The organism is Duganella sp. GW821-FHT07F09 (genome assembly GCF_059418705.1).
The window spans coordinates 1-57,035 of record NZ_JBWKQJ010000001.1; the positions used below are offsets into that span (position 1 = coordinate 1).

At 64.4% G+C, this 57,035-nt stretch carries 53 protein-coding genes and 2 tRNA genes (1 of these 55 running past the window's edge); 21 read left to right on the forward strand and 34 right to left on the reverse strand.

Annotated features, from left to right (window positions below):
- Positions 1-2: 2 nt before the first annotated feature.
- The 22 genes from AC07P1_RS00005 to plsX form a co-directional block, all read right to left on the reverse strand.
- Positions 3-75, reverse strand: a tRNA-Gly gene (locus tag AC07P1_RS00005).
- Between the two features lie 114 nt (positions 76-189).
- Entirely contained in the window at positions 190-771 is a 582-nt protein-coding gene (pgsA, locus tag AC07P1_RS00010; RefSeq protein WP_315221562.1) for a CDP-diacylglycerol--glycerol-3-phosphate 3-phosphatidyltransferase, read from the reverse strand.
- Positions 772-908: 137 nt separating this feature from the next.
- On the reverse strand, positions 909-2,783 hold the full coding sequence (gene uvrC, locus AC07P1_RS00015; protein WP_494693936.1) for an excinuclease ABC subunit UvrC: 1,875 nt from the start codon (positions 2,781-2,783) through the stop codon (positions 909-911).
- 139 nt (positions 2,784-2,922) lie between these two features.
- Entirely contained in the window at positions 2,923-3,321 is a 399-nt protein-coding gene (gene acpS / locus AC07P1_RS00020; protein WP_315221565.1) for a holo-ACP synthase, read from the reverse strand.
- Positions 3,318-4,076: a pyridoxine 5'-phosphate synthase gene (pdxJ, locus tag AC07P1_RS00025; RefSeq protein ID WP_494693937.1), complete on the reverse strand. Its 759-nt coding sequence runs from the start codon at positions 4,074-4,076 to the stop codon at positions 3,318-3,320. The genes acpS and pdxJ overlap by 4 nt, the downstream gene beginning before the upstream one ends.
- Before the next feature lie 38 nt (positions 4,077-4,114).
- Positions 4,115-5,005, reverse strand: coding sequence for a DNA repair protein RecO (gene recO, locus AC07P1_RS00030; protein WP_494693938.1), 891 nt, complete (start codon positions 5,003-5,005; stop codon positions 4,115-4,117).
- A 10-nt stretch (positions 5,006-5,015) separates the two neighbouring features.
- A complete protein-coding gene (era, locus tag AC07P1_RS00035) occupies positions 5,016-5,918 on the reverse strand; it encodes a GTPase Era (RefSeq protein WP_494693939.1) in 903 nt (300 codons plus the stop codon).
- A gap of 55 nt (positions 5,919-5,973) precedes the next feature.
- Positions 5,974-6,789 carry a ribonuclease III gene (rnc, locus tag AC07P1_RS00040; protein ID WP_494693940.1) on the reverse strand — a complete coding sequence of 272 codons (816 nt, stop codon included), beginning with the start codon at positions 6,787-6,789 and terminating at the stop codon, positions 5,974-5,976.
- A gap of 55 nt (positions 6,790-6,844) precedes the next feature.
- Positions 6,845-7,255, reverse strand: coding sequence for a DUF4845 domain-containing protein (locus AC07P1_RS00045; protein WP_494693941.1), 411 nt, complete (start codon positions 7,253-7,255; stop codon positions 6,845-6,847).
- A gap of 46 nt (positions 7,256-7,301) precedes the next feature.
- Entirely contained in the window at positions 7,302-8,222 is a 921-nt protein-coding gene (lepB, locus tag AC07P1_RS00050) for a signal peptidase I (protein ID WP_494693942.1), read from the reverse strand.
- Complete coding sequence (gene lepA, locus AC07P1_RS00055; protein WP_494693943.1) at positions 8,219-10,012, reverse strand: translation elongation factor 4; 1,794 nt, start codon at positions 10,010-10,012, stop codon at positions 8,219-8,221. Before lepA ends, lepB begins: the two co-directional genes overlap by 4 nt.
- Before the next feature lie 186 nt (positions 10,013-10,198).
- Positions 10,199-10,465, reverse strand: a complete 267-nt coding sequence (locus AC07P1_RS00060; protein ID WP_494693944.1) for a glutaredoxin family protein — start codon at positions 10,463-10,465, stop codon at positions 10,199-10,201.
- A 140-nt stretch (positions 10,466-10,605) separates the two neighbouring features.
- Positions 10,606-12,144 carry a Do family serine endopeptidase gene (locus tag AC07P1_RS00065; RefSeq protein ID WP_494693945.1) on the reverse strand — a complete coding sequence of 513 codons (1,539 nt, stop codon included), beginning with the start codon at positions 12,142-12,144 and terminating at the stop codon, positions 10,606-10,608.
- A gap of 190 nt (positions 12,145-12,334) precedes the next feature.
- Complete coding sequence (locus tag AC07P1_RS00070; RefSeq protein ID WP_494693946.1) at positions 12,335-12,673, reverse strand: sigma-E factor negative regulatory protein; 339 nt, start codon at positions 12,671-12,673, stop codon at positions 12,335-12,337.
- Positions 12,674-12,763: 90 nt separating this feature from the next.
- Entirely contained in the window at positions 12,764-13,366 is a 603-nt protein-coding gene (rpoE, locus tag AC07P1_RS00075) for an RNA polymerase sigma factor RpoE (RefSeq protein ID WP_494693947.1), read from the reverse strand.
- Between the two features lie 79 nt (positions 13,367-13,445).
- The gene (locus tag AC07P1_RS00080; RefSeq protein ID WP_494693948.1) at positions 13,446-13,994 is read right to left on the reverse strand and encodes a hypothetical protein; all 549 of its coding nucleotides are present in this window, start codon (positions 13,992-13,994) and stop codon (positions 13,446-13,448) included.
- A gap of 52 nt (positions 13,995-14,046) precedes the next feature.
- The gene (fabF, locus tag AC07P1_RS00085) at positions 14,047-15,294 is read right to left on the reverse strand and encodes a beta-ketoacyl-ACP synthase II (protein WP_494693949.1); all 1,248 of its coding nucleotides are present in this window, start codon (positions 15,292-15,294) and stop codon (positions 14,047-14,049) included.
- A 31-nt stretch (positions 15,295-15,325) separates the two neighbouring features.
- Positions 15,326-15,565 carry an acyl carrier protein gene (gene acpP, locus AC07P1_RS00090; protein WP_008449912.1) on the reverse strand — a complete coding sequence of 80 codons (240 nt, stop codon included), beginning with the start codon at positions 15,563-15,565 and terminating at the stop codon, positions 15,326-15,328.
- Between the two features lie 154 nt (positions 15,566-15,719).
- Positions 15,720-16,466 (reverse strand): 3-oxoacyl-ACP reductase FabG, encoded by a 747-nt coding sequence (gene fabG, locus AC07P1_RS00095; RefSeq protein WP_494693950.1) that lies wholly within the window; start codon positions 16,464-16,466, stop codon positions 15,720-15,722.
- Positions 16,467-16,515: 49 nt separating this feature from the next.
- A complete protein-coding gene (gene fabD / locus AC07P1_RS00100; protein ID WP_494693951.1) occupies positions 16,516-17,457 on the reverse strand; it encodes an ACP S-malonyltransferase in 942 nt (313 codons plus the stop codon).
- A gap of 198 nt (positions 17,458-17,655) precedes the next feature.
- Complete coding sequence (locus AC07P1_RS00105; RefSeq protein WP_494693952.1) at positions 17,656-18,639, reverse strand: beta-ketoacyl-ACP synthase III; 984 nt, start codon at positions 18,637-18,639, stop codon at positions 17,656-17,658.
- A 15-nt stretch (positions 18,640-18,654) separates the two neighbouring features.
- Positions 18,655-19,716, reverse strand: coding sequence for a phosphate acyltransferase PlsX (plsX, locus tag AC07P1_RS00110; protein ID WP_494693953.1), 1,062 nt, complete (start codon positions 19,714-19,716; stop codon positions 18,655-18,657).
- On the opposite strand from plsX, the gene AC07P1_RS00115 reads away from it, so the two are divergent.
- Positions 19,688-19,864 (forward strand): hypothetical protein, encoded by a 177-nt coding sequence (locus AC07P1_RS00115; protein ID WP_177196599.1) that lies wholly within the window; start codon positions 19,688-19,690, stop codon positions 19,862-19,864. The genes plsX and AC07P1_RS00115 overlap by 29 nt on opposite strands.
- Positions 19,865-19,903: 39 nt before the next feature.
- Here AC07P1_RS00115 and rpmF read toward each other — a convergent pair whose 3' ends face one another.
- Positions 19,904-20,086 carry a 50S ribosomal protein L32 gene (gene rpmF, locus AC07P1_RS00120; RefSeq protein WP_008449924.1) on the reverse strand — a complete coding sequence of 61 codons (183 nt, stop codon included), beginning with the start codon at positions 20,084-20,086 and terminating at the stop codon, positions 19,904-19,906.
- Between the two features lie 217 nt (positions 20,087-20,303).
- On the reverse strand, positions 20,304-20,801 hold the full coding sequence (locus AC07P1_RS00125; RefSeq protein WP_315221604.1) for a YceD family protein: 498 nt from the start codon (positions 20,799-20,801) through the stop codon (positions 20,304-20,306).
- Between the two features lie 136 nt (positions 20,802-20,937).
- Here AC07P1_RS00125 and AC07P1_RS00130 point away from each other — a divergent pair, with 136 nt between their 5' ends.
- Positions 20,938-21,564 carry a Maf family nucleotide pyrophosphatase gene (locus AC07P1_RS00130; RefSeq protein ID WP_494693954.1) on the forward strand — a complete coding sequence of 209 codons (627 nt, stop codon included), beginning with the start codon at positions 20,938-20,940 and terminating at the stop codon, positions 21,562-21,564.
- Positions 21,565-21,585: 21 nt separating this feature from the next.
- On the forward strand, positions 21,586-22,311 hold the full coding sequence (locus tag AC07P1_RS00135) for an SAM-dependent methyltransferase (RefSeq protein WP_494693955.1): 726 nt from the start codon (positions 21,586-21,588) through the stop codon (positions 22,309-22,311).
- Positions 22,312-22,520: 209 nt separating this feature from the next.
- Here the strand turns inward: AC07P1_RS00135 and AC07P1_RS00140 are convergent, their stop codons facing one another.
- Both AC07P1_RS00140 and AC07P1_RS00145 read right to left on the reverse strand, forming a co-directional pair.
- Positions 22,521-23,789, reverse strand: a complete 1,269-nt coding sequence (locus tag AC07P1_RS00140) for an EAL and HDOD domain-containing protein (protein WP_494693956.1) — start codon at positions 23,787-23,789, stop codon at positions 22,521-22,523.
- A gap of 100 nt (positions 23,790-23,889) precedes the next feature.
- Positions 23,890-24,819 carry a 23S rRNA (adenine(2030)-N(6))-methyltransferase RlmJ gene (locus AC07P1_RS00145; protein ID WP_315222436.1) on the reverse strand — a complete coding sequence of 310 codons (930 nt, stop codon included), beginning with the start codon at positions 24,817-24,819 and terminating at the stop codon, positions 23,890-23,892.
- 176 nt (positions 24,820-24,995) lie between these two features.
- Between AC07P1_RS00145 and AC07P1_RS00150 the strand changes: the two genes are divergently transcribed.
- Complete coding sequence (locus tag AC07P1_RS00150; RefSeq protein ID WP_494693957.1) at positions 24,996-25,253, forward strand: hypothetical protein; 258 nt, start codon at positions 24,996-24,998, stop codon at positions 25,251-25,253.
- Positions 25,250-25,486, forward strand: a complete 237-nt coding sequence (locus tag AC07P1_RS00155) for a hypothetical protein (protein WP_494693958.1) — start codon at positions 25,250-25,252, stop codon at positions 25,484-25,486. Before AC07P1_RS00150 ends, AC07P1_RS00155 begins: the two co-directional genes overlap by 4 nt.
- Positions 25,487-25,553: 67 nt before the next feature.
- On the opposite strand, the gene rraA is transcribed toward AC07P1_RS00155, so the two are convergent.
- Both rraA and AC07P1_RS00165 read right to left on the reverse strand, forming a co-directional pair.
- The gene (gene rraA / locus AC07P1_RS00160; protein WP_315222439.1) at positions 25,554-26,048 is read right to left on the reverse strand and encodes a ribonuclease E activity regulator RraA; all 495 of its coding nucleotides are present in this window, start codon (positions 26,046-26,048) and stop codon (positions 25,554-25,556) included.
- 37 nt (positions 26,049-26,085) lie between these two features.
- The gene (locus AC07P1_RS00165) at positions 26,086-27,312 is read right to left on the reverse strand and encodes an MFS transporter (RefSeq protein WP_494693959.1); all 1,227 of its coding nucleotides are present in this window, start codon (positions 27,310-27,312) and stop codon (positions 26,086-26,088) included.
- A 106-nt stretch (positions 27,313-27,418) separates the two neighbouring features.
- Here AC07P1_RS00165 and AC07P1_RS00170 point away from each other — a divergent pair, with 106 nt between their 5' ends.
- Complete coding sequence (locus tag AC07P1_RS00170; protein ID WP_494693960.1) at positions 27,419-28,210, forward strand: AraC family transcriptional regulator; 792 nt, start codon at positions 27,419-27,421, stop codon at positions 28,208-28,210.
- Positions 28,211-28,223: 13 nt separating this feature from the next.
- On the opposite strand, the gene clpB is transcribed toward AC07P1_RS00170, so the two are convergent.
- The 6 genes from clpB to AC07P1_RS00200 form a co-directional block, all read right to left on the reverse strand.
- Positions 28,224-30,824: an ATP-dependent chaperone ClpB gene (gene clpB, locus AC07P1_RS00175; protein ID WP_494693961.1), complete on the reverse strand. Its 2,601-nt coding sequence runs from the start codon at positions 30,822-30,824 to the stop codon at positions 28,224-28,226.
- Positions 30,825-31,076: 252 nt separating this feature from the next.
- A complete protein-coding gene (locus AC07P1_RS00180; protein WP_494694780.1) occupies positions 31,077-31,541 on the reverse strand; it encodes a molybdenum cofactor biosynthesis protein MoaE in 465 nt (154 codons plus the stop codon).
- Between the two features lie 2 nt (positions 31,542-31,543).
- Positions 31,544-34,066 carry a DUF349 domain-containing protein gene (locus tag AC07P1_RS00185; RefSeq protein WP_494693962.1) on the reverse strand — a complete coding sequence of 841 codons (2,523 nt, stop codon included), beginning with the start codon at positions 34,064-34,066 and terminating at the stop codon, positions 31,544-31,546.
- Positions 34,067-34,143: 77 nt separating this feature from the next.
- Positions 34,144-34,899, reverse strand: coding sequence for a hypothetical protein (locus AC07P1_RS00190; protein WP_494693963.1), 756 nt, complete (start codon positions 34,897-34,899; stop codon positions 34,144-34,146).
- A 160-nt stretch (positions 34,900-35,059) separates the two neighbouring features.
- Positions 35,060-37,462 carry a bifunctional acetate--CoA ligase family protein/GNAT family N-acetyltransferase gene (locus AC07P1_RS00195; protein ID WP_494693964.1) on the reverse strand — a complete coding sequence of 801 codons (2,403 nt, stop codon included), beginning with the start codon at positions 37,460-37,462 and terminating at the stop codon, positions 35,060-35,062.
- 65 nt (positions 37,463-37,527) lie between these two features.
- Positions 37,528-38,517 (reverse strand): DUF2804 domain-containing protein, encoded by a 990-nt coding sequence (locus AC07P1_RS00200; RefSeq protein WP_494693965.1) that lies wholly within the window; start codon positions 38,515-38,517, stop codon positions 37,528-37,530.
- A 233-nt stretch (positions 38,518-38,750) separates the two neighbouring features.
- Here AC07P1_RS00200 and AC07P1_RS00205 point away from each other — a divergent pair, with 233 nt between their 5' ends.
- The 15 genes from AC07P1_RS00205 to dbpA all read left to right on the forward strand — a co-directional run.
- A complete protein-coding gene (locus AC07P1_RS00205; RefSeq protein WP_494693966.1) occupies positions 38,751-41,393 on the forward strand; it encodes a diguanylate cyclase domain-containing protein in 2,643 nt (880 codons plus the stop codon).
- A 93-nt stretch (positions 41,394-41,486) separates the two neighbouring features.
- A complete protein-coding gene (locus AC07P1_RS00210) occupies positions 41,487-42,716 on the forward strand; it encodes an exonuclease SbcCD subunit D C-terminal domain-containing protein (RefSeq protein ID WP_494693967.1) in 1,230 nt (409 codons plus the stop codon).
- A complete protein-coding gene (locus AC07P1_RS00215; protein WP_494693968.1) occupies positions 42,713-46,546 on the forward strand; it encodes an AAA family ATPase in 3,834 nt (1,277 codons plus the stop codon). Before AC07P1_RS00210 ends, AC07P1_RS00215 begins: the two co-directional genes overlap by 4 nt.
- 297 nt (positions 46,547-46,843) lie before the next feature.
- Positions 46,844-47,419, forward strand: coding sequence for a putative metalloprotease CJM1_0395 family protein (locus tag AC07P1_RS00220; RefSeq protein WP_494693969.1), 576 nt, complete (start codon positions 46,844-46,846; stop codon positions 47,417-47,419).
- Between the two features lie 59 nt (positions 47,420-47,478).
- Entirely contained in the window at positions 47,479-47,688 is a 210-nt protein-coding gene (locus AC07P1_RS00225; protein WP_008449977.1) for a hypothetical protein, read from the forward strand.
- 165 nt (positions 47,689-47,853) lie between these two features.
- A complete protein-coding gene (locus AC07P1_RS00230) occupies positions 47,854-48,864 on the forward strand; it encodes a hypothetical protein (protein WP_494693970.1) in 1,011 nt (336 codons plus the stop codon).
- A gap of 124 nt (positions 48,865-48,988) precedes the next feature.
- Positions 48,989-50,158 (forward strand): methyltransferase, encoded by a 1,170-nt coding sequence (locus tag AC07P1_RS00235; RefSeq protein ID WP_494693971.1) that lies wholly within the window; start codon positions 48,989-48,991, stop codon positions 50,156-50,158.
- Positions 50,159-50,220: 62 nt separating this feature from the next.
- Positions 50,221-50,297: transfer RNA gene (locus AC07P1_RS00240), tRNA-Met, on the forward strand.
- A gap of 148 nt (positions 50,298-50,445) precedes the next feature.
- Entirely contained in the window at positions 50,446-51,252 is an 807-nt protein-coding gene (locus AC07P1_RS00245) for an alpha/beta fold hydrolase (protein ID WP_494693972.1), read from the forward strand.
- 4 nt (positions 51,253-51,256) lie between these two features.
- Complete coding sequence (locus AC07P1_RS00250) at positions 51,257-52,840, forward strand: hybrid sensor histidine kinase/response regulator (RefSeq protein WP_494693973.1); 1,584 nt, start codon at positions 51,257-51,259, stop codon at positions 52,838-52,840.
- Positions 52,841-52,905: 65 nt separating this feature from the next.
- Positions 52,906-53,343, forward strand: coding sequence for a hypothetical protein (locus AC07P1_RS00255; RefSeq protein ID WP_494693974.1), 438 nt, complete (start codon positions 52,906-52,908; stop codon positions 53,341-53,343).
- A gap of 9 nt (positions 53,344-53,352) precedes the next feature.
- Complete coding sequence (locus AC07P1_RS00260; RefSeq protein ID WP_494693975.1) at positions 53,353-53,823, forward strand: DUF2442 domain-containing protein; 471 nt, start codon at positions 53,353-53,355, stop codon at positions 53,821-53,823.
- A 95-nt stretch (positions 53,824-53,918) separates the two neighbouring features.
- Entirely contained in the window at positions 53,919-55,607 is a 1,689-nt protein-coding gene (locus AC07P1_RS00265) for an acid phosphatase (RefSeq protein ID WP_494693976.1), read from the forward strand.
- A 127-nt stretch (positions 55,608-55,734) separates the two neighbouring features.
- A complete protein-coding gene (locus AC07P1_RS00270) occupies positions 55,735-55,959 on the forward strand; it encodes a hypothetical protein (protein ID WP_090314314.1) in 225 nt (74 codons plus the stop codon).
- 101 nt (positions 55,960-56,060) lie between these two features.
- Positions 56,061-57,035, forward strand: the 5' portion of a protein-coding gene (gene dbpA, locus AC07P1_RS00275; RefSeq protein WP_494693977.1) for an ATP-dependent RNA helicase DbpA. The gene runs 465 nt beyond the window's last position; the window shows 975 of its 1,440 coding nt (coding positions 1-975); the start codon lies at positions 56,061-56,063; the stop codon falls past the right edge of the window.

A 57,035-nucleotide genomic window follows, 5' to 3' on the forward strand; every position in this document is an offset into this window, starting at 1 on the left:
GGAGCGGGAGAAGAGTCTCGAACTCTCGACCTCAACCTTGGCAAGGTTGCGCTCTACCAACTGAGCTACTCCCGCGTCGTCATCAGCAACAACAGGCCAGCATTATAGAGGATCTGTGCACGCTGTCAATGGTCAAAACTTTGCCGAATGAAAAAGATTGAATATAGTTTATTTCGTTCCCGCCCCACCCTACAACGTGCCGGCCTTTTCCTTGATCAGGGGCCACGCCAGGCGCAGGTAATAGAACATCGACCACACCGTTAGCACTGCCGCGACCTCCAGCAGGCGCGCGCCCCAGAACTGCGTGTCGATGGCGCCGAACAGCACGTCGTGGTACAGCAGCAGCGGGATGGCGGTCATTTGCGCGGTGGTCTTGATCTTGCCCAGCGAGCTGACGGCGACCGATTTGGAGGCCCCGATCTGCGCCATCCATTCACGCAGCGCCGAGATGGCGATCTCGCGGCCGATGATGACGAACGACAGCACGGCGTTGGCGCGATCAAGCTGCACCAGCACCAGCAAGGCCCCCGCCACCATCAGCTTGTCGGCCACCGGATCGAGGAAGGCGCCGAAGGCCGAGGTCTGGTTCCAGCGGCGCGCCAGGAAACCGTCGAACCAGTCGGTGACGGCGGCGACGATGAACACCAGCGTGGCCGCCAGGTTTTGATCGGCCACCGGCAGCATCGTCGTCGGCAGATAGTAGACGCCCACCACCAGCGGAATCAGCGCGACGCGCAACCAGGTTAACAGTATCGGTATATTGAAAGGCATAGGCTTGGGTGAAGGTGCTGGTGTGAATATTTTCGCTGTGACTATTTTAGTTACGCGCCGCTAGTCTACCTTGCCACCGCACATTAAACCAGCACGTTTGCCCCGGGGCTACGCCGCCCCGCCCCTCCACCACGCCCCTAGTGCAGCTGGCGGTAGATTTCCTCGGCCAGCGCGCTGGAAATGCCTTCGACCTGTTTCAGGTCCTCGACGCTGGCGTTGACCACGCCACGCAGGCCGCCAAAGCGCGCCAGCAGGCGCTGGCGGCGTTTGGCGCCGATGCCCTCGATCTCCTCCAGTCGCGACGTCTGGCGCGTCTTGGCGCGCTTGGCGCGCATGCCGGTGATGGCGAAGCGGTGCGCCTCGTCGCGGATCAGGGCCACCAACATCAGCGCCGCCGATTCCTTGCCCAGCTCCTGCGGCGCGCGGCCGTCGACGAACATCAGGGTCTCCAGGCCGACGCGGCGCCCCTCCCCTTTTGCCACGCCGACGATCAAGCTGATATCCAGGCCCAGTTCCGCGAACACCTGGCGCGCCATCTCGATCTGGCCCTTGCCGCCGTCGATCAGCACCACGTCGGGCATGACACCGTCGCCATTGGCCACCTTCTCGTAGCGGCGGAACAGCACCTGCCGCATCGCCGCGTAATCGTCGCCCGGCGTGATGTCGTTGATGTTGTAGCGGCGGTATTCGCCGTTTTGCATCTGGTGGTGGTGGAACACCACGCAGGATGCCTGCGTCGCCTCGCCCTGCGTGTGCGAGATGTCGAAGCATTCGATGCGCAGCAGGTCGATGTCCTCCGGCTCGAGCGCCAGCGCCTCGACCAGCGCGCGCGTGCGCGACTGCTGCGAGCCCTGCTCCGACAGCAGGCGCGCCAGCGAGATCTCGGCGCCCTTTTGCGCCAGCTCGAGCCACTTGCGGCGCTGGTCCTGCGGCTGGAAGATCAGGTTGATGCGGTGGCCGCACTGCTCCTGCAAGGCCACCATCAGCGCCGGCTGGTCGAATTCGATATTCAGGATCAGGGTGCCGGGGATGAATTTCTCGGTGTAGTGCTGCGCCAGGAAGGCGGCCAGCACCTCGACCTCGATCGGGTCTTCCGCGATGGCGGCGGCGTCGCCGACGTGGTTGGGGAAGTAGGCGCGGTCGCCCAGGTGGCGGCCGCCGCGCACCATGGCCAGATTGACGCAGGCGCGCCCGCCCTGCACCAGCACGGCGATGATGTCGACGTCGGCGTCGCCGGTGGTTTCCATGCTTTGCTGGTGCAGCACGCGCGACAGCGACTGGATCTGGTTGCGCACCGATGCGGCCTGCTCGAATTTGAGGTCGGCGGCGTAGGCGTGCATTTTCTTTTCCAGATCCTCCATCACTTCGCTCTGGCGTCCGCGCAGGAAGCGCGCGGCGTTTTCGACATCGACCTTGTAGTCTTCCTTGCTGATCAAGTCGACGCACGGTCCGCTGCAACGGCCGATCTGGTGCAGCAGGCAGGGGCGCGTGCGGTTGGAGTAGACGCTGTCCTCGCAGGTGCGGATCAGGAAGACCTTCTGCAGGATCTGCATCGATTCCTTGACCGCCCAGGAGCTGGGGAACGGGCCGAAATACTGGTTCTTCTTGTCGACCGCGCCGCGGTAGTAGACCATGCGCGGCGAGTCGCCGCCGGTGATCTTCAGGTAGGGGTACGATTTATCGTCGCGGAACAGGATGTTGAAGCGCGGCGCCAGCGCCTTGATCAGGTTGTTTTCGAGGATCAGCGCCTCGGCCTCGCTGTGCGTGACCGTCGTTTCCAGCCGCGCGATGCACTCGACCATCATGGCGATGCGCGGGCTGGCGATATTCTTCTGGAAGTAGCTGGAGACGCGTTTTTTCAGGTCGCGCGCCTTGCCGACGTAGAGGACCTTGTCCTCGGCGTCGAAATAGCGGTACACGCCCGGCAGGTTGGGCAGCTTGGCCACGGTGGCCAGCACTTGTTCGCGCGGGTCGGGCGCTGGTACGGTTGCGGTTGTTGCGACTTCTGTCATTGCATGTCTCGGTTAAAAATGCCGCGTCGCCACTGATCCACGTAGGGCGGATTAGGCGGAACGCCGTAATCCGCCATCTGTGAGCCGCCGACGACGCACGCATTGGCGGATTACGCTGCGCTAATCCGCCCTACGTGATTCAGATAACGCTTTGTTCCACGATGACGAATGCGACGGCGTATTCCGCCTCGTCGCTGACCGTCACCTGCGTCGTCAGCTTATTCTTGTCCATGAATTCTTTCAGTACGCCGCTGCACACGATCATCGGCTTGCCGCTCGGCGCGTTGAGCATCTGCGCGGCCGGCCACGTCATCGGCATGCGGATACCGAGCCCGATGGCCTTGGCGAAGGCCTCCTTGGCGGCGAAGCGCGTGGCGACGAAGCGGATGCCGCGCACCGGATTCTTGGCCTTGCGCGCCAGGTATTTCTCCATCTCCTGCGGGCCCAATATCTTCTTCGCGAAGCGGTCGCCGTGGCGCGCCAACGCCTCCTCGATGCGCGGAATTTTGCAGATATCGGTGCCTATGCCGTAGATCACCGCGCCCCCAGTCGGGTAGAGACCATGATGGCCTTCATTTCGCGCACGGCGTTCTCCCAGCCGACGAACACGGAATGGGCGACGATGGCGTGGCCGATGTTCAGTTCCGCGATATCCGGAATGGCGGCGATGGCCTGCACGTTGGTGTAATGCAGGCCGTGGCCGGCGTTGACCTTCAAGCCCTTGGAGACGCCAAACAGCACTCCGCGCTTGACCCGTTCCAGCTCGGCCGCCTGCTCGGCGCCTTCGGTGTCGGCATAGCGGCCGGTGTGCAGCTCGATCACCGGCGCGCCGGCTTCCACCGTGGCGGCGATCTGCGCCTCGTCGGCGTCGATGAACAGGCTGACACGGATGCCCTCCGCCTGCAGCTGCTTGACGGCCGCCTGCACGGCGTTGAAGTGGGTGACGACATCGAGGCCGCCTTCGGTGGTGACCTCGGTGCGCTTTTCCGGCACCAGGCAGACGTCCGCCGGCTTGATGCGGCAGGCGAAATCGATCATCTCCCGGGTGACGGCCGCCTCCAGGTTCATGCGGGTTAGCAGCTGCGGCGCCAGCGCGATGACGTCGGCGTCCTTGATGTGGCGGCGGTCTTCGCGCAGGTGCAGGGTGATGCAGTCGGCGCCGGCCTGCTCGGCCAGCAGCGCGGCGCGGATCGGGTCCGGATACATGGTGCCGCGCGCGTTGCGCAAGGTGGCGACGTGGTCGATGTTGACGCCAAGGTCGATGATGGTGCCGGAAGGATGCAGGTAGCTCATTTGTCTTTACCGTTTATGTTTATTCTTGGACTGCGATGTTATAACTGCGACAAGTCGATCAATATCTGGCGCGTGTTCAGCGGCGCGCCGCCCAGGTGGTGCGCCAGCAGGAAGCGCATCAGCTGCTTGCTCTGCGATTGCGTGGCGGCGTCCTGGTAGTCCTCGCGCTCCATGTCGAGCAGCGTCTTGCCGGCCACGCGCGGCGACTGGTCGGACGCGCGCTCGGGACGCGGGCCGCGCTCCGGATCGACCACGTAGACCACGTCGGCCCGCACCGGCGCGCGCGTGGCGGTGCAGCGCGACAGGTCGGCCGAGACTCCCGTCTCCCTAAGTAGGGCCCGTTCGAATTTTCGCAAGACGATGGGCGCCGGTTCGTTGTGCGCGAGTTGATTGAGCGTGGCGACGTAGTGGTCGAACAGGGCCGGATGGGCGTCGTCGCGCGCCAGCAGCTTGACCAGCAACTCGTTGAGGTAGAAGCCGCACAGCAGCGCGGTTTTCTCCAGCGGCAGCATGCCGCCCACCCATTCGGCGTCGGTCAAGGTGCGCAGCTCGGATTTGCCGACCCAGCTCGACGACAGCGGCTGGAAGGTTTGCAGCACGCCGCGCAGCTGCGAGTGCGGCCGCTTGGCGCCCTTGGCGATCAAGGCCACGCGGCCGAAGTCGCGCGTGAACAGATCGATGATCAGGCTGGTTTCTTTGTAGGGGTAACTGTGCAGGACGAAGGCCGGCTGGCCGGCGACCTTGGTGCCGAAGGTGCGCTCGCGCGACGGCGCGCGGGAACGCTTGGGGGGACTTGCGGGGGCCGGGATGGCGGCCACGGGGGCCGCCGTCGTGACGGGCACTACGCCACGCTCCGCTCCAGGCGCTGCCTGTCGCGGTTCGGCCGTGCTATCGGCATCAGCCTCGGCGTCGTGCGTGGTGTTGGACATCGGTCCTCTTTTATTCGTAGCCGTAGGCGCGCAGACCCGCTTCGTTGTCGGCCCAGCCGGATTTGACCTTGACCCAGATCTCCAGGTAGACCGGGCCGCCGAACAGCTTTTCCATGTCCAGCCGCGCCTGCGTGGACACTTCCTTCAGGCGCGCGCCCTTGTTACCGATGATCATGGACTTGTGCGTGTCGCGCTCGACCAGGATGGCGGCGAACACGCGGCGCAGGTCGCCCTCCTGCTCGAACTGCTCGATCAGCACGGTGCTGGTGTACGGCAGCTCGTCGCCGACGAAGCGGAACAGTTTTTCGCGCACGATCTCGGACGCCAGGAATTTCTCGCTGCGGTCGGTGATGTCGTCCGGTCCGAAGATCGGCTGATTCTCCGGCAGGAACTTCTTGATCTCTTTTTCCAGGCCGTCGAGCTGGAAGCGCAGCTTGGCCGACACCGGCACGATGGCGGCGAAGTTGAACCTGGCCGCGACCTGCTGGGCGAACGGCAGCAGCACCGCCTTGTCCTTGACCTTGTCGGCCTTGTTGATCACCAGGATCACCGGCACTTCGGACGGCAGCAAGTCCATCACCTGCTGGTCGGCCGGGCCGAAGGTGCCCGCCTCGATCACGTACAGGATCAGGTCCGACGAGATCAGGGTGTTGGTGACGGTCTTGTTGAGCGTCTTGTTGAGCGCGTTCGCGTGGCGGGTCTGGAAGCCCGGCGTGTCGACATAGATGAACTGCGCGTCGTCGTGGGTCTGGATGCCGGTGATGCGGTGGCGCGTGGTCTGCGCCTTGCGCGAGGTGATGCTGACCTTGGCGCCGATGAGCGTGTTCATCAACGTCGATTTGCCCACGTTGGGGCGGCCGACAATGGCGATATAGCCACAACGGAAGTTGGCGGGGGTCGTTTCGGTAGTCATGCTATATCGCTTCAGAGTATGGTGTTGCGCTTCGTGTAATACTTTATGCCAGCAATTACTTGGCGGCCGCCTTGGCCGGCGCGGCATCCGCCGCCGGCTTGGCCTCGTCGCCGGCCTCGCCCTGCACGGTGGCGATGCCGGCCAGCTTGAGCTGGGCGGCGCGCGGCTTGGCCTTGCGGCCGGCGGCCGGGGTCTTCAGCAACGCCTGCTCGGCCACTTCCAGCGCCAGCTTGGCGGCGGCCTGTTCGCCGGCGCGGCGACTGCCGCCGCGTCCGTAGACCTGGATGCCCAGCTTGGGCACCAGGCATTCGATCTCGAATTCCTGGCTATGCGCGGCGCCATGGGTGGCCACCACATTGTACAGCGGAAGCGAAATCTTCTTACTTTGCAGGAATTCCTGCAGCAGGGTCTTGGCGTCCTTGCCCAGGGTTTGCGGATCGACGGTGTCGAGGATGGGGATGTAGAAGGCGCGGATCACGTCGCGCGCCGGGTTGAAGCCGCCATCCAAAAAAATGGCGCCTAACAGCGCCTCAAGCGTGTCGGCCAGGATCGATGGACGCCGGAAGCCGCCCGATTTCAACTCGCCCTCGCCCAGGCGCAGGAACTGCGACAGCTCCAGCTTTTGGGCGATCTCGTACAGCGACTGCTGCTTGACGAGGTTGGCGCGCAGGCGCGACAGGTCGCCCTCGTCGATCGCCACGTAACGCTCGTACAGGATGGACGCCACCACGCAGTTGAGGATCGAATCGCCCAAGAACTCCAGTCGTTCGTTATGCAAACTGCTGTGGCTACGATGCGTCAAGGCCTGCTGCAGCAGGCCGGCATCCTGGAACGTATAGCCTAAACGGGTTTGCAATAACTGAAGATTCATTGTTTGATCGGTTCTGTATGACGTCGACTCGACGCATTAAATTAATCGGCTGGCTTTATTCATCGATTTTCGCCGTCGCCGCCGGCAGGCCGGACTTGGCGGTCGTGCCCTGGTATTCGAGCAGCAGGCTGGCCGGTCCGACCAGCGGGATTTTCTTTTCGTATGCGAAACTCACTTCCATCTCGCCGTTTTCCTTGCCGATGACCAGATCGCGGCTGTTGATCGAGCTGATGTACCCGGTCGTGGCGCTGGCGTCGAACGCCTTCTGGATCTCGACCACCGAATTGCCGCCGGCGGCCTTGGCCGTGACGATGGCGTTCTGGATCGCCCGGTATTCGGTGTAGGTGGGCACGATCTTGAGCCCCAGCACGCCGATAAAGCCCAGTACGGCCAGGACCACGATCAGTCCCACCAGTGAAATGCCCTGTTGCGTGCCCTGTTTCCTGCATTGACGAACTGATTGCATGTTAGTCCCTTTCGGTCCGCCCCGCGCTCACCACGCTTATTGAGGATTACTGGATGCTGCCGATGCGGCGCAGATTACCCAGGTTCATCCAGACAAAGAATGCTTTCCCAACAATGTTCTTATCAGGAACGAAGCCCCAGTAGCGGCTGTCGAGGCTGTTGTCGCGATTATCACCCATCATGAAGTAGTTGCCTTTAGGAACCACACACGTGAAGCTGTCATAGGTGTAGGTGCACGACTCGTCCTTCAACGGGAACTGCTGCACTTCGGCCGGATTCAACGTCGGCGCGCGTTCGCTGTTCAGAATGCGGTGGGTGACGCCGGTCAGGCCTTCCTGGTACTGCTTGTTGTAGACCAGGCGCTCGTCGTCCAGGTAATCGTCCAGCGCGGTGTACTTCACTTCCACGCCATTGACCGTCAAGCGCTTGTTTGCATACGTGATCTTATCACCCGGCACGCCGACCACGCGCTTGATGTAGTCCTGGCTCATGTCGCGCGGATATTTGAACACCATGACGTCGCCGCGCTGCGGGTCGTTGATCTGGATGACCTTCTTGTTGAGCACCGGCAGGCGGATGCCATAGGTGAACTTGTTCACCAGGATCAGATCGCCCACCAGCAGGGTCGGCACCATCGACGACGACGGGATCTTGAACGGCTCGTACAGGAACGAGCGCAGGAAGAACACCAGCGCGATGACCGGGAAGAAGCTGCCCGAATACTCGATCCACACCGGCTGGCGCAGGATGCCGGCCTCGATCGCGGCGCGGTTACCATTGTTGTCGACCTTGATGCCGTCGGCGGTCAGCTTGGCGTTGCGCGCGTCGTATTCGGCCAGCGCGCGGTTGGCGGCGGCGCGGCGCTGCTTGGCCAGGTAAAACACGTCCAGGAACCAGATCACGCCCGTGATCACCATCAGCACGAACAGGATTAATGCGAAGTTACCTAAGATTACTTGCAGGCTCATTTATCGTCCACTTGTAAGATTGCCAGGAATGCCTCTTGTGGAATCTCGACCGAGCCCACTTGTTTCATGCGTTTTTTACCGGCCTTTTGCTTCTCGAGCAGTTTCTTCTTCCGGCTGATGTCGCCGCCGTAGCACTTGGCCAGCACGTTCTTGCGCAAGGCCTTGACGTTTTCACGCGAGATCACGTTGACACCGATGGCGGCCTGGATCGCGACGTCGAACATCTGGCGCGGGATCAGCTCGCGCATCTTGGCGGCCACCTGGCGGCCGCGATAGGCCGAGTTGGACCGGTGCACGATGATGGCCAGCGCGTCGACCTTCTCGCCGTTGATCAGCATGTCGACCTTGACGACGTCGGAGGCGCGGTATTCCTTGAACTCGTAGTCCATCGAGGCGTAGCCGCGCGAGGTCGACTTCAGCTTGTCGAAGAAGTCGAGCACGATCTCGCCCATCGGCATCTCGTAGACCAGCTTGACCTGGCGGCCGTGGTAGGCCATGTCCATCTGCACGCCGCGCTTGCCGATGCACAGGGTGATCACCGAGCCGACGTATTCTTGCGGCATGTACAGGTTGACCGTGACGATAGGTTCGCGGATCTCGTTGATCTTGGTCGGCTCCGGCATCTTCGATGGATTGTCCACCTTCAGGATGCTGTTGTCGCGCATGACGACCTCGTACACCACGGTCGGCGCCGTGGTGATCAGGTCCATGTCGAATTCGCGCTCGAGGCGCTCCTGGACGATCTCCATGTGCAGCAGGCCGAGGAAGCCGCAGCGGAAGCCGAAGCCCAGCGCCTGCGACACTTCCGGCTCGTACATCAGCGCGGCGTCGTTCAGTTTCAGTTTTTCCAGCGAGTCGCGCAGCGCGTCGTACTGGTTGGCCTCGACCGGGAACAAGCCGGCGAACACCTGCGGCTGGACTTCCTTGAAGCCAGGCAGCGGCGCGGCGGCCGGACGGTTGGCCAGGGTGACGGTGTCGCCCACCTTGGCGGCCTTCAATTCCTTGATGCCGGCGATGATGAAGCCCACCTGGCCGGCCGACAGTTGCGGCAGGGAGACCGAGCGCGGCGCGAAGATGCCGACGTCCTCGACCAGCTGCAGCGAGTCGGTCGCCATCAGTTTGATCTTGTCTTTGGGTTTCAGGGTGCCGTTGATCACGCGCACCAGCATGACGACGCCGACGTACGGGTCGTACCACGAGTCGACGATCAGCGCCTGCAGCGGCGCTTCCGGATCGCCCTTCGGCGGCGGCACCTTGGCGATGATCGATTCGAGCACGTCCTCGACGCCCAGGCCGGTCTTGGCCGAGCAATGGACGGCGTCGCCGGCTTCGATGCCGATGACGTCTTCGATTTCGGCGATCGCGGTCGGCGGATCGGCGTTCGGCAAGTCGATCTTGTTCAACACCGGCACCACTTCGACGCCCAGGTCGAGCGCGGTGTAGCAGTTGGCCACGGTCTGGGCTTCCACGCCTTGCGAGGCGTCGACCACCAGCAGCGCGCCTTCGCACGCCGACAGCGAGCGCGAGACTTCATACGAGAAGTCGACGTGGCCGGGCGTGTCGATCAGGTTCAGGTTGTAGACCACGCCATCGCGCGCCTTGTATTGCAGCGCGGCGGTTTGCGCCTTGATCGTGATGCCGCGTTCGCGCTCCAGATCCATCGAATCGAGCACCTGCGCCTCCATCTCGCGGTCGGACAGGCCGCCGCACAGTTGAATGATGCGGTCTGCCAGGGTCGATTTACCGTGGTCGATGTGGGCGATGATGGAAAAATTGCGTATGTTGTTCATTAACAAATATTCAAAAACGGGGGTGAGACGACGGGCGCGCGTGGAAGTGACATCCTGTGCGCAATACAAAAAAAGCGCTCCGAGCGGGGCAGTAATGCCCTGGCGAGCGCCTGATGTAGCTAACCCCGCATTTTACCGGATTTCAGAGGGGAAAGGCCGACTTCTGCACTGCGACATTTATTTTGCTTATTTATTGAGCAAGGAGTGGGCGTGAAGCACGGCGAGCACGCGCGGCTCGTCGAGGAAGTAATGGCACAGCTCGGGGGCGGACAGATCGGCGTACAGCACGGGCACCAGCTCGTCGAAGCGGGCCAGCAGGGTGGGATCGTCCGAGGTGTCGATGTCGATGACGTCGACGGTGAACGGGCGCGACGGTGTTTGCAGGCGCAGCAAAGCGTCCAGCATGTCCTGGCACAGGTGGCAGTAACTACGCGAGTAGAGGGTAAAAAGCATGGACGGGCTGTTCGATCCGACGTGGAGACACGTAGGGCGGATTAGGCGGAACGCCGTAATCGGCCATGCATGCGCCGCCGGGACGCCTACATGGCCGATTACGCTGCGCTAATCCGCCCTACGTGTCTCCGAGGTTGGGCTTACTTCGCTGTCGCGCTCGGCCGCAGCGAAATAAACTGCGTCGCCTCGCCACGGCGCACCAGCAGCACCGACGGCTTCTTCGGATCGAGCTTGGCCACCAGCGCGTTGAACTGCTTGGCGTCCTTGACCTCGCTGTTATTGAGCTGCAGCACCACGTCGCCCTCCTGCAGGCGCGCGGCCACGCCCTCGGCCGACTCGACCACCACACCGCCGCTGACGCCCAGCGTCTTCTTCTGGTCCGCCGTCAAATCGCTGACGACCAGACCCAACGCGTTGGGTTTGCCCTGCGCTTCAGGCTCGGCCTGCTCGCCCTTGCCCTTGCCCTTGCCTTTGGATGCCTTGGCGCCCTTCTCCGGCTCCAGCTCGGCCACCACCACCGGCAGGTCGAGCTGCTGGCCCTTGCGCCATACCGTCACGGTCGCCTTGCTGTTGATGGCCGTGCCGCCAACCAGACGCGGCAGGTCCGACGAGCGGGTCACCGGCGCGCCGTTGAATTTCAGGATGATGTCGCCCGACTTGATGCCGGCCTTGTCGGCGGGACCGCCCGGCTCGACCAGCGACACTTCGGCGCCCTGCGCGCTCTTCAAGCCCAGCGATTCGGCCACTTCCTTGCTCACTTCGCCGATCTGCACGCCGATGCGGCCACGCGTGACCTTGCCCGACTTCTTCAGTTGCTCGGAGACGCGGATCGCCTCGTCGATCGGCACCGCGAACGAAATGCCGTTGTAGGCGCCGGACAAGGTGGCGATCTGCGAATTGATGCCGATGACCTCGCCACGCATATTGATCAGCGGGCCGCCCGAGTTGCCGGGATTGACGGCCACGTCGCTCTGGATCAGCGCCAGGTAGTCGCCGGTGTCGCGCTGTTTGGCCGAAATGATGCCGGCGGTGACGGTGTTTTCCAGGTTGAACGGGGAGCCGATGGCGATCACCCATTCGCCGACGCGGATCTTGTCCGAGTCACCCATGATCAGGAACGGCAGCTTGTCGCCTTCGATTTTCAGCACGGCGACGTCGGTGCGGGCGTCGGCGCCCAGCACCTTGGCCTTGAATTCGCGTTTATCGGTCAGGGTGACGAACACCTCGTCGGCGCCCTCGACCACGTGGGCGTTGGTCATCACATAGCCGTCGGCCGACAGGATGAAGCCGGAGCCGACGCCGCGCTGCACCGGCTCTTCCGGCGCCTGGCGGCGTCCGCCGCGCGGATTGCCCCTGCCCGGTGGCGTGGCCTTGCCGCCGGGACCGGGCTGGGGAATGGCGCCGCCGAAGAAGCGGCGCAGGAATTCCTGCATTTCCTCGTCGCCGAGCTCTTCGCCGCGGCCGCCCTGCTTCATCACTTCGGTGGTGCGAATATTGACCACCGCCGGCCCGACCTTGTCGACCAGATCGGCGAAATCGGGCAAGCCCAGCACGGCGCCGGTGACCGGCGCGGCCGCTGTGGCGGGCGCCATGCCCAGCAGGGCCGGAGACATCCATACGCTTGCGCCGACCAGCAGCGCGGAAAGAGTTTTACTACCAGCAGTGAAATTGTTTTTCATGGAAAGTATCGGTCTCTATAAAGTTCTTGGATGCGTTTAACCACCCAGTATCGCCGAGCGTCATGGGTGGTCAGCATACATGGTAAGCGAAAAGTCGCCCGCCAGCTTGCCCAAAGTTATTATAAGAGTATGTGACGGCCGCTGGCTTAAGGCAGAATTACGGCAAAGGCATGGCCGAACCGCGGCAACATCAGGGAAGAATCACGTCGGCCCGCGACTCCGGCAGATCCTCTGGCGGCGGCTCCGCGTCGAACGGCGGCGCCGCCGGATCGCTGGCGCCGGGAGTGAACGGGGAGAGCTCGTGCGCCGGTTCGGCGGCCAGGCGCTCGGCCAGCGCCGCGTTGAAGCCGTCGCTGAGGGTGCCGTCGGCCTGGTCGCGCAGCACGTCGCCGGTCAGGTGGTAAGCGCGCCAGGCCGCCTGCCCGTCCGCAGTGTCGAGGGCGGCGAATGCCAGCTCCCGTTCGCTGTGCGGCAGTTCACCATCGGCCAGCGCCGAGATGTTTTCGTGCAGTCTTTTCTGGGTATCCATCGCGTATCCCGCCATCTTAAAACACATCCACCCTGGTGCCGCCTAGTCGACACTTTCTGGACGCCAACAACAATTGCCATCATTACTGCCTTACCAGCGCTTGTCAATCGGCATGTCCAGTAAAGGCTTCAATTTTTCGGCGATGACTTCGCGGGCACGGAATATGCGGCTGCGGACCGTGCCGATGGGACAGGCCATGATGTCTGAAATCTCCTCATAGCTCAATCCCTCGATCTCGCGCAGGGCGATCGCGGTGCGCAAATCCACAGGCAAGGCATCCATCGCCGCATTGACCGTCTGCGCGATCTGTTTGCTTGCCAGCATGGATTCCGGCGTATTGATGTCGCGTAATTGCTCTCCATCGTTAAAGGCTTCCGCTTGTTCCGCATCCGCTTCGGTCGACGTGGGCGTACGGCGGCCCTGCGTCGCCAGGAAGTTCTTGGCGGTATTGATGCCGATGCGGTACAGCCACGTGTAGAAGGCGGAGTCGCCGCGAAAATGCCGCAACGCCCGGTACGCCTTGATAAACGTCTCTTGTACCACATCTTCAGCCTCGGCCGGGTCGTGCACGATACGTGACAGCAAGCGCATCAGGCGGCGTTGATACTTCGCCACCAGCATATCAAACGCCTGCTTGTCACCGGCCCGGACCCGGTCGACCAGCATCTGGTCACACTCACGTTCTGTCGTCACTCCTGCATTCCTCAGTGGCCTGCAGCATCGCCAAATCCTATAGTCATATATGCTATAGAGTTAGCCCGCTGCAAGAAGTTCACAGTGTTGGCGTTTTTATTTCAGTGCGTCCAGCAACGGAACGGCACGCCAGCGACAGCGCACGCAGCTCAGGCCGCGTCACACCGTCGGGCAGCACCAGCACCCACCGCACCCTGCCGTCATCGCCACCCAGGCGTAACAACAAGATGCCCGGCCACAAGGTCGACCCATCCAGCAGGCGCAAGGCCGTCCCTGGTTCTTGGTATACCGCCAGCCGGACCCCGCCGACACCCGATATATCAAGCTGCAGCGCGAAACCGCAGGGACGCCCCATCACACAGCCGAGCACGCCGGCCAACACACACAGCAGCGGCGCGAACACGCCCGGACAGACGGCGCCCGACATCGTCACGCAACTACACAACCCGGCGTGCAAAAGACGCAAGCCGGACGAGGGGCGAACGATGACGGACACCGCAATCGACATGACGGCAGCACCACAAAACGCGTACACAAAAAATAGGGGGAAACAACACAGCTTGGAAGCGCCAGCGCTAGGCTGGGCAATTCTGGCGCTGGCGAATGCCAGCGCCGAATCCTCGCTCACTTTGGTTGGACCAGGTGAGCCCGGATTTAGTTCAACGCGAAGTCAAACTTTTTTACATTTTACCGAACAGCAGACTGCCGTTGGTGCCGCCGAACCCGAACGAGTTCTTCAGCGCGTACTCGATCTTCATCGGACGGGCGACGTTGGCGCAGAAGTCCAGGTCGCATGCCGGGTCCTGGTTGAAGATGTTGATGGTCGGCGGCGACACCTGATGGTGGACCGCCAGCACCGTGAACACCGCCTCCAGACCGCCGGCGCCGCCCAGCAGGTGGCCGGTCAACGACTTGGTCGAGTTGACCACCAGCTTTTTGGCGTGGTCGCCAAAGGTGCGCTTGATGCCCTGCACCTCGGCCACGTCGCCCTGCGGCGTCGAGGTGCCGTGCGCGTTCACGTACTGCACCTGGTCGGGATTGACACCGGCGTTGCGCAACGCGGCTTGCGCCGACTTGCTGCCGCCGGCGCCGTCTTCCAACGGCGAGGTCATGTGATACGCGTCGGCGCTCATGCCAAAGCCGAGCAGTTCCGCGTAGATCGTGGCGCCGCGCGCCTTGGCGTGTTCGTACTCTTCGAGCACCATCACGCCGGCGCCCTCGCCCAGCACGAAGCCGTCGCGGTCCGTGTCCCATGGACGGGACGCGGTCGCCGGATCGTCGTTGCGCGACGACAGCGCCTTGGCCGAGGCGAAACCGCCCAGGCCCAGCGGCGAAATGGTCGATTCCGCGCCGCCGGCCACCATCACGTCGGCATCGCCGTACTCGATCAGACGAGCGGCGGCGCCGATGCAGTGCAGGCCGGTGGTGCAGGCCGTCACGATCGACAGGTTAGGGCCACGCATGCCGTACTTGATCGACAGGTTACCGGAGATCATGTTGATGATCGACGCCGGCACGAAGAACGGGGAGATACGGCGCGGACCGCGCTTGTCGTAGTCTTCCTTCTGCTCTTCGATCATCGGCAGGCCGCCGATGCCGGAACCGATGATGACGCCGATGCGATCGGCGTTGTCTTCGGTCACGACCACGCCGGAATCCTGCACGGCCTGGATACCGGCCGCCATGCCGTAATGGATAAACGTATCCATATGGCGGGCTTCCTTGGCCGAGATGTAGTCCTCGATGTTGAAGCCTTTGACTTCACCGGCAAAACGGGTACTGAAAGCTTGCGCGTCAAACTTGGTGATGGTGGCAATACCGGATTTGCCTTCCAGCGCCGCCGCCCACGTGTCGGCAACATTGTTGCCGATCGGGGAAACGGCGCCCAGGCCGGTAATGACAACACGACGGTTTTTAGAACCTCTCAAGCGATTCTCCTAAAGTCGATCGGGCGGTAAATCAGGCCTTGACGTGTGCAGTAGCGTAGTCGATCGCTTGCTGTACGGTCGTGATCTTTTCTGCCTGTTCGTCAGGGATTTCCATTTCGAATTCGTCTTCCAGGGCCATCACCAGCTCGACGGTGTCCAGCGAGTCAGCGCCCAGGTCGTCGACGAACGAGGATTCGATCTTGATGTCTGCTTCGGCGACGCCCAGTTGCTCAGCGACGATTTTCTTAACGCGTTGTTCGATATCCGACATGTTATGGCTCCATTTGTTTGTTACGGAAAGCGCGCATTTTATCAGGTTTGCGCACTGAAAAACTAATTTCGATGTCTGCCGCTAATTTACTGCAAACTCTTTCGAAATCACTGGTAAAAGACGGGAATCGGCTTTTTATTCACGCCGGAACCCGTCAATTCATGTACATACCGCCATTCACGTGCAAGGTGGTACCGGTAATATATGCCGCTTGCGGCGACGCCAGGAAGGCCACCGCCGCGGCGATATCCTCCGGCTTGCCCAGGCGCGCCAGCGGAATCTGCGTCAACAGCGCCGCGTGTTGCTCCTCACCCAGGGCCTTGGTCATGTCGGTATCGATGAAGCCCGGCGCCACACTGTTGACGGTGATGTTGCGGCTGCCGATCTCGCGCGCCAGCGCACGGCCCATGCCCTCGACGCCGGCCTTGGCGGCGGCATAGTTCATTTGGCCTGGATTGCCGGACGACGCCACCACCGAAGTGATGTTAATAATACGCCCAGTTTTCGCTTTCATCATGCCGCGCAGTACAGCGCGCGACAAACGGCCGACGGAACTGAGGTTGGTGGCGATGACGCTGTCCCATTCCTCGTCCTTCATGCGCATGGCCAGCTGGTCCTGCGTGATGCCGGCGTTGTTGACCAGGATGCCGACGGCGCCGAAGGTTTTGGTGATCTCGTCGATGACGGCGGCGCAACGCGCGGCGTCGGTCACGTTCAGGACCATGCCCTTGCCCGCCTCGGCGCCGAACTCGGCCAGGTAGGCGCTGATCGCCTCGGCGCCCGCCTCGGTGGTGGCGGTGCCGATCACGCGCGCGCCCTGGCGGGCCAGCTCTTGCGCGATGGCCTTGCCGATGCCGCGCGATGCGCCCGTGACCAGAGCGACTTGATTTGCTAAATTCATGGTTGTCCTTCTACGTAAATAACGAGTGTCTTTGATTTACCTGCGCCGCTTACTTGAGCGAGGTCAAGATGCGGTCCAGCGAGGCCTGGTCGGTGATGGCGTCGCCCGCCAGGGTGGCGTCGATGCGCTTGGTCAAGCCCATCAGGACCTTGCCCGGACCGCACTCGACCACCTGGGCGATGCCTTCGGCGGCGACCTTCTGCATCGTCTCGACCCAGCGCACCGGCGCGGCGGCCTGGCGCACCAGCGCGTCCTTGATGGCGGCCGGATCGTTGAGCACGGCGACGTCGACGTTGTTGATCAGCGCGATCTGCGGCGCCGAGAAAGCCAGGTCGGCCATGTAGTCGCGCAAGCGGTCCGACGCGGGCTTGAGCAGCGACGAGTGGAACGGCGCCGACACCGGCAGCTTCATGGCGCGCTTGGCGCCCTTGGCCTTGGCGATCTCGCAGGCGCGCTCGACGGCGGCGGTTTCGCCGGCGATGACCACCTGGGCCGGCGCGTTGAAGTTGACCGCCTCGACCACCGAACCCGGCGTGGCGGCGACCGCCTCGGCGCAGGCGGCGCGGACGTCGTCGTCCGACAGGCCCAGCACCACGGCCATCGTGCCCTGCCCGACCGGCACGGCTTCCTGCATCGCTTGCGCGCGGAAGCGCACCAGCGGCACCGCGTCCTTGAACGCGATCACGCCGGCGGCGACCAGCGCCGAGTATTCACCCAGGCTGTGGCCGGCGACGATAGCCGGCACCGGGCCGCCGGCGGCGATCCACGCGCGGTAGGTGGCGACGGCGGCGGTCAGCATGACCGGCTGGGTGTTGGTGGTCAGGTCCAGCTCTTCCTTGGGACCTTCGGCCATCAGCTTGCCCAGGTCGAAGTTCAGCGCGTCCGACGCCTCGGCGATCGTTTGCGCCACCACCGGGTTGCCGGCGAAGCCGTCCATCATCGCGATCGCCTGCGACCCCTGGCCTGGAAATACAAAAGCAAATTTAGTCATCACAAATCCATCTCGTTAATTTTCGTAGGGCGGATTAGCGAAGCGTAATCGGCCATGCATGCGTCTCGACGGCGGGCGCATTGGCCGATTACGGCGTTCCGCCTAATCCGCCCTACGTGATCCCGCGGTTACGCTAACACGGTCTAATGACAATGTTGCTACCGCCGGGCTCGTTAGAACTCTAATTCTAATTCAGCCTCAAAAACGCGCCAGAACCGCGCCCCAGGTGAAACCACCGCCGACGCCTTCCATCAAGATGTTCTGCCCCTTCTGGATACGGCCGTCGCGCACCGCGACATCCAGCGCCAGCGGAATCGACGCCGCCGACGTATTGCCGTGCTGATCGACGGTGACGACCATCTTCTCCAGCGGCAAACCCAGCTTCTTGGCGGTGCTGTTCATGATGCGGATATTGGCCTGGTGCGGAATCAGCCAGTCGATCTGGTCCTGCGCCATATTGGCTTTTTCCAGCGCCTCGTGGGCGACCTTCTCCAGCACCGACACGGCCAGCTTGAACACCGCCGGGCCGTCCATGTACAGGTAGGCCTCGCCGGCGATGGCGCCGCCGAACGAATCGGGCATGCACAGGATGCCGGAATGGCGGCCGTCCGCGTGCAGCGCGGTGGCCAGGATGCCCGGCTCTTGCGACGCGGTCAGCACCACGGCGCCGGCGCCGTCGCCGAACAGCACGCAGGTGGTGCGGTCGTTGAAATCGAGGATGCGCGAGAACACTTCCGAGCCGATCACCAGCACGTTCTTGTTCATGCCGGCGCGGATGAAGGCGTCGGCGGTCGACATCGCGTAGACGAAGCCGCTGCAGACGGCCTGCACGTCGACGGCGGCGCCGTTGTTGGTGATGCCCAGCTTTTGCTGGACGATGCAGGCGGTGCTGGGGAAGCTGCCGAAGAAATCGGGGGTCGAGCTGGCCAGGACGATCAGGTCGATATCGTTGGGCTGCAAGCCGGCCATGTCGAGCGCGCGCTTGGCGGCCTTGACGGCCAGGTCGGACGACTTCTCGCCCGGCTCGGCGAAGTGGCGCGCCGAGATGCCGCTGCGGCTGACGATCCACTCGTCCGAAGTCTCGATGCCCTTGGCGGCGAGCTGATCGGTCAGATCCTGGTTGGTGACACGCCGCTCAGGCAAATAGCTGCCGGTGCCGATTATTTTGCTGTACAAAGTCATGCCGTCTACCATCCACTAAATAGTTGAGCTTGGTACTTCCGGGGTTTCCGTGTTGCGTGGCATGAGTTCGGCGATTAACGTCGAAATGTGCGGCAACACATCATTTTTTGCAGCATCATACGCCCGCTTGATCGCCCACTCAAAAGAATATGCGTCGGCGCCACCATGGCTCTTGAACACCAGGCCGCGCAAACCGAGCAGGCTGGCGCCGTTGTAGCGCGACGGCGACAGGCGGTTTTTGATGGCTTTCAACGCGCCGCCGCCGATCAGGGCGCTCAGCATCGTCAACGGATTGCGTTTGAATTCGGTCTTGACTGTGTCGGCGAAGAAGCGCGCCACGCCCTCCACCGCTTTCAAGGTGACGTTGCCGACGAAGCCGTCGCAGACGACGATGTCGGTGGTGCCCTTGAAGATGTCGTTGCCCTCCACGTTGCCGTAGAAGTTGAGCGCGCCGCGTTCGTGGTCGGCCTGCAGCAGCTTGCTGGTGGCCTTGACCACGTCGTTGCCTTTGATGTCCTCGGTGCCGACGTTGAGCAGGCCCAGGGTCGGACGCTCGATGTTTTCCATGGCCGACACCAGCACCGAACCCATGATGGCGAACTGGTGCAGGTGATGCGGTTCGCAATCGACGTTGGCGCCCAGGTCGAGCATGTAGGTCGGGCCGCCCTTCTGGTTCGGCATGATGCTGCAGATGGCCGGACGGTCGACGCCGGTCATGGTCTTGAGCACGTAACGGGCCACCGCCATCAGCGCGCCGGTGTTGCCGGCCGAGACGCAGGCCTGGGCGCTGCCGCCCTTGACCTGCTCGATGGCCACGCGCATCGACGAATCCTTCTTGCGGCGCAGCGCCACTTCCAGCGGATCGTCCATGGTGACTTGTTCGGATGCATGCACGACGGACAGGCGCGGATGCGCTTCGGCGTGATGTTTTTTTAGTTCTGCGCGGATAACGTCTTCCAAACCGACGAGTATCAGTTCAGCCTCTGGTTCGCGTTTGACGAAGGAAATAGCTGCGGGGATGGTGACCGATGGACCGTGATCTCCGCCCATGCAGTCGATAGAAATTTTGATTGTCATTGTTTTGATTCAGTACCACGCTCCAGCCCTTGTCTGGGCAAGCTGCGGCAAGCGGCGGACCACTGAAACCCAGGTCTACGCGTTTCAAAATGACGGTGTGCAAAAGAGGATTGCAGCCGATGAAAAAAGAAAAAGCGATGCTTCATAAGACAGCACCGCCTATTTCCGGGTCCAGCAAAAGCGTCGATTACTCGTCGTTTTTGGTTTTCAGGACTTTACGACCACGATAAAAGCCGTTAGGGCTGATGTGGTGACGCAGGTGCGTTTCGCCGGTGGTTGGCTCGATACCCAGTTGTGGAGCAACCAGGAAATCGTGCGAACGGTGCATACCGCGCTTCGAAGGGGACTTCTTGTTCTGTTGAACTGCCATGTTAATGACTCCTAATACATAAGTTCTAAAATTTTAACACATTCGACCAGCAAATACATGCGAATCGAGTATCCTGCCGGCAAAACGGAACCGGCATAGTTAAACTGAGATTTACTACATTGCCCTACTGACTTGCCATACTCGACTACAACACGTGCGTGGCACGTACTTTACGTACTACTTGTTCGGTCTTGCGTGCTTGCTACTTATTTGGTACTTATTCGGATTTGAGGCCCTTGAGGGCGTCGAACGGCGAGATCTTCTCGCTTTTCGCCTTGTCCAGCAGGGCGCTATCGGGGCAGACATCATGCTTCGGCGTATGCGGCAGGGCCAGCAGCGCTTCGTCTTCCACCAGATCCGCCACCGTCATGGTGCGGCTACCGACGATCACGTCGATCGTCTCGTCGTCGATCATTTCTTCGATTTCATCCGCCTGCTGATCGTCCTTACCCAGCATCAACAGCGTCGACGAATCGATGGTGTGAGCGTATGGGGTCAGGCAGCGCTGGCAGACCAATTGCACGGTGCCGGCGACCGACAGCTTCAACTGCGGGAAGCCCATCTTGCCGGTGCCTCCTTCGACCTTCCAGGTGATGGTGCCCGAGGTATCGGCACAATCCTTGGTCAGGCGGGTCATTTCGGCAACAGGCGTCACGCCTTGCTGGCTGCCGTTGCTCCGACAAAACTCAAAAGCGTCGATGACAATAGCATTCATTACAGAAAATTCCCCGGAAAACCTGCGATAATAACAGGGTTTTCGGCATCAAGTCAAAGCCTGCGCGGCTTTTTCCTGTTTTTCGTCTTTTTCCGTCGCTCTTCAAGCCGGCGACAGAGCATATAACATTCCCCCTATGACATCAAGCGCAACCGCTCAAATCCCCGCACAACGGCTCGTTTTGGCCTCCAGTTCGGCCTATCGCAAGGAATTATTATCACGGCTACAACTGCCGTTCGAGGTCGCCGTGCCCGACATCGACGAGGCGCCCCTGCCCGGCGAAACGCCGAGCGCCACGGCGCTGCGCCTGGCGCGTGAAAAAGCCGCCGCCGTGGCCGCCAAGCTGCCCGGCCGCATCGTCATCGGCTCCGACCAGGTCGCCACATTGGACGACGAGCAGATCGGCAAGCCGGGCAACCACGCCAACGCGCTGTCCCAGCTGCAAAAGATGCGCGGCCGCGAAGTCATCTTCCACACCGCGCTGTGCGTCTGGGACGGCCGCGCGGCCGATCCCGCCACCGCCGCGCAGGTGGAGGACATCCGCACCATCGTGAAGTTCCGCGACCTGCCCGACGCCGAGCTCGACGCCTACCTGCGCATCGAACAGCCGTACGACTGCGCCGGCAGCGCCAAGAACGAAGCACTAGGCATCGCCATCCTCGAACGCATCGACAGCAGCGACCCGACCGCCCTCACCGGCTTGCCTTTGATCGCGCTGACAGGCATGCTGCGCAAGATCGGCGTTTCCTTTTTCAACACGTAATCAAATAAAACCCAGATTTTTATGCCCGGCACCCTCTTTTTAATACCGAACACCCTGGGCGAGACTGAAGCGCTCTCCTCCGTCCTGCCCGAGCAGGTACAGCAGATCACCTCGCGGCTGGACTACTTCGTCGCGGAGAACGCCAAGACCGCGCGCGCCTTCCTCAAACTGGTCAACGCCAACCATGCGCTGGCCAAGCCGCTGCAGGAGATCACCATCTCAGAATTGAACGTCAACACGCCGGCGGCCGCGCTGGCCGGCCTGCTGGCGCCGCTGCTCGCGGGGCGCGATGGCGGACTGGTGTCGGAGGCCGGCGTACCGGCGGTGGCCGATCCCGGCGCCGACCTGGTGCGGCTGGCGCACCAGCACAATATCCCGGTGCGCCCGCTGGTGGGACCGTCGTCGCTGTTGCTGGCGGTGATGGCGAGCGGCCTGAACGGCCAGAGTTTCGCCTTCAACGGCTATCTGCCGACCGACGCGGCGCAGCGCGCCACGCGGATCAAGGAGCTGGAGACGCGTTCGCGCAAGGAAAAGCAGACGCAGCTGTTTATCGAGACGCCGTACCGCAACGCGGCGATGCTGGAGGCGCTGGTGGCGGCCTGCGCGCCGTCGACGTTGGTGTGCGTAGCGACGGATCTGAGTCTGGCATCGGAAACGATACGCACGATGACGGCCGCGCAATGGAAAAGCGCCAAGGCGCCGGATTTCCACAAAAAGCCTACGGTGTTCCTGCTGCTGGCGCAGTAAAGACACGTAGGGCGGATTAGCGAAGCGTAATCGGCCATCGTCGAGCCGTCGACGGCTCAACCATGGCCGATTACGGCGTTCCGCCCCTCAAGGCCTACCGGCAGGTAGGCCGCCTCCTTCTGTGGCCCCCCCCCCCGGGGCGGACTGGCGGGCCTCGCCCGCTAATCCGCCCTACGTGTTTCATCGGTCAGGTGGCGAAGTGGCCAAGTCTAAAATCCACGCGTGTAATCCGTCACCCATTCGATCGCGGCGAGCTGTATCGCGTACAGATCCGCCGGCCGGAGCGACATCTGGCTCAACATCTGCGCCAAGACCTGCCCCTCGCGCCCATGCTCGATATGCTCGATCAGGCTGAGCATGCTGCCATAATCGCCGCCGCGGTGCAGCAGCGCCGCCCTCACCTCGTCGAGCACGTTCACGCTCTCGAGCACGTCGCGCATCTGGATCGAGAACAAGGTGTCCATCAACGACATCACGCCGACCGTGAACCCGATATCGGCGCTGACCCGCTGCCCCGGCCGCAAATGTTCGACCATCAGCTCGATCGTCTTGCCGCGCGTGGTCGCCAGCTGCAGCAGCGGCGACGTGAACTCCTGCGCCCCCTCCCCCTTCACATACAGCAAAATCTGCAACCAACGCTTGAGCTGGCGGCGCCCCAGCACCATCAGCGCGTGCCCCACCGAGTTGATGCGGTAACGCGTGCCGACCGCCGGCGTGTTCACCAGCCGCAGCAAATTCAAGGTGATCAAGGCATCATGCTTGACGCTGCTTTCGATCTCATGACTGCTGGCGTCGGCATCAAGCAGCTCCAGCAGATGCAACACGCTGCGCTGCGACGGCGAGATCTTCTTGCCGCTCAAGATCACCGGGCGGGCGAAATAATATCCCTGGAAGTATTCGAAGCCCAAGTCCATGCACTGGCGGAATTCCTCGACCGTCTCGACCTTCTCGGCCAGCAGCTTTTGCTTGGGGTTCTTGAGCACGCGGGCCAGCGCCGGCAAGGTGCCGGGTCGCATGTCCTGGATATCGACCTTGATGACGTCGCACAGCGCCTGCAGCTTTTGCACGTCCTCTGTCGCGCCGATGACGTCGTCAAGCGCGAAGCGGAAGCCCGCCTGCTTGAGCTCGCGAATGCGGTCCAGCACGTCCGGCGTGGCTTTGACGGTCTCGAGGATTTCGAGGATGACTTTGTCGTTGGGAAGAAAGCGGATGAAATCGCTCATGAGGCCGACGCCGTCGACATTGACGAAGGCCATCTGATCGCCGACCACATGGCCCATGCCCAGCTCGGACGCGTGGGCGATCACGGTGGCCGTGGCCGCGGCCTGGTCGGTGATGTTGGCCGCGTTGTTGGTGTGCGCGTCACGAAACAGCAGTTCGTAGCCGACCAGCCGCTGCCCCCGGTTGAGGATGGGCTGACGGGCCAGAAAGAAATTGTCCGCAAGCTTGGACGGCGGCAGCTCCGGGGCTGTCATCATTCATTTCCCAATCTGCGATGGCATTATCCGGGCCGCTATCTCAGCGAGCGACCCGCTAAACGCCAGACTAACCCGCACCTACCGTCTTGACAACATTTTTCTATCGAGTAACAGGACGGCGCGCGGGAGTGTTGCGCGTAGAAGTCGGTTTGCCGCTCTCCAGCGTGAATTTGGCGCCGCCGTCCTTGGCCAGCGCCTTGACCAGCCAAGGCATCACTTCCTTGAGCATCGGTTCGAGCGTGTACGGCGGATTAAGGATGAACATGCCGCTGCTGTGCAGGCCGAAACCGTCCGGCATCGGGGTGTGCGTGGTCAGCACGACATTGAGCCAGTCGCTGCACGGCAGCTGCTTGAGCTTGTCGGCGAACTGGCGCGATTCCATGCGCTGCAGCAGCGGATACCAGACCGCGTAGGTGCCGGTCGGGAAACGGCCCAGCGCCTCGGCCAGGGTGTCCTTGACCTTTTTGTAGTCCATCTTGTCTTCGTACGGCGGGTCGATCAGCACCAGCGCGCGGCGCGACGGCGGCGGCAGCAGCGCCTTGAGCGCCTGGAAACCGTCGCCACGGGTCACCAGCACGCGCTTGCCGCGCGTGGTCGGACGGATGCCCTGCTGCGCGGCATGCTCGTCGAGCTTGCGGAAGTTATCGGCCAGCAGCTTCGAATCGGCCGGATGCAGCTCGAACAGGCGCAGGCGGTCTTGCTCGCGCGCGACCTGGTCGGCGATGTACGGCGAACCCGGGTAGTAGCGCATCTTGCCGCTCGGATTCATGGCCTTGATCAGGTCGACGTATTCCTTGATCGGCGCTGGCAGGTCGGTGCGCTCCCACAGCGGGCCGATGCCGGTGTCGTATTCGGCGTTCTTGGACGCGAACGCGCTGTCGAGCGCGTAGACGCCGGCGCCGGAGTGCGTGTCGATGTAGCTGTACGCGGTATCTTTCTGGTTCAGATACTGCATCAGCTGGATGGTCACGAAATGCTTCAATACATCGGCGTGATTGCCAGCGTGAAAGCCGTGGCGGTAACTCAACATAGCTTGGGTACTTCCTAAAATAAATGGTGCATCGCAATCCCGCATTATCCACTAGAAAGCCCCGGCGGACAAAAAAGGCCCCCCATCGTTTGCGTCAAAGCGAGCTCGGTAGCGGTGACTAAGATGAAAGGGCCGCCCTGGCATTCGCCGGTGCGACGCACTTTTTGGAGGAGATTATGGCATTCAACAATGTAGGCCCGCTGACCTTCCTGGCGCCGGGTCAAACGGCGTTCTGGAGCTACAGCTATCCGGGCGACCGCGGCACGCAGTTCGCATCGGCCGATGTCAAAGCACCCAACCAGGGTGCGGTCCACGTCGCCGACGAGCAGGGCAAGCGCAAGGAAAACAACGGCAACGCCACCTATTTCGTGCAGATCCACAATCGCGGCATCGGCGGCGCCTTTCACAACTTACAAGGCGGAGGCATGGTATGAAAATGACCATCATCACCGACGACCAAGGGAACATTCTTGGCGCCGTGCAGGGTCACTCCCTGTCGGAGAAACAAGGCGAGGTCGAGGCTAGCGTCTCGTTCGCGGAGGGCTATCAGACACATCTGATGGAAGTGGACGACGACATGGGCGCCATCCAAGACGCCACCATCTTCCAGCAGCGTCTGCGCAAGCATCTGGACATGCACATGCAAAAGGCCCATCCCAAGGCCTGAGCACGATCCAAGCCCCCACGGGGGCTTTTTTTACGCCGGCCGCCAGCCGGATGGGACCCGCCCGCGGTCAAGCCAGTTTTTGCTGCGCCACCAGAATGCCGTCGGCGTCGGCATAAATCCAGTCGCCCGGATTGACCGCGACGCCGGCGATGTGGACGCGCAGGTTGCGCTCGCCGGCGCCCTTCTTGCCGCTCTTTTGCGGATGGGCGCCGAGCGCGCGCACGCCGATCTCGCAGGCGTTGATTTCGTCGGTGTCGCGGATGCAGCCGTCGACGACGATGCCGGCCCAGCCGTTATCCTGCGCCAGCAGACCCAGTTGTCCGCCCACCAGCGCACGCCGCAGGCTGCCGCCGCCGTCGATGACCAGCACGTTGCCGTCGCCTTGCGTCTCGAGCATCGCGCGCACCAGCGCGTTATCCTCGTGCACCTTCAGCGTGGTTACGCGCCCGGAAAACCGCACATGCTTGCCGAAGTGCCGGAACACCGGCGGCAGCACGGCGAGACGCCCGTCCTCCAGCAGATTGGGATTGTCGTCACACAAATCGGTGGTGGCAAAGCTCATCGTCTTACCTCGCGGCGGAATGGGGATGAAGCCAATTCTATGCTGTTTTGGGGACGCCGGCCACGCGGCTGTTGTTGCCGACGCCTATCGTGGTGACGATCACCAGCGCCTGGAACACGCCGATGAAGACGAACACGCCGGCGGGATGGTTGGCATCCATTAGCGCGCCGAACAGCAAGGGGCCGAGCGCCAGCCCGCTGTCCAGTCCCGAATAGACGACGCCGAACACGCGCCCGGTGGCGTTGGCCGGGGCCGCGCCGCGTATCATCAGATCGCGCGACGGTCCGGCGATGCCGGTGACCAGGCCGATCATCCCCATCAGCACGATCGCCATCCACGCCGGCACCACGGCGGCGGCGAGCACCAGCGCCAGCACGGCCGCGCTGGCGAAGGCCAGCATGATGATGCGGTCGTGGTGGCGGCTGCCGGCGCCGAGGAAGCCGCCGTACAGCATGCCGGCTGCGGAGGCGAACATGAAGCAGGTGTAAGCCGACGTCGCCCATTGCAACGACATGCCGTACAGGCTCACCAGGCTGGTGGCGGCGAAGGTCTGGATGCCGGCCAGGGCGACGGCCGAGATCAGAAAGAAGCCAAAGCACATCCACACCACTTTAAGGCGCAGGAAATCGAGGGCGCCGGCGGGGGCTGGCGCGCCGGCTGCCGGGGCGGCCGGCTTGGCCAGCGGTTCGGGCCGCAGCGCGTGGCGGTTCCACAGCAGCAGCGCCAATACGGTCAGCGGCAGCAGCGCGGCGCTCAACAGCGCCGTGCGCCAGTCGGTGCGGCCGGCAACAAAGGTGAGGAACAATGGCGACAAGGCCCAGCCGATATTGCCGCTGATGCCGTGCACCGAGAAGCCATGCGCAAGCCGGCCCTTGGAGACGCGCTGGTTGAGCAAGGTGTAGTCGGCCGGGTGGAACACGCAGTTGCCGCAGCCGGCCAGGAAGGCGCCGGCCATCAGCTGGGCGTAGCTGTGCGCACCGGCCAGCATCACCGCCGACAGGCCCAGCAGCGCGATGCCGCTGAACAGCACGGCGCGGGCGCCGAAGCGGTCGACCACGAAGCCGGCCATCGCCTGGCCGACGCCGGAGACGGCGAAGAACACCGTCATCAGCAGGCCGAGTTCGGCGTAGCTGAGGTGGAATTCGGGCTTGAGCCACGGGATCAGCGCGGCCAGGATCACATGGTAGAAGTGGGAGGTGCCGTGGGCCAGCCCCACCAGCGTGATTACCTTGGCGTCCTGCCGCAATAGCGATTTTTCGGTCATTCCACATTCCTTGCTAATGTATATACGACAAGTGTACCAATCGCCGCGAGTCTGATTTAAGATAGAGCGACAACATTTATCGCGCTTCCGCCATCAGGTCGACTTCATGCCCATTCCTATCGTCACCCACACGCAGTTCAATTGGAACAGCGACTATCCGACGCCCGAACGGCCGTTGACGATGTCCGGCCGCGATCTGCCGGCCGACGCCGATCTGCTGCCACACCACCATCCGTGGGGCCAGTTCACCTACGCGATGCAGGGCGTGATGCGGGTGACGGCCAACAACAGCAGCTGGATCGTGCCGCCGCAGCGGGCGATCTGGATCGCGCCAGACGTGGTCCATGCGGTCAAGGTGCTCGAGCCTACCCGACTGCGGCCGTTGTGCGTGCACGCCAGCCGCTCGCCGTTTCAGGGGGATGAATGCAGGGTGTTGGAAGTGTCGAACCTGCTGCGCGAGCTGATCGCCACGCTCGAGCAGCACGACCAGCATGAACAATCAGCGAGGGAACGCTTGTTGGGGGAACTGATATTGGACGAGCTGCCGCGCTGCGCGGTGCGTCCGATACGCGTGCCGCTGCCGGCCGATAAACGTTTGAAGTCGCTGTGCGACGCACTGATCGCCGATCCGGGCGCGGAGCTGACCTTGCAGCAGTGGGCCGGCCGGGTCGGGGCGTCGGACCGCACGTTGACGCGGTTGTTCGAGCGGGAGTTGGGGATGGGTTTTGTGCAGTGGCGCCAGCAGGTAAGGCTGGCGCACGCCGCGCCGTTGATCGCGCGCGGCGTGCCCTTGTCGCAGGTGGCGGCGGAGTTGGGTTACGCCAGCCAGTCGGCGTTTTCCGCCATGTTCAAGAAAACCTTCGGCAATAGCCCGTCAGCGTTTTTCGACCAACGCTAACAGGCCATCCCCGTCACGCGCGGAACACCAACTCGCCGTTGTCGACATCGACATGGATCGTGTCCTTCGGACCGAAACGCCCCTGCAGGATCAGCTTCGACAGCGGATTCTCGATCTGCTGCTGGATCGCCCGCTTCAACGGCCGCGCGCCATACACCGGATCGTAGCCCGCCTCGGCGATCTTGTGCAACGCGGCGTCGGTCATCGTCAACGTCATCTCCATCTTGGCCAGACGCTGCTCCAGGATCGCCAGCTGGATCTTGGCGATGGCACCGATGTTCTTCTCATCGAGGCCATGGAACACGACGATTTCATCGATACGGTTGATGAACTCCGGCCGGAAGTGCGACCGCACCTCCGCCATCACCGCCAGCTTGACGACGCCGGGGTCCGACTCTTCCATCGCCTGGATCTTGTGCGAGCCAAGGTTGGACGTCATGATGATGACGGTGTTCTTGAAGTCCACCGTGCGCCCCTGCCCGTCCGTCATGCGGCCGTCGTCGAGCGCTTGCAGCAGCACGTTGAACACGTCCGGATGCGCCTTTTCCACCTCGTCGAGCAGGATCACGCTGTACGGCTTGCGGCGCACCGCCTCGGTCAGATACCCGCCCTCGTCGTAACCCACATAACCCGGCGGCGCGCCGATCAGGCGGGCCACCGAATGCTTCTCCATGAATTCGCTCATGTCGATGCGGATCATCGATTCCTCGGTATCGAACAGGAAGCCCGCCAGCGCCTTCGACAACTCGGTCTTGCCGACGCCCGTCGGCCCCAGGAACATGAACGAACCATACGGACGGTTCGGATCGGACAGGCCGGCGCGCGAACGGCGGATCGCGTCCGACACGGCGGTAATCGCCTCGTCCTGGCCGACCACGCGCTCGTGCAGCTTCTCTTCGATGTGCAGCAGCTTGTCGCGCTCGCCCTGCATCATGCGCGACACCGGAATGCCGGTCGCCCGCGAGACCACCTCGGCGATCTCCTCGGCGCCGACCTCGGTGCGCAGCAGCTTCTGTTTGGCCGGCGTGTTCTTCTCCAGCGACACGCCGTTGGCGGACGCCGTCTCGGCCTGCTTCAGCTCCGCCTCCAGTTCCGGCAGGCGGCCGTATTGCAGCTCCGAGACGCGCTGCCAATTGCTCTCGCGCGTGGCCTGCTCCATCTGCAGCTTGATGCGCTCGATCTCTTCCTTGATGTGGGTGCTGCCCTGCACCACCGCCTTCTCGGCCTTGAGGATCTCCTCGAAGTCGTTCAGCTCCCGCTGCAGGCGCAGGATCTCTTCCTCGATCAGGTCCAGACGGCGGCGCGAGCCCTCGTCCTTCTCCTTCTTGACGGCTTCCTTCTCGATCTTGAGCTGGATCAGGCGGCGTTCCAGCTTGTCCATCACCTCCGGCTTGGAATCGATCTCGATCTTGATCTTGGCCGCCGCCTCGTCGATCAAATCGATCGCCTTGTCGGGCAGGAAGCGGTCGGTGATGTAGCGGTGCGACAGCTCGGCCGCCGCGATGATGGCGGCGTCGGAGATGGCGACCTTGTGGTGCAACTCGTACTTGTCCTGCAAGCCGCGCAGGATGGCGATGGTCGCCTCCACGGTCGGCTCGTCGACCAGGATCTTCTGGAAGCGGCGCTCCAGCGCGGCGTCCTTCTCGATGTATTTGCGGTATTCGTCGAGCGTGGTCGCGCCGACGCAATGCAGCTCGCCGCGCGCCAGCGCGGGCTTGAGCATGTTCCCGGCGTCCATCGCGCCCTCGGCCTTGCCGGCGCCGACCATCGTGTGCATCTCGTCGATGAAGACGATGGTCTGGCCCTCGTCCATCGCCAGTTCCTTGAGCACGGCCTTCAGGCGTTCCTCGAATTCGCCGCGGTACTTGGCGCCGGCGACCAGCGCCGCCATGTCGAGCGCCAGCACCCGCTTCCCTTTCAGCGACTCGGGCACCTCGTTGTTGACGATGCGCTGCGCCAGGCCTTCGACGATGGCGGTCTTGCCGACGCCGGGTTCACCGATCAGCACCGGGTTGTTCTTGCTGCGGCGCTGGAGCACCTGGATGGCGCGGCGGATTTCGTCGTCGCGGCCGATCACCGGATCGAGCTTGCCGGCGCGGGCGCGCTCGGTCAGGTCCAGCGTGTATTTTTTCAGCGCTTCGCGCTGGCCTTCGGCCTCCTGCGAGTCGACCTTGGCGCCGCCGCGCACGGTGTCGATGGCCGATTCCAGCGATTTGCGGGACAGGCCGTTCTCGCGCGCCAGCTTGCCGGCCTCGGATTTGTCGTCGGCCAGCGCCAGCAGCACCATTTCGCTGGAGATGAACTGGTCGACGCGTTTTTGGGACTCCTTGTCGGCCAGGTTGAGCACGGAGACCAGCTCGCGGCTGGCCTGGACGTCGCCGCCGGTGCCGGACACTTTCGGCAGGCGGTCGAGCGAGGCTTTGAGCGCCTTGGTCAGGCCGCCGACGTTGACGCCGGCGCGTTGCAACAGCGAGCGCGCGCTGCCGTCGTCCTGGTTCAGCAGGGCCGTCAGCAGGTGCACGGGCTCGATGTACTGGTTGTCGTTGCCCACGGCCAGACTCTGCGAGTCCGACAGGGCTTCCTGGAGTTTGGTGGTGAGTTTGTCTTGCCGCATGGAATTGCTCCGATATATTTAACTTATCAGGTAGATAGTGTTATATGGGCAGTTTTCAAGGGCGGGCGGGCGGCGTTCCGGCGCCGGTGTGGGCGGCTCGGTGGCGGATTACGCGCTTCGCGCTAATCCGCCCTACGTGGTTCTGTGGTTTTCGGATGACCCGGGACCGATGAATCACGTGGAGACACGTAGGGCGGATTAGCGTAGCGTAATCCGCCATGCACGCGCGGCCAGCGGCCGATACATGGCCAATTACGCCGTTCCGCCCTGCCATTTCGCCAGGGCGGCATCGTCGCTGACACGGGCATCCACCCACCGCGCGCCCTCGGGCGTCTGTTCCTTTTTCCAGAACGGCGCTTCGGTCTTCAAATAATCGATAATAAATTCGCAAGCCGCGAACGCCTCGCCGCGATGCGCGGCCGTCGCCGCCACCAGCACGATCTGGTCCAGCGGCATGAGCGGCCCCACCCGGTGTATCACCAGCGCCCCGAACGTCGGCCAACGCAGCCTGGCCCGCTCGATAACGGCGCCGATCGACTGCTCGGTCATGCCCGGATAATGCTCCAGCTCCATCTCCGCCACGGTGGCGCCCTCGTTCAGATCGCGCACCACGCCCACGAACGTGACAATCGCGCCAACCTTGGGATTAGCGGCCCGCAATGCCGCCACCTCCGCACTCAGGTCGAAATCCTCCGTCTGGATGCGAACCTGGTTCAAGCTCACGCGCGCTCCGAGGCGCCGATGCGGCGGAACAGTTGTTCGATGCGGCTGGCGGTGCGGGCGTCGGCGAGGGCCGGCATCGCGCATAATTGCAGGTACGCGGCGGCGGCCGTCAGCGGCTTCTGGCCGGACTTGAGCGACGATTGCAGCACCTCGACCTGCATCTTGAGCCGCTCGCGGGCGAACTCCGCGCCACTGTCGACACCGGCGACGATCTCCAACCGCAGCACTTCGTCGAGCAACTTCGCGCGGTTGCGCTCAAGCTGCGCCGCATAGGCCTCGCGCTTGCCGTCCACCGCGGCCAGCCCGGCCGTGAAGCGTCCGTGCAGCGCGCGCTCGTACTCGGGCGCCAGTGGCGGCAAGGCCGTCCAACGGGCTTGCCAATCGGCAGTGTCGATGCCGTCGGCGCCGCCGTCGATACCGCTGATCGCGCCCTCCAACGCCTGGCACAGCCGCAGTTTGTCGCGCAGCGCGTTGGCCTGGGCGGCGCCGGCGCGGCGTTTGATCGCCTCCGCCTGCCCCTGCACCGCCGCCACGGCGGCCTGGTAGCGCTGCGATATCTTGGCTTCGGCCGCGCGCGGCACGGTGCCGGACGCGTTCCACGCGGCGGCCGCGTCGCGCAGCGTCTTGGCGATGGCCGCCAGTTGCGCCTTGTCGTCGCCGCTGAAGGTGGCCGTTTCCAGTTCTTTACAGATGGCCTCGCGCGCGTGCAGATGTTCCTTGCGCTCGTGATCGGCGGCATGCGCGGTTTCCTTGCGCTTGGCGAAGATCGCGTCGCAAGCGGCGCGGAAACGCTGCCACAGCGCCTGTTCGACCTTGCGCTCGAGCGGCAGCGCCTTGGCCTGCTCCTGCCAGCGTTCCTGCAAGCCGCGCAACTTGTCGAGCGTGTGGCGCTCCGACGGCTGCAATTGCTCGGCCTCGGTAATCAGTTGTTCGCGCTTGGCCGTTTCAATCTTGCGCTGCTCGGACAGCGGCGCCAGCATTTGCGCCAGCGCCTTGTCGAAGGCCTGGTCGAGCTTGCGCTTTTCCTTGCGGTCGATGGTGCCCAGGCGGCCCCACACCTGGCGCAGGCGCTGGCCGGCGGCGGCGACGTTCTTCAAGTCGGCGTTTTCGCTGGCGGCCGCCGCGGCCATCGCGTGGGTCTCGTCGATCAGCGCCTGCGCCTTGGCGGCGTTGGCGTGACGCTCGTCGGCCAATTGCTTGAAATGGGCCGCCGCCGGCGCATAGGCCGTGGTGCAGGCGGCGTCGAAACGCTCCCACAGGCTTTTCGGCGCGTGGCCGGAGACGTTGTCCAGCGACTTCCAGCGCTCGCGCATGCTGCCGACCTTCTTGGCCAGTTCGCTCATCGGCAAGCCCAGCGCCGGCAGCTCCTCCACCGCCTTGACCAGTTCCTCGCGCGAGACGTTGCCGCCCCAGCGGGCCCAGTCGCCCAGGCGCTTGAGTTCGGCGCGGACGTGGTTCAGGCGATCGGTCTGCGCCGGCGTCAGGCGGGTTTTGTGCTCTTTTAACCATTTATCGTGCTCGGCGGCATCGTGCAACGAACCTTGTTCGAGCGCGGCTTCCAGCGCATCCAGCGTTTCAAGGAACTTCTTGTCGGTTTCCTTGGACGGCTGCGCGGCCTTGGCGGGTTTGGCCCCTTTGGCCGCGTTGGCCAGCCTGGGCTGGGCCTGTGCATTGGACTTCGGCGCGGTTTCATCCGGCACGCCCGCCTCGGCGGTCGCATCTGTAGCGATGGCGTGCGCGGTCGCCGGCTCGGCAGCGGATGCCGGCGATGGCAGCGGCTGCGCCGGACGCTGCACGGCGGCCGACAGTCCGGCGCGCGCCTGCTCGATCGCCTGCGTGAAATCGCTCAGCAGATGCTTGGGCAGCGCGTTGTGCTCGGGCGCCTGCTGGTATCCGGCCAGCGCGGAGGTCGCGCGTTCCAGCGCCTGCGTCGCCTCGTCCGGCGCCAGGCCGGCGGCCGGCAGCTGGCGCACGGCGGCCATCGCATCGATAATGGCGCGCTGCAGGTTGACCTGCGCCTCGAGGCGGGCCGCCAGCGCGGCGCGGGCGGCGTCGTAGGGCACGGCCAGTTCCGGCACGGCCGAGGTGATCTTCCATTGGCGATCGAGCTCGGCGACCTGGTTCGGCGTCAATTTCTCGTCCTGCAACAGGCGGTTGGCGTGCTCCAGGCAGGCTTGCGCCTTTTGCAATTCGGCCTGCTGGTAGCGGATCGCGTCGAGCCGTCCCTGCATCAGCTTGGCGACGCGGCGGTCGGTGTTGCGCATCGCCTGCTGCACCTGTTCCAGATACGGCTGCGACCGCACATGCTCGGCGGCGGCCAGGCGCACGCCGGCGAATTCGCTTTGGAGGATCAGCTCGACGGCGGCCGCTTCATCGCCGGCCAGCGCGGCGGCGCGCTGCGCCTGCTCGTCGCGGCGGCTGGCCGATAACGCGGCGGCGGCGGCCTGCTCCGGAGCCGCCGTGGCGGGCGCGGCGGCGGCCGGCTGGTCGGTAGTGCGCTTGAAGATGAAATCGAACATGGTGCGCTATGTGGTGGAGAAAACCACCATCATAGCAAAGCAGGGGGAATTTGCCCGAGGCGCGTGCTATTTGGCGGCTATTTCGTTATGGCATCGTCCAGCGACTGCTGCCGGGCGCTATATAAAGGGGCGGGCGCCGGTCCCGCGTCGGCATCGTCGAGCTCCACCGTTGGTAACACTTGCAGGCCCGGAATGGTGATCCGGGCGTCGTCGATGCGGGGGCCGGCGGCGCGCCGGACACCGTTGGCCTGCGCCGCCGCCTTGGCCTTGGCTTTGGCCGCCACGGCCGGCGGCGCCTGGTCGCCCAGCACCACGCCGGAACGCTTCATCTCCTCCAGGTGCTTGTCATGCATCATCAGCTGGTTGGCGATGGAGAACCAGGTCTCCCCTCCTATCAGACCGCGCGCCATGGCAAACAGTTCCTGCTCTTCCTTTTCGAGCCGCTTGAGCAGCGACGTGCAGCAGGTTTCGATGCTTTCGCACACCTGCTCGACCCGGAAGTCGCGCACGTCGGCGTAGATGCCCATGCGCTCCTGCAAGGTGCGGATGGCGGCCAGCGCGGCCTGGTTTAAATGGTTGAGCTCGTCGAGCAGCGCGTCGGCGCGCTCGGTGGTTTCGCGCAGCGCCGGGATCAGGTACATCTCGGTCTTGCGCCAATGACAGGCCTGATACAGGCTATTGAGGTTCTCGCACGCGTATTCCAGCTGGGACAGGGTTATGCTGTTCTGCTGCATCAGCGTCGAGCGCACATACTTTTGAAACGATAACAAACTGAGGCGAACGCTGGACTGTTCGACCGACAGCGCTACCAGGGTATATGTGGCCGTTAACATTCTGACTCCCAAGACTAAAGTTGCGCTCACCCGGATGGGCGGCAAGAGCGGAAGTGAAAGTGTAAATAAACCCGACACGGACGCCTTGAGCTAGAACAAACAGGACCCCGCGTTTTATTTCATTTGGAACAGCAAATATATATCAAGCGGATAACTAACACTATCGCAAAGGCAGTTGGAGGCGCACCATTCCGGGTTCTGGATGCGCCGATACCACACCGCCGAACTGGCGCACCAGTTTTTGCACGCCAAGGTTCTCCGACAACGCGTCGCCAACGATCTCAGCCGTACCGTGGGCGCGGAAGTAATCGACCAGCTTACCGAACAGGATGTAGCCCAGTCCCTTCCCCTTCAGGTCGGAGCGCACGATGATGGCAAATTCAGCGTGCTGATTATCGGGATCGGTGACGGCGCGCACCACGCCCAGGGTCTCCGGCATGCCGTCGGCGCCGTTGCGGGTGGCGATGAAGGCCATCGCGCGGTCGTAGTCGATCTGCGTCAGGCGCGCCAGCTGCGCCGGCGGCAGCTCGCGCATGGCCGAGAAAAAGCGCAGCCGCACGTCGTCCGGATCGAGCGCGTGGAAGAAGGCCTGGTGCTGCGGGCCGTCCTCCGGCCGGATCGGCCGCAGCAGGATATGGCCGCCGTCCCACGCGACATCCTGCTCCAGCTCCTGCGGATAGGGTCGGATCGCCAACGTTGTCTTGCTGCGCGGCGGCGCCAGCCTCAGGTGCGCGCCCAGCGCCACCACCGCGCCGCCGATGGCCAGCAAGGGATTGAGGTCCAGCTCGGCCAGCTCCGGCAGCTCGGTCACCATGTCGGCCACCTGCACCAGCGTGCGCACGATGGCGTCGGCGTCGGCCGCCGTCTGGCCCGGCCCATACCCGAGCAGGCGCGCCACGCGGGTGCGGCCGACCATGTCGCGCGCCAGCACCATGTTCAGCGGCGGCAGGCCGGCGGCGCGGTCGGCCGCGACATCGGCGGCGATGCCGCCCTGGCCGAAGAACACCACCGGCCCGAACACCGGATCGGCGCCGATCTGGATGCGCGCCGCCGCCAGCGTGTGGCCGGACAGCGCCGCCTGTCGCGGCGTGGCCAGCGCGATGCCGTACGCCGCCAGCAGCGCCCGCGCATCCTCGTCCGGCAACTCGGCGCGGCCCGCCGCCAGCGCCGCCGTGACCAGCGACCGCGCGGCGGCCCGCTCCGGCGCCGAGGTGGTCGGCAAGCCGGCCGGCACCTCCATCAACAGTTCCTGGTTGCGGCGGTACTGGGCGATCTGCACGAAGCCGTGCACCGCCTTTTCGGGCGTGTCGTAGGTGGGCAGGCCGGCGTCGGCGAACACCTGGCGCGCGGCCGTCACCGAACTGCCGCCGAGCCAGCACGACAGCACGTTCTTGCCGACCGAGCGCATCAACGGCGCGACGGCCTCGGCGATCAACTGGCTCGACACCATCGCCGTCGGCGCGTGCAGGAACAGCAGCGCGTCGGCCTGTGCTTCGCGCAACAAGGTCTCGACGGCGGCCGCGTAGCGCTCGATCGGCGCGTCGGCCAGCAAGTCGACCGGGTTGGTGGGCGGCGCGCCGGCCTGCGTCAGCAGCTTGAGCGACTCGGCCGACAACGGCGCCAGCCGCGCGCCTCCGGTATCGAGCGCGTCGGCCGCGAGCAGTCCCAGCCCGCCGCTGTTGGTCAGCACGGCCAGCCGCTCGCCGCGCTGCGGCCGGCGCCGCGCCAGGGTTTCGACGGCGTCGAACAAGTCCCCGGTCGACTGCACGCGCAGCATGCCGGCGCGGCGGATCGCGGCGTCGAACACCAGGTCGGCGCCGGGCGCCGGATCGCGCCCGACCTTGAGCACGATGACCGGCTTGCCACGCGCGGCCAGGCGCCCTGCCGACATGAACTTGCGCGCCGAGCTCAAATGCTCGATGCACAGCAAAATCGCGTGGGTGCTGTTGTCGGCGGCCAGATAGTCGAGCAGATCGCCGAAATCGACGTCGGCGCTCTCGCCCATGGCGATGCAGCGCGAGAAGCCGATGCCGCGCAACGCCGCCCAGTCCAGCACGGCCGCCGCCAGCGCGCCGGATTGCGAAACGAAAGCCAGTTTGCCGGCGCCGGCCGGCAGGTGGTTGAAGCTGGCGTTAAGGCCCAGCGCCGGCGATTGGACGCCGATGCTGCCCGGCCCGAGGATGCGCAGCAGATGCGGCTTGGCGGCGTCCAGCATCGCCTGGCGCAGCGTGCCGGAACGGCCGTCGGTGGATGTCATGACGATAGCGGCCTTGGTGCCGCGCGCGCCCAGTTCGGCGATCAGCCCCGGGATGCCGGTCGGCGGCGTGCAGATGATGGCCAGGTCCGGCGCTGCCGGCAAGGCCGATACCCTGGCGTAGCACGGAATGCCGCGCAGTTGCGCATACTTGGGATTGACCGGCCAGACCGCCCCGCCATCGGCGATGAACGACCCTTGCACCAGATTGTCCAGCGCGCGCGTGCCGATGCGATCCGGTTTTTCCGACGCGCCGATCACGGCCACCGAGCGCGGTTGAAACAGTCGGTCGAGATTCCTGATGCTCATGGCGGGCGTTCCCAGGGTTGGGCGGGCAGGTTGCGAAAGTTACCAGCGTTGAATTACCAGCGTAATCACCAGCGAGAAACGTGATCCTCGGTCACGCCCATCATTTGCGTGACGATGCGTTTCGGCTGATCCGGCCCGCTGCGCACCCAGCCGCTGAAGGTGCCGACCGGCTGCAGATAACGGCTGGCCGCGAACAGCTTCTTCTTGTTGTCGCGGCGCGCGCCATCCGGCGTGAAATACAGCTCCAGCAAGTCGTCCTCGGTGAAGATATGCCATTGCGACAACGGATCGCTGCTATCGTACAGGAAGTGCGCCGGCGCCAGCGCATGCAACTCGCCATCGAGCCACAGCGCGTTCTCGTGGCCGCGGAAATAGCCGGCCTGCAGGTTGAAACCCATCTCCAGGGTATGCGCCGAGGCCCAGCGCCACGCGGTCTCGCGCGCCAGCAGGCCGTTCGAATAGTCGAAGCTGGCCACGCCGCCGGCCAGGTCGTAGTCCTCGCGCCAGGTGCGCACCTCGCCGGTCAGCGGCATGCCGGACGACTTTTGCGTCGCGTGCACCGAGCCGCGCGCCACCGGGCCCGTCGCCAGCAACAGCGGCGAGGCGCCCGGGCCGAACGCGGCGTCGATCTCCAGGAAGTCGCAGCGCAGCGACAGTTCGTAGCGGCCCTCGCCATCGCTGTCGATGGCGATGCGATTGCTTCCTTGCTTGAACCAGCTGTCCCCGCCCGCGTGGTCGGCCAGGCGCGCCGACCGCCCCGGCAGGCCGTCCTGTGAAAAATTGGCCAGCATGTCGCCGTCGTTGCGGTCGAAGGCGTAGGCGAACGCGGTGCAGGCCCAGCCCAGATCGACGATGGCGACCGCGCAGAAAACCCGCTCGGTGCACAGCGCCACGTAGTGCCAGCGCTTGTGGTGGAACCGCCGCCACAGCCGCCCGCGCGCGAACGGCGCGGCCAGGCGGGTCCAGTCGATGGGGCCGGCCTGGCCGGCGTAGCGGCCGAGCAGCGGCTGGCCGTCGGGCCCGACCAGATCGGCGGGGGCGGCGGGCAAACTCATGCCACACCCCGCAAGGCGGATGGGGATATCGGCTGCGTTATCAATTCGATCAAGTTTGTTCCTTGGCGTACAAGCGCGAGACTGAAGTTAGCCGCTATTTTAATGAGGAAACCAATACCACCTGTGAACGTGATGCATTTTTTTTGGCGGCGCCGGCAGGAAACGGGATACAAAGCGCGTATTTCCGTGCAGAATATCCACTCATGGCGCCCCGTCCCGCTACCGCTCACTCGATGACCGCACACAAAGATAGCCCGACGCTCGATTCTTTACGCACACTGTATCGTTCGATGCTGTTGCCAGCCTTCGCGCTGCTGGTGCTCGCGCTCATGTGGTCGGCGGTGGTCTACCAGGTGCGGCAGGAAAAGAAAAGCGCCCGCTTCGAGGCGGTGCTGCACAGTCAATCGCTGGCGCACACGCTGGCCGAACACGCCAACCACCTGCTGCGCCAGACCGACCACGCCACGCAGCTGTTCAAACTCAAGTTCGAACAGTCGAACGGCGCGCTGCGGCTGGCCGAATTCACCGGCAACAACGGCATGCTAGACACCCTGATGCCGACCAAGTTCAATCTGCCGTTCGCTCGCCTGGACACCACCGGCAAGGTGGTCGACAGCAGCAACGGCTATTTCGCGTCGGACCTGCGCGACCAGGCCTTCTTCAAAAGCCACGCCGCCAGCGCCGAGCAACGCACCGTGGTCGCCACGCCGGTGGTCGAGCCGCGCACCAACAAATGGCAGATCCAGATCTCGCGCCGCCTCGACGGGCCGGGCGGCCAATTCGCCGGCGTGGTCCTGGCGCTGCTCGACCCCGCGGACCTGGTCGACGACTACGACCGCGTCAGCGTCGACAGCGGCGGCGCGGTGATCCTGATCAGCCGCGAAAACGGCCTGGCCACCGCCCGCGTCGACGAGCAGATGGTGATCGGCGACGTCATCGACTTTCGCGTGGTGGCCCGCAGCGCCACCCGCCCCGCCGACGAGTTGGTGCTCAAGCGGCCGTTCGACGCCGTCGACCGCATCTACGGCTACGCGGAGATGCCGCGCTACCTGCTGATGGCGGCGGTGGGCAATCCCGTCCCCAGCGCGATGGCCGGTTTCGCCAAGCGCCGCACGCTGTATTACGGCGCGGTGACGGTGGCGTCGCTGCTGGTGCTGGCCGTGGCCGGGCTGCTGATCCGCCAGGCGCGGCGCGTGCGCGACAGCGCGCAACTGGTCATCGAGGCCCAGCTGTTGCTGCGCGCGGCCGCCGACGCCAGCCTCGATGCACTTTACCTGCTCAAGGCGCGGCGCGCCCCCGGCCCCGCCGGAGACATCACCGATTTCGTCATCGCCGACCTGAACGAACACGCCGCCGCGAGGCTGGGCTACCGCGCGCACGAGATCAAGGGCAAGCCGCTGCGCGAGGTGGCACCGCACCTGCACAACGACGGCATGGTGGAGAAGTTCAAACGGGTGATGGCCACCGGCCGGCCGCTGGAGGAGGAAGTCGAGCGCGATGAACCGGGCGCCGGAGCGTCCGGCGAGCGCTGGCTGCACCGCCAGGTCGTCGCCATCAGCAACGGCGTGGCCGTGACCACGCGCGACATCACGCCGCACAAGGAGGCCGAACTGGCGATGCGCAAGAACCAGGCCGAGCTGGCCGCCGTCAACGACGCCTCGCCACTGGGCCTGATCCGCGCCGACGCCGCCGGCCACTGCACCTACGTCAACCGCACCTTCGAATTCATCACCGGCCTGCGGCGCGAGGAAGCGCTGGGCGACGCCTGGATGCGCGCGGTCCATCCAAGCGACCGCCCGCTGCTCAAGACAGCCCTGCGGCGCATGGTCAAAACGCGGCTGCCGCACCAGGACACGCTGCGCTGCATCCACCCGGACGGCATGATGATCTGGATCTCGTTCAAGGTCGCCGCGATGGTCGTCGACGGCCAGGTGTACGGCTACGTGGGCACGGTCGACGACATCACCCACGTGCGCAAATCGGTGATGGCGCTGCGCGAGAGCGAGGCGCGGCTGCGCACCATCACCGACACGCTGCCGGCGATGATCGCCTACATCGATTACGAGGAGGTGTACCGCTTCCATAACATCGCCTACGAGCGCGAATTCAACCGGGGCGGCATGACGGTGCTGGGCAAGACCATCCGGCAGACGATGGGCGAGGCGCGCTACGCGGTGCTGGCGCCCTACATTCGGCGCGTGCTGGCCGGCGAGACGCTGACGTTCGAGGAGGACGACAGCAACGGTCCCGCCGAGCGCACCTTCGAAGTCGATTACATCCCGCAACGCGACGAGGACAATGTCACGGTGATGGGCTTTCACGTCATGCGCCAGGACGTGACGGCGCAAAAACACGAAAAACAGCGGCTGCTCAAGCTCTCGCAGGTGGACGCGCTGACCGGCCTGACCAACCGCGCCGGCTTCCTGCAAAAGCTCAACGAGAGCATGGCGGCCAACCGCGAAGGCGGCGGCATGATGGCCGTGATGTACATGGATATCGACCGCTTCAAGCCGGTCAACGACACCTATGGCCACAGCGTGGGCGACGCGCTGCTGAAGATATTCTCGGCCCGTCTGACCCACGCCATGCGCGCCAGCGACACCATCGCGCGGCTGGGCGGCGACGAGTTCACCGTCATCATGGAGCGCATCCACCGGATCGAGGACGCCGCCGCGCTGGCGGCCAAGATTGTCGCCGTGATGCAGGCGCCGTTCGACTTGAGCGGCACGGTGGTGTCGGTGTCGGCCAGCATCGGACTTGCCTTTTACCAAGGCGAGGACATCACCCCGGCGGAGTTGCTGAACCGCGCGGACATGCTGCTGTACGAGGCCAAGCAGGCGGGCCGCAACACATACCGGACAGACGATCAGCGATAAAACACGGCAACTCGGCATTCACTCATCATTTCTCAAGTCGTCCCCACCCATCTTGCGCTATATTGCTGGTTTGCTGTTTCCACTACACACTCCATGCGTCTGCTGCACACTTCCGACTGGCATCTCGGCCAATCCCTGCATAATTTCGAACGCCACTACGAACACCAGCGCTTCCTGGACTGGCTGCTCGACACCGTCGTCAGCGAGCGGGCCGACGCCCTGCTGATCGCCGGCGACATCTTCGACAACGCCAATCCGTCGTCGGCGTCGCAAAAGCAGTTGTACCGCTTCCTGCAGCGGGCAAAGGAACGCGTGCCGCATCTGAACCTGATCGTCATCGCCGGCAACCACGACTCGCCGGGGCGGCTGGAAGCGCCCGGCCCGCTGCTGGAGGCGCACGGCACCCGCGTGGTCGGCGCCGTGCAGCGCGACGCCGACGGCGCCATCGACATCGAAGCGCTGGTGCTGCCGCTGACCGGTAGCGGCGGCGCGGTCGAGGCCTGGTGCCTGGCGGTGCCCTTCCTGCGTCCGGGCGACGTGCCCAGAATGCCGTTGGAAGATGGAGCCGCCGATCCCTATTTGGCCGGCATCGCCCTGCTCTACAAACAGGCGCTGGAACTGGCATTGTCCAAGCGCCGGGACGGTCAGGCGATACTGGCGATGGGGCACTGCCACATGGTCGACGGCCAGATGTCCAACGACTCCGAACGCCGCATCGTCATCGGCGGCACCGAGATGCTGCCGGCCGGGATCTTCGACCCCGCCATCGTCTACGCCGCGCTGGGCCACCTGCATCTGGCGCAGGCGGTCGGCAAGCAGGATCACATCCGCTATTGCGGCAGCCCGATACCGCTGTCGTTCGCCGAAGTCGGCTACCAGCACCAGATCCTGCGCATCGACATCGACGGCGCGGCCGTCGGCGCGATCACGGCTATCCACGTCCCGCGCGCGGTGGAGCTGCTGCGCGTGCCCGCCAAACCGGCGCCGCTGGCGCAGGTGCTGGAGGAACTGGCGGCGCTGGAGGTGCCGGACGCCCCTCCCGACCAGCAACCCTTCCTGGAGGTGCGCGTGCGGCTCGACGCGCCGGAGCCCGGCCTGCGCTCGCGCATCGAAGCCGCGCTGGAAGGCAAGCCGGTACGGCTGGCGAAGATCGAGACCTCCAGCGCAGCGCGCGCGTCGTCCATCGACAGCGACGTGATGACGCTCGACCAGCTGGAGCAGCTCAAGCCGGACGACATCTTCCGCCAGCTCTATCAGCAGCGCTTCGGCAACGACGCCCCGCCCGAACAACTGAGCGCGTTCGCGGAGTTGATGCTGCCATGAGGATCCTGAAAATCGGCGGCAAGAACCTGGCCTCGCTGGCCGGCGAATTCGGCGTGGACTTCGAAAGCGAGCCGCTGGCCTCGACCGGCCTGTTCGCCATCAGCGGTCCGACCGGCGCCGGCAAAAGCACCCTGCTCGACGCCCTTTGCCTGGCCTTGTACGACGCCACGCCGCGCCTGCTCAAGGTCGCGGGCCGCAACTATCTCACCGACGTCGGCGCCGAAACCGTCTCCACGCAGGACACGCGCACCTTGCTGCGCCGTGGCACCGCCGAAGGCTACGCTGAGGTCGATTTCGTCGGCAACGACGGCTCCTCCTACCGCGCTCGCTGGAGCGTGCGGCGCTCGCGCACCAAGGCCGAAGGCGCTTTGCAGCCGACGATGATGTCCCTGCTCCTGCTGCCGGCGCTGCAACCGATCGGCGGCACCAAGACGGAAGTGAAGGCGGAGATCGAAAAACGCATCGGCCTGTCGTTCGAGCAGTTCACGCGCGCCGTGCTGCTGGCGCAGAACGAGTTCTCGGCTTTCCTCAAATCCGAGGACAACGAACGCGGCGAACTGCTGGAGACCCTCACCGGCAGCACCATCTATACCGAAATCTCGATGCGCGCCTTCGAGCGCGCCAAGCTGGAACAACTGGCGCTGCAAAAGCTGAACGCGCGCCTGGCCGACCAGAAGCCGCTCAGCACCGAGCAGCGCGGCGAGATCGAGGCGCAAGGCATGGCCGCCGCGGAAACGTTGCATGGCTTGGAGCAGCGCAAGGCGGAGCTGGAACAGGAACTGCGCTGGCACAAGCAGGCGGAAAAGCTGAAGGAGGACGAGCTGGCCGCGCAACAGGCCAGCGAGCTGGCCGCCGCCGACGTGCTGGCGTCCGCGCCCCAACGCGGCGCCCTCGCCCGCATCCTTGCCGTGCAGCCGGCGCGCCCGCTGGCCGACGACATCCGCCGCATCGACGCCGACATCGCCGCCACCCACGCAACGATCGCCACCAGCACCCAGTCCGCCGCCGACGCCGCGCTGGAACTGGAACGCGCCGGCGTCGCGCACACGCAAGCGGCCGCGCAACTGCTGGAAGCGGAGAACGCGCAGCGCGCCGCCGCTCCGCTGCTCGACCAGGCCAAGGCGCTGGACGCGCGCATCGAAGCCATGCTGCCGGCCTACCGCCAGGCCTCCGCCGCGTGCGAAAAGGCCGATCAAGCCGATGCCGCCGCCAAATCGGCGATGCAATCGAAACAGGACGAGCGCCTGCGCCTGGACGCGCAGCAAGCCGCCGGCGCCACCTGGCTGGGTCAGCACAAACAATGGCAAACGCTCGCGCAATCGTGGGAACGCTGGGACGTCTTGTTCGTGCAGGCCGGCCAGGCCGCGTCGCAGGCGGAAAAACTCGGCAACGCGGTCGCCCATGTGCAACGCAACGCCAAGGCCCATCGCGACGAAGAGGCCGACGCCAGCGCCAAGCTGGCCACCTCCAGCGCCGTGCTGCAAACGCTGGAAGCCCGGCGCCAGGACGCCACCCAGGCGCTGGCCGCGTTCTCCGCCGAGCAGCTGCAGGCGACGCGCAGCGGCTGGGAGCAGCGCCGCGATCTGCTGGCCGGCGCCGAGAAAATATGGATAGAGCTGGAGGCGCGCCAGCAGCGCGGCGCGCAGATCGCGGCACAGTCGGCGCAACTGCGGCAGGCGATGGAAGCGGCCGAGAAGCAACTGGCGGCGGCGCAGCAGGAAAACATCGCGATTCTCGGCGCCTTCTCGCAGGCCGAGCGCTCGCTGAAGCTGGCGGAGGCGGCATGCGCGGAGAACGTCGAATCGCTGCGTGCCTCGCTGGAGGACGACACGCCCTGCCCGGTGTGCGGCGCGCGCGAACATCCTTACCGCCACAATGACGGACCGCTGCAAGCGATGCTCGGCGGGCTGCAGGACGAGGTGACGCGCTGCCGCCGTCAAATGGAGGCCAACGTCAATCAACAGGCCGCCCAACGCGCAACCGTTCAGGCCAGCCTGGAACAGCTGCAAGCCTTGAGTACGGAAAGCCGTGGCGCGCAGCAGGCGCTGGAAAAAATAACCGCAGCGTGGAGCGCGCACGCGCTGGTCACAGCAGCCGGCGCCTCGCAGCCGGAGCTGCCGGCGGAATCCGAGCGCACCGACTGGTTCACGTCCGAACTGGAGGCCGCCCGCACGGCCCTGCAAGCGGCCGATCGGCAGGAACGCGCGCTGCACGCCGCCCGCAACGCCCGCGACCAGGCGCAATCCGCCTGGGATGTGGCGTCGGCGGAGCACACCCGCCTTCAGGGCGTGGCGTCAAGCGCGCAGACCGCGCTGGCGCTGGCCAATACCGAATACAAGGCGCTTGAAGGCCAGCGCATCGAAGTGGCGCTGACACTGAGCGCACTGCTATCGGACCTGGACGCCGCCTTCAGCGGCGGCGACATCCCGAGCGACGAATGGAAGGACGACTGGAAAACCGGCCCGGCCCGATTCCACGCCGCGCGTCAGGCCGAAAGCAAGCAATGGCTGGCGCAGCGCGCCGCGTACGACGAACGCAGCGCCGCCATGGCCACCATCGACGTCGAGCTGAAAGGTTTGAACGACGCCCTGGCCAAGACCAGCCACGACGCGCTCAGCGCCCGCGAAGCCTGGAACGCCGCGGACGCCGCGCTGCGCGCCATGCAGGAACAACGCATGGAACTATGGGACGGCAAACAGGTGGGCGAAGTCGAACGGACCCTGGTTGCCGCCATCGACGCCGCCAGGTCGCAGCTGTCCAGCCGCCAGCAGGCCGTCCAGCAGGCGACACAAACCAGAACGCGGCTGGACGAGGCGCTTGCGCAAGCGGGCCATCGCCTGGCCGCGTTGCGCGCTTCGACCACGGAAGCCGCCAAGAAACTGGATGACTGGCTGGCCGCGTTCCAGCAGCGCCAGCCCGAGGACGACGAGCACGCGCTGCGCGATCTCGAACATCTTCACTCCCTGCTGGCCCACGGCGCCGACGACATCGACGCCCGGCGCAACGCGTTGCAAGCCATCGACCGCGCCGCCGACAACGCCGCCACCGTTTTGAAGGAGCGTCAACGACAGCGCGCACAGCACCAGTTGTCAGCGCCGCCAACGCGCGTGCCGGCGGCGGTGACGGAGGAAGACGAAATATCCGACCTTCCCGAGTCGCCGGTCGCCGCCCTCGCGACCGCCCTCAATGAATTGATGGCCGAACGCAAAGCAGCCCACGACGCCGCGACCGCGTTGCAACTGGCCTTGGCACAGGACGACGCCAAGCGCCGGCAATCGCAGGCGATGCTGGCCGAGATCGAAAAACAGGAAGCCATCGAACAGCGCTGGTCGCGCATGAGCGACTTGATCGGTTCGGCCGACGGCAAGAAGTTCCGCAACTACGCGCAGCAGTTCACCCTGGACGTGCTGCTCGGCTACGCCAACGCCCACCTGAACCACCTCGCGCGGCGCTATCAACTGGAACGCATCAACAATCCGGCCAGCCCCTCGCTGGCACTGCTGGTGCGCGACCAGGACATGGGCGGCGAAATGCGCTCCGTGCATTCGCTATCGGGCGGCGAATCGTTCCTGGTGTCGCTGGCGCTGGCGCTGGGACTGGCCTCGCTGTCGTCGAACCGGGTGCGGGTCGAATCGCTGTTCATCGACGAAGGCTTCGGCAGCCTCGATGCGGAAACGCTGCGCGTGGCCATGGATGCGCTGGACGGCCTGCAGGCCATGGGACGCAAGGTCGGCGTCATCTCCCACGTGCAGGAGATGACGGAGCGGATCGCCACCAAAATTCTGGTGCAGCCGTCCGCCGGCGGCCGCAGCACGATCAGCGTGATGTGAGCTTCATCGCTTGGGCGGCTCCCGCTCTCCCCGCTCCAGCTGCAACAACTCCCAACCCAGCTCGCGCCGGATCTGTTTAGGGTCCGGCGGCGGGCGCCGTTCCTCGATCTGGTTCCGCAACCACTGTCGCACGGACTCTTTGCTAGGTTGCTTCCTGTCTTCCATGGCCTTTGCCTCTTCGTGGAATGATCCCTGGTGAGACCATAACGCTACCGACTATCTGGGTGTTGACCGCGAATTTGCAACCAATTGCGACAAATTTGCTATCATGAATGCATCAGTTCGGACGCGACCATCATGAGCATTGGCGCCATATCAACCAGTTCCGCCATCCAGCCGCCAGAGCGCGCAGCGCCCCAGGCCCGGGAGGATGCGTCCGCCCCGGTCGATTCCAGGACCGCCTCCTCCACCACCACGCTGACACCCGAAGCCCTGAAGCTGATCGACGAGCTCAAAGCGCGTGATGCCGAGGTGCGCCAGCACGAGCAGGCGCACCTGGCGGCGGCTGGCGGTTTGGCGGTCTCCGGCGCCTCCTACACCTATCAGCGCGGCCCCAACGGCGTCAACTACGCCATCGGCGGCGAAGTCCAGATCGACACCTCGCCCGGCGGCACGCCCGAGGAAACCATCGCCCGCGCCGCCACGATCCAGGCGGCGGCGCTGGCGCCGGCCGGCCCGTCGGGCGCCGACCGCGCCGTGGCCGCCCAGGCGCAGCAAATGGAAACCCAGGCCCGCGCGGAACTGGCGCAGCAGCAGTCGCGGCAGGCCACAGGGTCCACACAGCAGCAAGATCAAGAGAGCTCATCGGAGCGCGTGCGCCGCGCCTACGGCGGCGAGCCGGCGCCGCAACCCGCGCTGAATGTCTATGCGTGAGCATTCGCCTGAGGGGGCAGTGATAAAATCCCGCTTTGCCTCTCGCTTCCGGATCAATCATGTTAAAAGCACCACGTACCCTCACCTTCAAATGCGCCAAGTGCGCCAAGGCCGTGCAAGTCCGCCTGCAAAAGGTCTCGGCCTGCTCGCACATCCAGCCATACCTGGGCATTTGCGCGTGCGGCGAGGTCAAACATCACGCAATCGGCCAAAAAGACGCGGTCGCGTCCTACCTGGCGGCCCCCGAAGGCTGGACCCACCACCACTAAAAAAATTAGGTGGCACACAAATTCCTCTGAATCACGTAGGGCGGATTAGCGCAGCGTAATCCGCCAAGCTCCGCCGGCGGCCCTGAACAATCACGAGATTTACGCCCACCCCTCAAGTTTTGCGCAGTCCAACCGTTATATAAGTATTACCAAACGGAAACTGCCATGTCCACTCTCTCCGCACTCGGCGCCCGTGCTTTGCCGGCGCCCTACACTGCCGCCACTACGCAAAACGACGGCAAGGCCACCGGCGCGCCCGCCACGCAAAAGAGCAACAGCGCAGCGTCCTCGCCGCTTTCCCTGTCCAGCAACGCGCTGGACATGCAAAAACGTGTCGCCTCGGTCGGCACCGCCACCGTCGACTTCGCCGAAGACTTGATGAACAGCTTCACCCAGGCTTTGTTCGGCGACGCCGCCAAAGGCGCCACCATCGACTTCGACTCGGCCAGCCTGGAAGCCTCGTCCAGCTACGCGCTGGGCGTGCAGCAAAGCTCGGGCCCCAACGGCACCCGCTCGCTGGCCGCCTTCAGCCTGAACGACAGCGCGCACTTCATCGGCAAGGGCACGATCACCACCGCCGACGGCCGCAAGTTCGATTTCGAAGTCGAAGTCAAATACGAGTACCAGCTCGACGCCGCCGCCAGCCAGACCACCGGCGGCAACGCGCCGAAGGCCGACAAGCTCGGCAACAACGCCAGCGAACGGGCCAACGACCGCGCCAACGACAGGGCCGGCAACAAGCCGCAAACCGTCGACCTGCCGAGCGTCCAGCTGCCGAACATCGACTTCGCCGGCACCTTGGCCGACCTGTTCGAGCTGATCGGCCGCGATCTGCAAACGGCGCTGTCCACCGCCGGTGAAGACGGTGGCCAGAACGGCGACACCGTCGACCGCAACGCGCTGCGCAGCCTCTCGCTGCGGCTGCTCAATCTGGTCGACAGCAGGGAAGCCAACACCTACACCGCGCCGACCCAGGCCGACCAGGCCAAATCGGCGGCGGCGTACGGCGACCAGGCCGGCGCCGCCAACCAGGTGACCGGCGGCCCGTCGGGCGCCGTCGATCCAGCCGTGGAAGCGGCCAAGCCGGCAGCCGTACCCGTGGCCGGTGCGGATTCCGCGCCCCCAGCTACCGTCGCCGCCGATGACGGCAAAGGCGCCGCCACCGCCGCAGGCTGACCGCCAAGTATAATAAGCGCCTCGACACACGGAAACGCCGCAGGGATGCATCGCATCCCCGGCGTTTTTTGTGCTTGTTTTTTTCCCATCATTAGCATCCGCTTATTCCTACCGATTGCCTGACATGCCCGTACAAACTCCCTCCTCCCCGATTCCGCAGCAGATCCACTGGGAGGAAAACGGCGTGCAGTGCTCCGCGCGCTGGCGCTCCGAGGCCGGCATGCCGCCGCCCAAGCGCGTGATGATCGCCGACGACCGCACCAACGCCGATGTCGCCTATCGCCTGGCCTGCGAAGGCACCGCCCTGCTGTGGCGCGGCGACTTCCAGAACGCCCGCCAGTTGCTGCAAGCGCTGGCCCGCCGCGCCGACGTCAAAGGCAAGCCGTCGAAAAAAGCCAAGCCGGCCAAGACTCCGGCCACGCCGACCGAAGCGTTCCACCTGCACCGCCAGGCGCAATCGCAGCGCGCCCGCACCCTGGCCATGCTGCTGATCCCCTTCGACGCCGGCTACACCATTCCGCTGCGCCGCGCCCCGGACGTGCAGCTGGCCTGCAACGAAGCCTATGGCCGTTTCGAGGAACCGTTCATCGCCTCGCTGCGCGAGCTGCTTGGCCTGATCGGCGCCCACGAATGGCGCCGTACCGGCGTCGAGATCCCGGCGCTGGACGCGCGCATCCACCCGCACTACGGCGTGTTCTCGCCGGTGCGCGGCGAATACGTCGACCTGGTGGCCAACACGCCGCTGCCGGCCGGTGTCAAGCTGGCTTATGACATCGGCGCCGGCACCGGCGTGCTGTCGGCGGTGCTGGCCAAGCGCGGCGTCGCCCGCGTGATCGGCACCGACCAGGACCCGCGCGCGCTCAGCTGCGCACGCGAGAACCTGGCGCGGCTCGATCTGGACGGCCAGGTCGAACTGCAGCAAGTGGACCTGTTCCCCGATGGCCGCGCGCCGCTGGTGGTGTGCAACCCGCCGTGGGTGCCCGCGCGACCGAGCTCGCCGATCGAATACGCCGTCTACGATCCGGACAGCCGCATGCTGCGCGGCTTCCTGGCCGGGCTGGCCGACCACCTGACGCCGGGCGGCGAAGGCTGGCTGATCCTCTCCGACCTGGCCGAGCACCTGGGCCTGCGTCCGCGCAACGAGCTGATGGCGTGGATCGCCGCCGCCGGCCTCAAGGTATTCGAGCGCCACGACGTGCGCCCGACGCATCCGCGCGCCGCCGACACGACCGACCCGCTGCACGCGGCGCGCGCCGCCGAGGTGACGTCGCTGTGGCGCCTGGCCGCCGCGTAAAACAGCGCGAATTATCAGGCCTTGCGGATTCAGGCAAGCCTGTGTATAATTCGGGCCTCAGACGCGGGGTGGAGCAGTCTGGCAGCTCGTCGGGCTCATAACCCGAAGGTCACAGGTTCAAATCCTGTCCCCGCAACCAGATACAAAAAGCCGTTGATTCTTGCAAAGGAATCAACGGCTTTTTCCTTTTCCGTAGCGACTATCGCACGGCTAGTTTCGGCGTTTGGTGATATCCTTTGCTTCTCTATAAGTTTGTCAAAGTGGCATAAATGATCCCGGGCGGACGCATGCAAGTGGAAAAACGTAACAACATCAACATCCACGGCGATGACGTCGACCAGCCCACCATGATCCTGGTCCACGGCTTCGGCTGCGACCAAAGCATGTGGCGCCATTTGGTGCCGGCGTTCCGCGACAAGTACCGCATTATTTTGTTCGATCTCGTGGGCAGCGGCGGCTCGGACCTGTCGGCCTACGACAAAACCAAATATTCCACCCTGCACGGCTACGCCGACGACCTGCTGGAGATCGTCGACCACTATTCGACCGGGCCGGTGGTCTTCGTCGGACACTCGGTCAGCGCCATGATCGGCCTGCTGGCCTCGAACGCGGCGGCGCACAAGTTCGCCGCGCAAATCATGGTCGGCCCATCGGCGTGCTACATCGACGACGAGACTTACCGTGGCGGTTTCTCGCGCGCGGACATCGACGATCTGCTCGACACAATGGAGAGTAATTACCTCGGCTGGTCGAGCACCATGGCCCCGGCCATCATGGGCGCACCCGAGACGCCAGAGCTGGGCGTGGAATTGACCAACAGCTTTTGCCGCACCGATCCCGACATCGCCAAGCACTTCGCGCGCGCCACGTTCCTGTCGGACCACCGCGCCGACCTGGCCAGATCGACGACGCCGACGTTGATCCTGCAATGTAGCGACGACCTGATCGCGCCGAAGGAAGTGGGCGATTTCATCCACCGCGCCATTCCCGGCAGCCAGTTGGCGATGATCGAGAACACCGGCCACTGCCCGCACCTGAGCGCGCCGGCCGCGAGCATCGACGCCATGCGCGCCTATCTCGCCGGGCTGCGCTGACCCCATGCGCGAGCGCCGCAGCTCGGGCTGGGACCTGTGGGAGGACGCGCCATGCGGCCTGCTGATCGCCGCGCCCAACGGCACGCTGCTGCGCGCCAACGCCACCGTCTCGCGCTGGCTCGGCTACGAACTGGCCGAGTTGATCGGCCATAAGCGCTTTCCCGACCTCATGCCGATGGGCGCCCGCGTATTCCTGCAAACCCACTGGACGCCGCTGCTGCAAATGCAGGGGTCGGTGTCCGAGGTGCAGCTGGACCTGCTGCACAAGGACGGCCGGCGCATCCCGATGATGCTGAGCGCCATCCGGCGCGAACGCAACGGCGCGGTGCAGGATGAAATCGCGCTGTTGATGGCGGCCGACCGCAAACTCTACGAGCGCGAGCTGCTGGCGGCGCGCGCCAAGGCGGAGGCGGCCACCAACGACCTGGAACTGGCGCAAACCCGCTTGCGGCAGGCCAACGACGCCATGGCCTCCGAGGACCGCCGCAAGGATGAATTCCTCGCCACCCTGGCGCACGAGCTGCGCAACCCGCTCGCGCCGATGGCCAACGTCATCGCCACCATGGAGCTGCGCGGCGCCGATGCGCCGCCGTCCGGGCGCGAGCTCGGGGTGCTGGCGCGCCAGGTTGCGCAAATGACCCGGCTGGTGGACGACTTGATGCATGTCTCGCGCATCAGCCAGGGCAAGATCGACCTGCGGCCGGAACCGGCCGACCTGGCGCAAACGCTCAAGTTCGCGGCCGAGGAGGCGATGTCGTCGATCCATGCGGCCGGCCAATCGCTGCGCATCGATCTTCCGGCGTACCCTGTGTGGTGCAATGTCGACCGGGCTCGGGTGACACAGATAGTGGCCAACCTCCTCAACAATGCGAGCAAATACAGCCACCGGGGTGCCTATATCGAACTGGTCACCAAAATATTCGACGGCAGCGCGGTGATCCAGGTGATCGACGACGGCATGGGCATCCCGCCGAACCAGCTCGACAACATTTTCGACATGTTCTCGCAGCTGACGCCGGCGCTCGACCGAGCGCAAGGCGGCTTGGGGATAGGCCTGTCGCTGGTGAAGGGGCTGGTCGCGCTGCACGGCGGCGAGGTCTCTGCGCACAGCGCGGGTGTCGGCCAAGGCAGTTGTTTCACGGTCCGCCTGCCCTTGATCGAGCCGCCGGCGCAGACGGTGGCCGAGGAACCAGCGGCGGCGCCCGCGACCGGCAGCCAGGCCGCAAGCATTGTCATCGTCGACGACAACGTCGACGCGGCCGAGACGCTGGCGGCGGCGATGGAGATGCTGGGCTACAGGACGGTCGTCGCCAACAATGGGCGGCAGGCCTTGCGCGCGATCGCCGAGTCGCTTCCGCACGCCGCCATTCTGGACATCGGCCTGCCCGACATGAACGGCTACGATCTGGCGCGGAAAATCCGCAGCGAGCCATGGGGCGGAAAAATCGCGCTGGTCGCGGCAACCGGCTGGGGCCAAGAGGCCGACAAACAAGCCGCCAGGGACGCCGGCTTCGATCTACACTTCACCAAACCGCTCGATTTCATGAAACTGGACCAGCAGCTACGGCCGTTGATGCCGGGCAGCTGAGCGTGCAAGCACTAACTTAAACCAGCCTCCGACAATTTGACAAACCTAAGCGCTTAGGATAGTTTATGCCGCATGCCGAAACGATTCAGTCTCAAGGCGCGAACATAAGAATTACCTTCAGGACGCCAGATCATTGCCCTCCTCACGTCCATGCGTTTAATAGAGCTCAGCAATGGGAATTCCGGGTCTTCTTCTCGTACGTCTCAACGGAAATAGCTTTTGAGATTAAATTCGGAACGCCAAAGAAACCGCACATCGAAGATGTCATGAACTACGTTCTCAATAATTTGCCTAAATGTAGGAAAAATTGGTGGCATGTGTTCGGCAAGGTGTGCCTAAAAAATACATATATCAAGATCAACAAAGCCGGAATAGCCAGCGCGGCTATGCCGAATGATCTCGGTGCCATTAAAATTCTGACCGCAAAATATGATGACATCGCAAGATCCATACATTTTCAGCAGGATGGAATAGTCGGCTGCCAAGTGGCTACTTGCCCATAGGAGAGCACCATGAGATCGAAAATCGTGATTTCTGATAAGGAGTACGAGAGAGCTTTGGAAAGGAGCGCAAGTTCGCCGAAGAATCCGTGGCAACTTACCGGACTTAAGTATCTTAAAAATAAGAAGTGTCTGGTGTTGGGCTTCGAACAGGGTGTGGAGCTATCTTTACCCACGTCACTTGTTCCCCAATTGAAGAACGCTAAACGTGAGAATTTGAAGGATGCGTTCCTCTCTCCTTCCGGGGAAATAATTGTTATCGAAAATTTAGATGTTCACCTGAGCACCAAGGAAGTCATTGAGGCAGCACTATCAGCCATGCCGCACGCAGCGTTCGCCTCTAAATTTGGAGCCATTGGAGGAGCTAAATCGAGCGCTGCGAAAAAAATAGCGTCGGCGGCAAACGGGCGTAAGGGCGGTAGACCCAAGACAGTCACCACCGCCGATGAGCAGCCGCCACGCGAACTCGTCGATGCGGATTAAGCGGTCATCCATTCACGGCCGGCTCGCGTAGGGAAGAGCATAGGTCGCTTTTTTACATTCCGACACATTCACCTTGCCCTGTAAATGCCACAATCATGCTTTTTGGCAGCTCAGGAGGCACAGTGAAAGATACGGACCCGGTCGAAACCCAAACACAGCAAGACGCACCCGCCAACCCGGCGCGCCGCCGCATCTTCCAGGCCGCCGCCGCGACCGGCCTGGCCACTTCCCTGCCCGTCCTGAGCGAGGCCGCGCCGGTCAGGCAGCCCGCCAAGGGCTCGCTAGACGCCAAGCTCAAGGCCAGCGTCAAGAACGTGGTGGTGATCTATCTGGAAAACCGCAGCTTCAACAACCTGTTCGCCAACTTCCCCGGCACGGCCGCGCCCTTGTCGGCGGCGCCGGCCGCCGCCTGTCTGCAGCGCGACCGCAACGGCGCCGTGCTGCCGGCGCTGCCCAAAATCTGGGGCGGCATGGTGCCGACGCCGCAAGACATCGGCGGCAAAAAATACGTGCTGAAGGAAGACGACGTCAAGGACCTGCCGAACGCACCGTTCAAACTGGCCGACGTCGAAGGCAAGCCGCTGCCGGAGGCGGTCATCACGCGCGACCTGTGGCACCTGTTCTACCAGAACCAGATGCAGATCAACGGCGGCAAGAACGACGGCTTCGCCGCATGGGGCAACACCGGGGGCATGGTCATGGGCTACTACGGCGAGACCAATAAAAACCTCGGTCTGTGGAAGATCGCCGAGCAGTTCACCTTATGCGATAACTTCTTCATGGCGGCCTTCGGCGGTTCCTACCTGAACCACCAGTTCCTGATCACCGGGCGCACGCCGGAATACTTCAACGCCCCGCAGACCGCCGCCAGGAAGAAGATCGCGGTGCTCGACGACGGCCCGACCGGCATGTGGCTGAGCGTGACCAAGGACAGCCCGGCGTCGGCGATGGACGGCATGCCGCTCTACGTCAACAACGGCGCCATCACCCCGGACGGCTACGCGGTCAACACCATGGCGCCGCCCTACCAGCCGAGCTACATCCGCCCCGCCGCCGGCGGCGACAAGCTGCTGGCCGATCCCGACGACGCCGGCACGCTGCCGCCGCAAACCTACGACACCATCGGCGACCTGCTGTCGGCCAAAAAGGTGAGCTGGGCGTGGTACGGCGGCGCGTGGCAGGCGGCGCTCGACGCGCGCGGCGGCGGCGAGAAGCCCAACTTCCAGTACCACCACCAGCCGTTCAACTACTTCCGGCAGTTCGCGCCGGGCACCGCCGCGCGCGCCGAACACCTGCGCGACGCCGGCATGGGCGACAGCCCGATCTCGAACAAATTCATCGCCGACGCCATCGCCGGCAAGCTGCCGGCCGTGACCTTCTACAAGCCGCAAGGGAGCCTCAATCTGCACGCCGGCTATTCGGACATCGAATCCGGCGACGCCCACATCGCCAACGTGATCGAGCACCTGAAAAAATCCCCGCAGTGGAAGGACATGGTCATCGTGATCACCTTCGACGAGAACGGCGGCTGGTGGGACCACGTGGCGCCGCCCAAGGGCGACCGCTGGGGCCCGGGTTCGCGCATCCCGGCCATCGTGGTCTCGCCGTTCGCCAAGAAGGGCCAGGTCGACCACAGCTTCTACGACACAACGTCGATCCTGCGCTTCATCACCCGCCTGCACGGCCTGCCGCTGCTGCAGGGGCTGAAGACGCGCAACGAGGCCTTCGCGGCGCGCCAGGCGACGCCGCCGGGCGACCTGACGGGGGCCTTGAGCTTCCGCTGAGATTCCCCTTGGGGCCGCGTGGGTATGCTACAATCGCGGTTATTACCTCACTGAGCCCGACTCCTGCAGCCGGGCTTTTGTTTTGAGCGGCGCGTTTTCGATGGCGCCGTGGGCACGAGATTTTGAAATGAGAGATAAAAAAGATAACGCCACGTTCGACCTGCCCGGTTTCAGCCCGGCCGCGCCGCTCGAACCGGAAGCGAAGCGTCCACCGGCGCCACGCGCCAGGCGCGCGCAGCTCAAGCAGGAACAACTCGAACTGCTCGATCCGACCGACGCCAGCGGCTTGCCGGTCTGGGTCCGCGACGAGTCCCTGGACCTGACCGGCCTGCCGGTGTGGGCGCCAAACTAATCGCACCGTAGTAACACCTAAATCACCACCGCACACAGCATCAGGGCCGGAACGGAGCCTGTTAGACTGTGCTTACGTCCTTTTTGAACAGGCCTGACATCATGACCTCCCCCGACACCACCACGCCGGATGGCGACAGCACCGCCTTCGCCAGCCTGCCGCTGACCGCCGAATTCCTCGCCAACCTCGACTCCCTCGGCTACAAGTCGATGACGACCATCCAGGCGCAAAGCCTGCCGTCGGTGCTGGCCGGACGCGACCTGATCGCCCAGGCCAAGACCGGCAGCGGCAAGACCGCCGCCTTCGGCATCGGCATCCTGGCCAAGCTGAACCCGGCCTGGTTCGCGGTGCAGGCGCTGGTGCTGTGCCCGACCCGCGAGCTGGCCGACCAGGTGGCCAACGAGTTGCGCCGCCTGGCGCGCAGCACCGGCAACGTCAAGGTGCTGGTGCTGACCGGCGGCTCGCCGATGCGCCCGCAAATCGCCTCGCTCGAACACGGCGCCCACATCGTCGTCGGCACCCCGGGCCGCGTGCGCGACCACCTGGGCCGCAATACGCTGGACCTGACCAAGGTCGAAACGCTGGTGCTCGACGAGGCGGACCGCATGACCGACATGGGCTTCTACGACGAAATCGCCGGCATCGTCAGCGCCTGTCCGAAGCGCCGCCAGACCCTGCTGTTCTCGGCCACCTACCCGGACGACATCCGCCGCGCCACCGACTCCTTCCTGGCCGATCCGGTCGAGGTGACCGTCGAGGCGCAGCACGACAACAGCAAGATCGAACAGCTGTTCTTCGAGATCGGCTTCGATCAGCGCACCGCCGCCGTCGGCAAGCTGCTGGGGCACTACAAGCCGGCGTCGGCGATCGCCTTCTGCAACACCAAGGTGCAGTGCCGCGAGCTGGCCGACGACCTGCGCGCCAAGGGCTTCTCGGCGCTGGCCTTGTTCGGCGAACTGGAACAGCGCGAGCGCGACGAGATCCTGGTGCTGTTCTCCAACCGCAGCTGCTCGGTGCTGGTGGCGACCGACGTCGCCGCGCGCGGCCTCGACATCCCCAACCTGGAGGCCGTCATC

Excerpts from the sequence above, each read along its gene's own strand:
- pgsA (WP_315221562.1), bottom strand. The coding sequence starts at position 771 with ATGCCTTTCAATATACCGATACTGTTAACCTGGTTGCGCGTCGCGCTG.
- uvrC (WP_494693936.1), bottom strand. The coding sequence starts at position 2,783 with ATGACAGAAGTCGCAACAACCGCAACCGTACCAGCGCCCGACCCGCGC.
- pdxJ (WP_494693937.1), bottom strand. The coding sequence starts at position 4,076 with ATGAGCTACCTGCATCCTTCCGGCACCATCATCGACCTTGGCGTCAAC.
- recO (WP_494693938.1), bottom strand. The coding sequence starts at position 5,005 with ATGTCCAACACCACGCACGACGCCGAGGCTGATGCCGATAGCACGGCC.
- era (WP_494693939.1), bottom strand. The coding sequence starts at position 5,918 with ATGACTACCGAAACGACCCCCGCCAACTTCCGTTGTGGCTATATCGCC.
- rnc (WP_494693940.1), bottom strand. The coding sequence starts at position 6,789 with ATGAATCTTCAGTTATTGCAAACCCGTTTAGGCTATACGTTCCAGGAT.
- AC07P1_RS00045 (WP_494693941.1), bottom strand. The coding sequence starts at position 7,255 with ATGCAATCAGTTCGTCAATGCAGGAAACAGGGCACGCAACAGGGCATT.
- lepB (WP_494693942.1), bottom strand. The coding sequence starts at position 8,222 with ATGAGCCTGCAAGTAATCTTAGGTAACTTCGCATTAATCCTGTTCGTG.
- lepA (WP_494693943.1), bottom strand. The coding sequence starts at position 10,012 with ATGAACAACATACGCAATTTTTCCATCATCGCCCACATCGACCACGGT.
- AC07P1_RS00060 (WP_494693944.1), bottom strand. The coding sequence starts at position 10,465 with ATGCTTTTTACCCTCTACTCGCGTAGTTACTGCCACCTGTGCCAGGAC.
- AC07P1_RS00065 (WP_494693945.1), bottom strand. The coding sequence starts at position 12,144 with ATGAAAAACAATTTCACTGCTGGTAGTAAAACTCTTTCCGCGCTGCTG.
- AC07P1_RS00070 (WP_494693946.1), bottom strand. The coding sequence starts at position 12,673 with ATGGATACCCAGAAAAGACTGCACGAAAACATCTCGGCGCTGGCCGAT.
- acpP (WP_008449912.1), bottom strand. The coding sequence starts at position 15,565 with ATGTCGGATATCGAACAACGCGTTAAGAAAATCGTCGCTGAGCAACTG.
- fabG (WP_494693950.1), bottom strand. The coding sequence starts at position 16,466 with ATGAATTTAGCAAATCAAGTCGCTCTGGTCACGGGCGCATCGCGCGGC.
- fabD (WP_494693951.1), bottom strand. The coding sequence starts at position 17,457 with ATGACTAAATTTGCTTTTGTATTTCCAGGCCAGGGGTCGCAGGCGATC.
- AC07P1_RS00105 (WP_494693952.1), bottom strand. The coding sequence starts at position 18,639 with ATGACTTTGTACAGCAAAATAATCGGCACCGGCAGCTATTTGCCTGAG.
- AC07P1_RS00115 (WP_177196599.1), top strand. The coding sequence starts at position 19,688 with ATGCAGTCGATAGAAATTTTGATTGTCATTGTTTTGATTCAGTACCAC.
- plsX (WP_494693953.1), bottom strand. The coding sequence starts at position 19,716 with ATGACAATCAAAATTTCTATCGACTGCATGGGCGGAGATCACGGTCCA.
- rpmF (WP_008449924.1), bottom strand. The coding sequence starts at position 20,086 with ATGGCAGTTCAACAGAACAAGAAGTCCCCTTCGAAGCGCGGTATGCAC.
- AC07P1_RS00125 (WP_315221604.1), bottom strand. The coding sequence starts at position 20,801 with ATGAATGCTATTGTCATCGACGCTTTTGAGTTTTGTCGGAGCAACGGC.
- AC07P1_RS00130 (WP_494693954.1), top strand. The coding sequence starts at position 20,938 with ATGACATCAAGCGCAACCGCTCAAATCCCCGCACAACGGCTCGTTTTG.
- AC07P1_RS00135 (WP_494693955.1), top strand. The coding sequence starts at position 21,586 with ATGCCCGGCACCCTCTTTTTAATACCGAACACCCTGGGCGAGACTGAA.
- AC07P1_RS00140 (WP_494693956.1), bottom strand. The coding sequence starts at position 23,789 with ATGATGACAGCCCCGGAGCTGCCGCCGTCCAAGCTTGCGGACAATTTC.
- AC07P1_RS00145 (WP_315222436.1), bottom strand. The coding sequence starts at position 24,819 with ATGTTGAGTTACCGCCACGGCTTTCACGCTGGCAATCACGCCGATGTA.
- AC07P1_RS00150 (WP_494693957.1), top strand. The coding sequence starts at position 24,996 with ATGGCATTCAACAATGTAGGCCCGCTGACCTTCCTGGCGCCGGGTCAA.
- AC07P1_RS00155 (WP_494693958.1), top strand. The coding sequence starts at position 25,250 with ATGAAAATGACCATCATCACCGACGACCAAGGGAACATTCTTGGCGCC.
- rraA (WP_315222439.1), bottom strand. The coding sequence starts at position 26,048 with ATGAGCTTTGCCACCACCGATTTGTGTGACGACAATCCCAATCTGCTG.
- AC07P1_RS00165 (WP_494693959.1), bottom strand. The coding sequence starts at position 27,312 with ATGACCGAAAAATCGCTATTGCGGCAGGACGCCAAGGTAATCACGCTG.
- AC07P1_RS00170 (WP_494693960.1), top strand. The coding sequence starts at position 27,419 with ATGCCCATTCCTATCGTCACCCACACGCAGTTCAATTGGAACAGCGAC.
- clpB (WP_494693961.1), bottom strand. The coding sequence starts at position 30,824 with ATGCGGCAAGACAAACTCACCACCAAACTCCAGGAAGCCCTGTCGGAC.
- AC07P1_RS00185 (WP_494693962.1), bottom strand. The coding sequence starts at position 34,066 with ATGTTCGATTTCATCTTCAAGCGCACTACCGACCAGCCGGCCGCCGCC.
- AC07P1_RS00190 (WP_494693963.1), bottom strand. The coding sequence starts at position 34,899 with ATGTTAACGGCCACATATACCCTGGTAGCGCTGTCGGTCGAACAGTCC.
- AC07P1_RS00195 (WP_494693964.1), bottom strand. The coding sequence starts at position 37,462 with ATGAGCATCAGGAATCTCGACCGACTGTTTCAACCGCGCTCGGTGGCC.
- AC07P1_RS00200 (WP_494693965.1), bottom strand. The coding sequence starts at position 38,517 with ATGAGTTTGCCCGCCGCCCCCGCCGATCTGGTCGGGCCCGACGGCCAG.
- AC07P1_RS00205 (WP_494693966.1), top strand. The coding sequence starts at position 38,751 with ATGACCGCACACAAAGATAGCCCGACGCTCGATTCTTTACGCACACTG.
- AC07P1_RS00210 (WP_494693967.1), top strand. The coding sequence starts at position 41,487 with ATGCGTCTGCTGCACACTTCCGACTGGCATCTCGGCCAATCCCTGCAT.
- AC07P1_RS00215 (WP_494693968.1), top strand. The coding sequence starts at position 42,713 with ATGAGGATCCTGAAAATCGGCGGCAAGAACCTGGCCTCGCTGGCCGGC.
- AC07P1_RS00220 (WP_494693969.1), top strand. The coding sequence starts at position 46,844 with ATGAGCATTGGCGCCATATCAACCAGTTCCGCCATCCAGCCGCCAGAG.
- AC07P1_RS00225 (WP_008449977.1), top strand. The coding sequence starts at position 47,479 with ATGTTAAAAGCACCACGTACCCTCACCTTCAAATGCGCCAAGTGCGCC.
- AC07P1_RS00230 (WP_494693970.1), top strand. The coding sequence starts at position 47,854 with ATGTCCACTCTCTCCGCACTCGGCGCCCGTGCTTTGCCGGCGCCCTAC.
- AC07P1_RS00235 (WP_494693971.1), top strand. The coding sequence starts at position 48,989 with ATGCCCGTACAAACTCCCTCCTCCCCGATTCCGCAGCAGATCCACTGG.
- AC07P1_RS00245 (WP_494693972.1), top strand. The coding sequence starts at position 50,446 with ATGCAAGTGGAAAAACGTAACAACATCAACATCCACGGCGATGACGTC.
- AC07P1_RS00250 (WP_494693973.1), top strand. The coding sequence starts at position 51,257 with ATGCGCGAGCGCCGCAGCTCGGGCTGGGACCTGTGGGAGGACGCGCCA.
- AC07P1_RS00255 (WP_494693974.1), top strand. The coding sequence starts at position 52,906 with ATGCCGCATGCCGAAACGATTCAGTCTCAAGGCGCGAACATAAGAATT.
- AC07P1_RS00260 (WP_494693975.1), top strand. The coding sequence starts at position 53,353 with ATGAGATCGAAAATCGTGATTTCTGATAAGGAGTACGAGAGAGCTTTG.
- AC07P1_RS00265 (WP_494693976.1), top strand. The coding sequence starts at position 53,919 with ATGCTTTTTGGCAGCTCAGGAGGCACAGTGAAAGATACGGACCCGGTC.
- AC07P1_RS00270 (WP_090314314.1), top strand. The coding sequence starts at position 55,735 with ATGAGAGATAAAAAAGATAACGCCACGTTCGACCTGCCCGGTTTCAGC.